At 65.9% G+C, this 56815-nt stretch carries 53 protein-coding genes (2 of these 53 cut by a window edge); 20 read left to right on the top strand and 33 right to left on the bottom strand.

The window, feature by feature from the left end; genetic code table 11:
- Together ASG86_RS11000 and ASG86_RS10995 are read right to left on the bottom strand one after the other, a co-directional pair.
- A protein-coding gene (locus ASG86_RS11000; protein WP_018761308.1) for an alpha-E domain-containing protein crosses the window boundary here: on the bottom strand, window positions 1-99 show its 5' portion. Its footprint begins 828 nt before the window's first position; 99 of the gene's 927 nt are visible here — the first part of the coding sequence; the start codon lies at window positions 97-99; the stop codon falls past the left edge of the window.
- Between the two features lie 60 nt (window positions 100-159).
- Window positions 160-1716, bottom strand: coding sequence for a circularly permuted type 2 ATP-grasp protein (locus tag ASG86_RS10995; protein ID WP_056333803.1), 1557 nt, complete (start codon window positions 1714-1716; stop codon window positions 160-162).
- Window positions 1717-1907: 191 nt separating this feature from the next.
- Here ASG86_RS10995 and ASG86_RS10990 point away from each other — a divergent pair, with 191 nt between their 5' ends.
- Together ASG86_RS10990 and pepN are read left to right on the top strand one after the other, a co-directional pair.
- Window positions 1908-2888, top strand: a complete 981-nt coding sequence (locus tag ASG86_RS10990; RefSeq protein WP_056333800.1) for a YeiH family protein — start codon at window positions 1908-1910, stop codon at window positions 2886-2888.
- A 33-nt stretch (window positions 2889-2921) separates the two neighbouring features.
- Complete coding sequence (gene pepN / locus ASG86_RS10985; RefSeq protein ID WP_056333797.1) at window positions 2922-5558, top strand: aminopeptidase N; 2637 nt, start codon at window positions 2922-2924, stop codon at window positions 5556-5558.
- Between the two features lie 78 nt (window positions 5559-5636).
- Here the strand turns inward: pepN and ASG86_RS10980 are convergent, their stop codons facing one another.
- From ASG86_RS10980 to ASG86_RS10960, 5 genes are all read right to left on the bottom strand, one after another.
- The gene (locus tag ASG86_RS10980; protein ID WP_056333794.1) at window positions 5637-6734 is read right to left on the bottom strand and encodes a lipoate--protein ligase family protein; all 1098 of its coding nucleotides are present in this window, start codon (window positions 6732-6734) and stop codon (window positions 5637-5639) included.
- Window positions 6735-6831: 97 nt separating this feature from the next.
- Entirely contained in the window at window positions 6832-7089 is a 258-nt protein-coding gene (locus ASG86_RS10975; RefSeq protein WP_018771158.1) for a type B 50S ribosomal protein L31, read from the bottom strand.
- A gap of 156 nt (window positions 7090-7245) precedes the next feature.
- The gene (locus ASG86_RS10970) at window positions 7246-8052 is read right to left on the bottom strand and encodes a TrmH family RNA methyltransferase (RefSeq protein ID WP_056333792.1); all 807 of its coding nucleotides are present in this window, start codon (window positions 8050-8052) and stop codon (window positions 7246-7248) included.
- A gap of 7 nt (window positions 8053-8059) precedes the next feature.
- A complete protein-coding gene (locus ASG86_RS10965; RefSeq protein WP_056333788.1) occupies window positions 8060-8845 on the bottom strand; it encodes a sulfite exporter TauE/SafE family protein in 786 nt (261 codons plus the stop codon).
- Window positions 8846-8865: 20 nt separating this feature from the next.
- Window positions 8866-9651 carry an ABC transporter ATP-binding protein gene (locus tag ASG86_RS10960; RefSeq protein ID WP_056333785.1) on the bottom strand — a complete coding sequence of 262 codons (786 nt, stop codon included), beginning with the start codon at window positions 9649-9651 and terminating at the stop codon, window positions 8866-8868.
- A 125-nt stretch (window positions 9652-9776) separates the two neighbouring features.
- Between ASG86_RS10960 and serB the strand changes: the two genes are divergently transcribed.
- The gene (gene serB / locus ASG86_RS10955) at window positions 9777-10670 is read left to right on the top strand and encodes a phosphoserine phosphatase SerB (RefSeq protein WP_056334024.1); all 894 of its coding nucleotides are present in this window, start codon (window positions 9777-9779) and stop codon (window positions 10668-10670) included.
- Between the two features lie 74 nt (window positions 10671-10744).
- On the opposite strand, the gene ASG86_RS10950 is transcribed toward serB, so the two are convergent.
- Complete coding sequence (locus ASG86_RS10950) at window positions 10745-11506, bottom strand: SDR family oxidoreductase (protein ID WP_056333783.1); 762 nt, start codon at window positions 11504-11506, stop codon at window positions 10745-10747.
- 141 nt (window positions 11507-11647) lie between these two features.
- Complete coding sequence (locus ASG86_RS10945; protein WP_056333780.1) at window positions 11648-12373, bottom strand: beta-ketoacyl-ACP reductase; 726 nt, start codon at window positions 12371-12373, stop codon at window positions 11648-11650.
- Between the two features lie 154 nt (window positions 12374-12527).
- Here ASG86_RS10945 and ASG86_RS10940 point away from each other — a divergent pair, with 154 nt between their 5' ends.
- The 3 genes from ASG86_RS10940 to ASG86_RS10930 are packed head-to-tail and all read left to right on the top strand — an operon-like array spanning window position 12528 to window position 14092.
- Window positions 12528-12953 (top strand): DUF3099 domain-containing protein, encoded by a 426-nt coding sequence (locus ASG86_RS10940; RefSeq protein ID WP_056333776.1) that lies wholly within the window; start codon window positions 12528-12530, stop codon window positions 12951-12953.
- The gene (locus ASG86_RS10935) at window positions 12950-13210 is read left to right on the top strand and encodes a hypothetical protein (protein WP_056333773.1); all 261 of its coding nucleotides are present in this window, start codon (window positions 12950-12952) and stop codon (window positions 13208-13210) included. Before ASG86_RS10940 ends, ASG86_RS10935 begins: the two co-directional genes overlap by 4 nt.
- Complete coding sequence (locus tag ASG86_RS10930) at window positions 13211-14092, top strand: SURF1 family cytochrome oxidase biogenesis protein (RefSeq protein ID WP_056333769.1); 882 nt, start codon at window positions 13211-13213, stop codon at window positions 14090-14092.
- Between the two features lie 311 nt (window positions 14093-14403).
- On the opposite strand, the gene ASG86_RS10925 is transcribed toward ASG86_RS10930, so the two are convergent.
- Window positions 14404-16002, bottom strand: coding sequence for an ABC-F family ATP-binding cassette domain-containing protein (locus ASG86_RS10925; RefSeq protein WP_056333766.1), 1599 nt, complete (start codon window positions 16000-16002; stop codon window positions 14404-14406).
- A 211-nt stretch (window positions 16003-16213) separates the two neighbouring features.
- Between ASG86_RS10925 and ASG86_RS10920 the strand changes: the two genes are divergently transcribed.
- Window positions 16214-17278 (top strand): spore photoproduct lyase family protein, encoded by a 1065-nt coding sequence (locus tag ASG86_RS10920; RefSeq protein WP_056334018.1) that lies wholly within the window; start codon window positions 16214-16216, stop codon window positions 17276-17278.
- A 26-nt stretch (window positions 17279-17304) separates the two neighbouring features.
- On the opposite strand, the gene ASG86_RS10915 is transcribed toward ASG86_RS10920, so the two are convergent.
- The 3 genes from ASG86_RS10915 to ASG86_RS10905 form a co-directional block, all read right to left on the bottom strand.
- Window positions 17305-18321: a DUF808 domain-containing protein gene (locus ASG86_RS10915; RefSeq protein ID WP_056333763.1), complete on the bottom strand. Its 1017-nt coding sequence runs from the start codon at window positions 18319-18321 to the stop codon at window positions 17305-17307.
- Window positions 18322-18411: 90 nt separating this feature from the next.
- On the bottom strand, window positions 18412-18849 hold the full coding sequence (locus tag ASG86_RS10910; protein ID WP_056333760.1) for a VOC family protein: 438 nt from the start codon (window positions 18847-18849) through the stop codon (window positions 18412-18414).
- A 35-nt stretch (window positions 18850-18884) separates the two neighbouring features.
- The gene (locus ASG86_RS10905; RefSeq protein WP_056333759.1) at window positions 18885-20957 is read right to left on the bottom strand and encodes an Ig-like domain-containing protein; all 2073 of its coding nucleotides are present in this window, start codon (window positions 20955-20957) and stop codon (window positions 18885-18887) included.
- Window positions 20958-21462: 505 nt separating this feature from the next.
- On the opposite strand from ASG86_RS10905, the gene ASG86_RS10900 reads away from it, so the two are divergent.
- Genes ASG86_RS10900 through ASG86_RS10890 form a run of 3 tightly spaced genes read left to right on the top strand, consistent with a single transcriptional unit; the run spans window position 21463 to window position 23479 of the window.
- A complete protein-coding gene (locus ASG86_RS10900; RefSeq protein ID WP_056333756.1) occupies window positions 21463-22107 on the top strand; it encodes a biotin transporter BioY in 645 nt (214 codons plus the stop codon).
- Between the two features lie 11 nt (window positions 22108-22118).
- The gene (locus tag ASG86_RS10895) at window positions 22119-22850 is read left to right on the top strand and encodes an energy-coupling factor ABC transporter ATP-binding protein (RefSeq protein ID WP_056333753.1); all 732 of its coding nucleotides are present in this window, start codon (window positions 22119-22121) and stop codon (window positions 22848-22850) included.
- Window positions 22847-23479: an energy-coupling factor transporter transmembrane component T family protein gene (locus ASG86_RS10890; RefSeq protein WP_056333750.1), complete on the top strand. Its 633-nt coding sequence runs from the start codon at window positions 22847-22849 to the stop codon at window positions 23477-23479. Before ASG86_RS10895 ends, ASG86_RS10890 begins: the two co-directional genes overlap by 4 nt.
- Before the next feature lie 3 nt (window positions 23480-23482).
- On the opposite strand, the gene ASG86_RS10885 is transcribed toward ASG86_RS10890, so the two are convergent.
- Window positions 23483-24712 carry a thiolase family protein gene (locus ASG86_RS10885; protein WP_082566759.1) on the bottom strand — a complete coding sequence of 410 codons (1230 nt, stop codon included), beginning with the start codon at window positions 24710-24712 and terminating at the stop codon, window positions 23483-23485.
- The gene (locus tag ASG86_RS10880; protein ID WP_056333748.1) at window positions 24675-26081 is read right to left on the bottom strand and encodes a class I adenylate-forming enzyme family protein; all 1407 of its coding nucleotides are present in this window, start codon (window positions 26079-26081) and stop codon (window positions 24675-24677) included. The genes ASG86_RS10885 and ASG86_RS10880 overlap by 38 nt, the downstream gene beginning before the upstream one ends.
- A 58-nt stretch (window positions 26082-26139) precedes the next feature.
- Here ASG86_RS10880 and ypfJ point away from each other — a divergent pair, with 58 nt between their 5' ends.
- Window positions 26140-27021 carry a KPN_02809 family neutral zinc metallopeptidase gene (gene ypfJ, locus ASG86_RS10875; protein WP_056333745.1) on the top strand — a complete coding sequence of 294 codons (882 nt, stop codon included), beginning with the start codon at window positions 26140-26142 and terminating at the stop codon, window positions 27019-27021.
- A 178-nt stretch (window positions 27022-27199) separates the two neighbouring features.
- Here the strand turns inward: ypfJ and ASG86_RS10870 are convergent, their stop codons facing one another.
- The 6 genes from ASG86_RS10870 to ASG86_RS10845 form a co-directional block, all read right to left on the bottom strand.
- Entirely contained in the window at window positions 27200-27532 is a 333-nt protein-coding gene (locus ASG86_RS10870; protein ID WP_018761278.1) for a metal-sulfur cluster assembly factor, read from the bottom strand.
- A gap of 12 nt (window positions 27533-27544) precedes the next feature.
- On the bottom strand, window positions 27545-28339 hold the full coding sequence (sufC, locus tag ASG86_RS10865; RefSeq protein WP_056333743.1) for a Fe-S cluster assembly ATPase SufC: 795 nt from the start codon (window positions 28337-28339) through the stop codon (window positions 27545-27547).
- Between the two features lie 80 nt (window positions 28340-28419).
- Complete coding sequence (locus ASG86_RS10860) at window positions 28420-28779, bottom strand: non-heme iron oxygenase ferredoxin subunit (RefSeq protein ID WP_056333741.1); 360 nt, start codon at window positions 28777-28779, stop codon at window positions 28420-28422.
- Window positions 28780-28802: 23 nt separating this feature from the next.
- Window positions 28803-30086, bottom strand: coding sequence for a Fe-S cluster assembly protein SufD (sufD, locus tag ASG86_RS10855; RefSeq protein ID WP_056333738.1), 1284 nt, complete (start codon window positions 30084-30086; stop codon window positions 28803-28805).
- Window positions 30087-30088: 2 nt separating this feature from the next.
- Complete coding sequence (gene sufB / locus ASG86_RS10850; RefSeq protein WP_056333736.1) at window positions 30089-31552, bottom strand: Fe-S cluster assembly protein SufB; 1464 nt, start codon at window positions 31550-31552, stop codon at window positions 30089-30091.
- A gap of 11 nt (window positions 31553-31563) precedes the next feature.
- Complete coding sequence (locus ASG86_RS10845) at window positions 31564-32352, bottom strand: helix-turn-helix transcriptional regulator (RefSeq protein WP_235565161.1); 789 nt, start codon at window positions 32350-32352, stop codon at window positions 31564-31566.
- 126 nt (window positions 32353-32478) lie between these two features.
- Between ASG86_RS10845 and ASG86_RS10840 the strand changes: the two genes are divergently transcribed.
- Genes ASG86_RS10840 through ASG86_RS10830 form a run of 3 tightly spaced genes read left to right on the top strand, consistent with a single transcriptional unit; the run spans window position 32479 to window position 35178 of the window.
- Window positions 32479-33444 (top strand): ABC transporter ATP-binding protein, encoded by a 966-nt coding sequence (locus ASG86_RS10840; RefSeq protein WP_056334013.1) that lies wholly within the window; start codon window positions 32479-32481, stop codon window positions 33442-33444.
- Complete coding sequence (locus ASG86_RS10835; protein WP_056333730.1) at window positions 33441-34208, top strand: ABC transporter permease; 768 nt, start codon at window positions 33441-33443, stop codon at window positions 34206-34208. Before ASG86_RS10840 ends, ASG86_RS10835 begins: the two co-directional genes overlap by 4 nt.
- Window positions 34209-34215: 7 nt before the next feature.
- A complete protein-coding gene (locus ASG86_RS10830) occupies window positions 34216-35178 on the top strand; it encodes a COX15/CtaA family protein (RefSeq protein WP_056333727.1) in 963 nt (320 codons plus the stop codon).
- A gap of 74 nt (window positions 35179-35252) precedes the next feature.
- On the opposite strand, the gene ASG86_RS10825 is transcribed toward ASG86_RS10830, so the two are convergent.
- A complete protein-coding gene (locus ASG86_RS10825; protein WP_056333726.1) occupies window positions 35253-37508 on the bottom strand; it encodes a SulP family inorganic anion transporter in 2256 nt (751 codons plus the stop codon).
- A gap of 188 nt (window positions 37509-37696) precedes the next feature.
- Window positions 37697-38656: a heme o synthase gene (locus ASG86_RS10820; protein WP_056334012.1), complete on the bottom strand. Its 960-nt coding sequence runs from the start codon at window positions 38654-38656 to the stop codon at window positions 37697-37699.
- Window positions 38657-39175: 519 nt separating this feature from the next.
- Between ASG86_RS10820 and tkt the strand changes: the two genes are divergently transcribed.
- From tkt to pgl, 6 genes are read left to right on the top strand one after another with little or no spacing between them, the layout of a single operon-like run.
- Window positions 39176-41293 (top strand): transketolase, encoded by a 2118-nt coding sequence (gene tkt, locus ASG86_RS10815; RefSeq protein ID WP_056334009.1) that lies wholly within the window; start codon window positions 39176-39178, stop codon window positions 41291-41293.
- Between the two features lie 27 nt (window positions 41294-41320).
- A complete protein-coding gene (gene tal, locus ASG86_RS10810; protein WP_056333723.1) occupies window positions 41321-42436 on the top strand; it encodes a transaldolase in 1116 nt (371 codons plus the stop codon).
- 5 nt (window positions 42437-42441) lie between these two features.
- On the top strand, window positions 42442-44073 hold the full coding sequence (locus ASG86_RS10805) for a glucose-6-phosphate isomerase (RefSeq protein ID WP_056333720.1): 1632 nt from the start codon (window positions 42442-42444) through the stop codon (window positions 44071-44073).
- A gap of 15 nt (window positions 44074-44088) precedes the next feature.
- Complete coding sequence (gene zwf / locus ASG86_RS10800) at window positions 44089-45648, top strand: glucose-6-phosphate dehydrogenase (RefSeq protein ID WP_056333719.1); 1560 nt, start codon at window positions 44089-44091, stop codon at window positions 45646-45648.
- A complete protein-coding gene (locus ASG86_RS10795; protein ID WP_056333718.1) occupies window positions 45645-46586 on the top strand; it encodes a glucose-6-phosphate dehydrogenase assembly protein OpcA in 942 nt (313 codons plus the stop codon). The genes zwf and ASG86_RS10795 overlap by 4 nt, the downstream gene beginning before the upstream one ends.
- A complete protein-coding gene (pgl, locus tag ASG86_RS10790) occupies window positions 46576-47394 on the top strand; it encodes a 6-phosphogluconolactonase (RefSeq protein WP_056333717.1) in 819 nt (272 codons plus the stop codon). The genes ASG86_RS10795 and pgl overlap by 11 nt, the downstream gene beginning before the upstream one ends.
- Here pgl and ASG86_RS10785 read toward each other — a convergent pair.
- From ASG86_RS10785 to uvrC, 10 genes are all read right to left on the bottom strand, one after another.
- Window positions 47347-47745 (bottom strand): RNA polymerase-binding protein RbpA, encoded by a 399-nt coding sequence (locus ASG86_RS10785; protein ID WP_056333714.1) that lies wholly within the window; start codon window positions 47743-47745, stop codon window positions 47347-47349. The genes pgl and ASG86_RS10785 overlap by 48 nt on opposite strands.
- A gap of 136 nt (window positions 47746-47881) precedes the next feature.
- On the bottom strand, window positions 47882-48139 hold the full coding sequence (gene secG, locus ASG86_RS10780; RefSeq protein ID WP_056333711.1) for a preprotein translocase subunit SecG: 258 nt from the start codon (window positions 48137-48139) through the stop codon (window positions 47882-47884).
- Between the two features lie 48 nt (window positions 48140-48187).
- Entirely contained in the window at window positions 48188-49003 is an 816-nt protein-coding gene (gene tpiA / locus ASG86_RS10775) for a triose-phosphate isomerase (protein WP_056333709.1), read from the bottom strand.
- A gap of 123 nt (window positions 49004-49126) precedes the next feature.
- The gene (locus tag ASG86_RS10770) at window positions 49127-50353 is read right to left on the bottom strand and encodes a phosphoglycerate kinase (protein WP_056333706.1); all 1227 of its coding nucleotides are present in this window, start codon (window positions 50351-50353) and stop codon (window positions 49127-49129) included.
- Window positions 50354-50363: 10 nt separating this feature from the next.
- Window positions 50364-51374 (bottom strand): type I glyceraldehyde-3-phosphate dehydrogenase, encoded by a 1011-nt coding sequence (gene gap / locus ASG86_RS10765; protein ID WP_056333703.1) that lies wholly within the window; start codon window positions 51372-51374, stop codon window positions 50364-50366.
- Window positions 51375-51633: 259 nt separating this feature from the next.
- Window positions 51634-52260: a superoxide dismutase gene (locus ASG86_RS10760; RefSeq protein ID WP_056333700.1), complete on the bottom strand. Its 627-nt coding sequence runs from the start codon at window positions 52258-52260 to the stop codon at window positions 51634-51636.
- 101 nt (window positions 52261-52361) lie between these two features.
- The gene (whiA, locus tag ASG86_RS10755) at window positions 52362-53342 is read right to left on the bottom strand and encodes a DNA-binding protein WhiA (protein ID WP_015937022.1); all 981 of its coding nucleotides are present in this window, start codon (window positions 53340-53342) and stop codon (window positions 52362-52364) included.
- Between the two features lie 9 nt (window positions 53343-53351).
- On the bottom strand, window positions 53352-54371 hold the full coding sequence (locus tag ASG86_RS10750; protein ID WP_056333697.1) for a gluconeogenesis factor YvcK family protein: 1020 nt from the start codon (window positions 54369-54371) through the stop codon (window positions 53352-53354).
- On the bottom strand, window positions 54371-55294 hold the full coding sequence (rapZ, locus tag ASG86_RS10745) for an RNase adapter RapZ (RefSeq protein ID WP_056333693.1): 924 nt from the start codon (window positions 55292-55294) through the stop codon (window positions 54371-54373). Before rapZ ends, ASG86_RS10750 begins: the two co-directional genes overlap by 1 nt.
- An 86-nt stretch (window positions 55295-55380) precedes the next feature.
- On the bottom strand, window positions 55381-56815 hold the 3' portion of the coding sequence (gene uvrC / locus ASG86_RS10740) for an excinuclease ABC subunit UvrC (RefSeq protein ID WP_056333691.1). 581 nt of this gene lie beyond the right edge of the window; the window shows 1435 of its 2016 coding nt (coding positions 582-2016); its start codon lies beyond the right edge, outside the window — the gene reads right to left on this strand; the stop codon is at window positions 55381-55383.

The following is a 56815-nucleotide window of genomic DNA, read 5'->3' as shown; positions in this document are numbered from 1 at the left end:
GAGGCGTTCCAGGTGCACGTCAAGGATGCGGGCGGTACCGTCCGCCCGTTCGACATAGCGGCCGATCCAAAACAGGGACTCGGCAATTCGGCTAAGCATTCGCGGCTACCTCCTGCGCGCCCGGAACGGTGTAAAGGAAATGCCCGACGGCGGCGCGGCTCACTGCTGCTGCTCCGACTGGCGGTCGCGCCAGTTGCTTTCCACCGGCCACACGGAGACCCGTTCACGGACCGTGACGGATTGGCGGGGAACGGTTTCCACCGGCATCTGGGGTGAATCGGCAAGGACCCAGGTGTCCTTGGATCCGCCGCCCTGGCTGGAGTTGACGATCAGGGACCCTTCCTTGAGTGCCACGCGGGTCAGGCCGCCGGGGAGGACCCAGACGTTGTCGCCGTCGTTGACTGCAAAGGGCCTGAGGTCCACGTGCCGGGGGCCGAACTTGTCTCCGCTCAATGTGGGGACGGTGGAGAGCTGCAGCACCGGCTGGGCGATCCAGCCGCGGGGGTCAGCGATGATCCGCTGGCGGAGGGCGTCCAGTTCATCCCTGGAGGCATCCGGGCCGATGACCAGGCCCTTGCCGCCGGAACCGTCCACGGGCTTGACCACGAGTTCCGCGAGGTTGTCCAGGGTGTACTCCCTGGCTTCCTTTTCCTCGAGGCGGAAGGTGTCCACGTTGGCGATGATGGGCTCCTCGCTGAGGTAGTAGCGGATCAGGTCAGGGACGTAACTGTAAACCAGTTTGTCGTCGGCAACGCCATTGCCCACCGCGTTGGCAATCGTGACGCCGCCGGCGCGGGCGGCGTTGACCAGGCCGGGGCAGCCGAGCATGGAGTCGGAGCGGAACTGGAGGGGGTCCAGGAAGTCGTCGTCAATCCGTTTGTAGATGACATCCACACGCTGTTCACCGGCGGTGGTGCGCATGTAGACGCGGTTGCCGCGGCAGATCAGGTCGCGGCCCTCCACCAGTTCCACGCCCATCAGGCCGGCCAGGAGGGTGTGCTCGAAGTAGGCGCTGTTGAACACGCCCGGGGTCAGGACGACGACGGTGGGATCGTCGACGCCTGCCGGTGCGGTTTTGCGCAGGGCCGAGAGCAGCCGGCGCGGGTATTCCTCGACGGGCCGGATGAGCTGCTGACCGAAGGCCTCCGGCAGGCCCTTGGCCATGGCGCGCCGGTTCTCCAGCACGTAGCTGACACCGGAGGGTACGCGGACGTTGTCCTCCAGGACACGGAACGTGCCGGCGGCGTCGCGGACGACGTCGATGCCGGAGATGTGGACGCGGACCCCGCCGGCCGGTTCGAAGCCGTGGACCTGCCGGTGGAAGTGTGCGCTGGTGGTCACCAGCTGGCGCGGGATCACGCCGTCGGACACTACGGTCATTTTGTCGTAGACGTCGTTCAGGAAGGCTTCCAGGGCACGGACCCGCTGGGCGACCCCCTTTTCCAGGACGTCCCACTCGGCCGCCGGGATGACGCGGGGCACGATGTCGAGCGGAAAGGGCCGTTCCTCACCCGCGTAGTCGAAGGTCACCCCACGGTCCAGGAAGGTGCGCGCCATGGAGTCGGCGCGTGCGGTGACGTCCGCCAGGGAGAGCTTCCGGAGTGCGTCCGCCACCTGCCCGTACGAGTCCCTGGCCTGTTGCCCCGGGGCGAACATCTCGTCGTAGGCTCCGGATCGGCCCGCGGCCTCGGAGTAATCCTGGAATAGGTCTGACATGTCCAATAGCCAACCATCTTTTTGTTTCGAATTCATTACTGCCATCCATTGTGGCGTGTTGGCGCCAATGGCCCGGTTCGTACTTTACGGGCCTCGTCGGGCACAGTAGGTGAGTGCCAGTCAGCAGAAGCCTCCCAGCGCCGGGCCGCGGCCGTTCCGGGCCGCGGATTGCCCGCCTGGTTCCGGGGCTGATGACCGCCGCTGCCGCCGTCGCAGCGGCCTTCCTGGTGCATGGACTGCTGCCGGCCCTGCCGGCAATGACCCTCGCTGTGGTCCTGGGCGTTCTGGCCGCCAACCTGCCCGGTGCCGGCACGTGGACGGGAGGCCGGGCACGGCCGGGGCTGGACTTCGCCGGCAAGCACCTGATGCGCGGGGGAATCGTACTCCTGGGCCTGAAGGTCAGCGTCATGGATGTCCTGGGCCTGGGTTGGCTGGCCCTGGTCCTGATTGTGGGCGTGGTGGCAGCCAGTTTCGGCGGGACGTATGCGATTTCGCGCTTGTTCCGCCTGCCGCCTGTAACCTCACTGCTGGTGGCCACGGGATTCTCCATTTGCGGTGCCTCCGCCATTGGCGCCATGGCCGCCGTCCGCCGCATCCGGCACGCGGAAACCGTCCTGCCCGTGGCCCTGGTCACCCTTTGCGGCACGCTCGCCATCGGCGTCCTCCCCCTCCTCGCGCAACCCTTGGGGCTCACGGCCACAGTGTTCGGAGCCTGGACCGGCGCGTCGGTACACGACGTGGGCCAGGTGGTGGCCACGGCGCAAACCGCCGGGACCGCTGCCCTGGCGGTCGCCGTCGTCGTCAAGCTCACCCGGGTGCTGCTGCTGGCCCCCGTGGCCGCGCTGGCAGGTGCGCATCACCGAAACGGGGTGCGTGCCGTGGGCACCGGGGATGGTGTGGCTGAGAAAATGCCGCCGCTGGTGCCGCTGTTCGTCGTGGGCTTCGTTGCCATGGTGGCGCTGCGCTCAACCGGCTGGCTGTCCGCAGGCTTGCTCGACCTGGGGGCCACCCTGCAGGACATCCTGCTGGGTGCGGCCCTGTTTGGCCTTGGCTCTGCGGTCCGTATCCGCACCCTGCTCCACACCGGCGGACCGGCGCTCCTGGCGGCACTCGCTTCGTGGCTCCTGATTGCCGTGCTGGGCCTGGCTGCAGCCTTCCTGATCGCCGGCTGAACCAATGAATCGGCACCGTGATTAGATAGCCGGGTGTCACATGAGAATCTGCAGCGCCGCGAAGCCGCCGAACGTTCAGCCCGGATCAGCACCACCAGTTACGACATCTCCCTGGATGTGCGGCAGGCAGCGGATCCAGCGGTCACCGGCTACACGAGCCGCAGCGTCATCACCTTCACCGCCGAACCTGGCGCCAGTACGTTCCTCGACTTCATCGGAGGTGACGTGCACAGCGTGTTCCTCAACGGCAGGGGCCTGCGGGTTGAGGATGTGGTGGACGGCGCGCGGATCCGGCTGGACGACCTGCGGGCCGAGAACCAGGTCACGGTCACGGGAACGGCGCTGTACAGCCGTTCCGGCGAAGGCATGCACCGGTTCGTGGACCCGGCGGACGGGCGGTGCTACCTGTACACGCAGTACGAGCCTGCTGATGCGCGTCGCGTCTTCGCCAACTTCGAGCAGCCCGACCTGAAGGCGACCTACACCTTCCACGTAATGGCCCCCGCCGACTGGCATGTGGCGTCAAACGGCGCGGAGGTCAACCGGACCGTGCTGACCAGCGACCCCGCCACGGCGTGCTGGGACTTCGCCACCACCCTGCCGATGTCCACCTACATCACCGCCATCCTGGCCGGGCCGTACTTCAAGGCCACGGACCGCTGGCAGGCAACGCTCGACGACGGCAGCCAGCTGGACGTCCCGCTCGCCCTCTACTGCCGTGCATCCATGGCGGGCTCCTTCGACACCGGGGAGCTCTTCAGCCTCACGAAAAAGGGCCTGGACTTCTTCAACCGCCTTTTCGATTTCCCCTACCCTTGGGGCAAGTACGACCAGGCGTTCGTTCCCGAATACAACCTCGGCGCCATGGAGAACCCGGGGCTGGTGACGTTCACGGAAAGCTACGTGTTCACCTCGCGGGCCACGGACGCCCAGTACCAGGCGCGTGCCACCACCCTGATGCACGAGATGGCGCACATGTGGTTCGGCGACCTGGTGACTATGCAGTGGTGGGACGACCTGTGGCTGAAGGAGTCCTTCGCCGACTACATGGGAACCCTCGGTGTTGACCGGGCCACGGACTGGGACACCGCCTGGGTCAACTTCGCCAACAAACGCAAAGCCTGGGCCTACGTGCAGGACCAGCTCCCCACCACCCATCCCATCGTGGCCGACATCCCGGACCTTGAAGCGGCAAAACAGAACTTCGACGGCATCACCTACGCCAAGGGCGCGTCGGTACTGAAGCAGCTGGTGGCCTACGTGGGCTTTGACGCGTTCATTGCCGGGTCGCGGGAGTACTTCAGGAAGCATGCCTACGGCAACACGTCGCTGGCCGACCTCCTGGCGTCCCTGGCGGCGGCCTCGGGGCGGGACCTGTCCGGGTGGGCCCGGCAGTGGCTGCAGACCTCCGGCATTTCCAGCCTGTCCATGGAGTTTTCAGCTTCCAGTGCAACGGACGACGACGGCGTGCCGGGCCGGGTGGCCATCGTCCAGGAAGCGGTGGATCCGGTGACGGGACGTGAGGAGCTGCGTCCGCACCGGCTCCGGGTGGGTTCCTATGACTTTGATGCCGGCGGCGCCCTGGTGCGGACCGGGAGCATCGAAACGGACGTTGCCGGCGAGCGGACGGAGCTCCCCCAGCTCGCCGGGCAGCAACGGCCGGCGCTCCTGCTGGTCAACGATGAGGACCTGACCTACGCCAAGGTGCGGCTGGACCCGGTCTCCGAGGCAACGGTCCGCGCATCCCTGGACCGGATCCTTGACCCCATGGCGCGTGCCCTCTGCTGGACTGCGCTGTGGAACTCCGCACGCGACGGCGAAACTCCGGCATCGTTGTACGCTGACGCCGTCGCTGCGTTCGCCCCGGCTGAAAGCGGCATCGGGGTCCTGCTAAACATCCTGGACAACGCCACCACCGCCGTCGAACGTTACACACCGGCGGGCACCCGCGGGAGTGTCCGTGCTTCCTTCCTTGCGGCCGCCGCCGGCGAACTGGACCGGGCCGTGCCCGGTTCTGACGCACAGCTTGCCTGGGCCCGCACCCTTGCCGCCCTCAGCCGGCATGATGCGGCAGCGCTCCCCCGGCTCCGTGGCCTGCTGGACGGCACGGCAACCGTGCCGGGGCTGTCCGTGGATGCAGAGCTGCGCTGGCAGCTGTGGCATGCGCTCGCCGCCAACGGACAGGCCGGCGCGGCCGAGCTCGACGCAGAGCTGGCGCGCGACACCACGGCATCCGGCCGCGCCGGCCACGCAACGGCCATGGCGTCCCGACCCGACCCGGCGGTCAAGGCTGCGGCCTGGGAAGCCGCCGTTCACGGGAACGAGCTCTCCAACCAACTCCTCACTGCCACCATCAGCGGATTCAGCACCGCGCCGCCGGCGTTGCTGGAGCCGTACGTCGAGCCCTACTTCGACTGCCTGCTGACTGTTTGGGCCGAACGCAGCATCGAAATCGCCAGCCGGATTGTCCGCGGCCTCTATCCCGCCGCCCAGGATCTGGCGGGCACAAGCCCTCGGGAGCACCCGGTGGTCCAACGGACGGATGACTGGCTGGCCGCCAACCCCGACGCGCCGCACGCCCTGCGCCGTATCATCATCGAGCAGCGCAGCCACCTGCTGCGCGCGCTCACCGCGCAGGCCGCCGTCGTTCCTTCATCGACTGCTCCGTAACTGCCGTTTTCAGGCCGCAAAACGGCAGTTACGCAGCAGTGGATAGGCTGCGGGACGAGTCGGCAGCAGTCGATGGGGCTAGGGGACCCGGTGGAGCCATTCCCTGGTGCCGAACTTGGTGGCCACGCGTTCCTCGGCTGCCGCCAGTTCGTGTCCCGCCAACGATGACGGGGTTGCACCGTAACGCTCGCTGAAAACGTCCATCATCGCCTCAATGATCGCCGTGCGCGCCAGGCCGGTTTGGCGACGCAGCGGATCCACCCGCTTCTTGGCGCTGCGGGTGCCCTTGTCCGAAAGCTTCTCCTTGCCGATCCGGAGCACCTCCACCATCTTGTCGGCGTCGATGTCGTAGCTCATGGTGACGTGGTGCAGCATGCCGCCGTTGGCCAGGCGTTTCTGCGCGGCACCGCCGATCTTGCCCTGGTCCGTGGCGATGTCGTTCAACGGAATGTAGAAGGCGTTAATGCCCAGCCGTTCCAGTGCCGCCATGACCCATGCGTCCAGGAAGGGGTAGGAGTCGGCGAAGCTGAGCCCGTCCACCAGGGTCTGCGGCAGGTAGAGCGAGTAGGTGATGCAGTTGCCGGCCTCCATGAACATCGCTCCCCCGCCGCTGATCCGGCGGACCACGTTGATGCCGTGCCTGGCCACGCCCTCGGGGTCCACCTCGTTCTGCACCGACTGGAAGCTGCCGATGACCACCGACGGCTCCTGCCAGTCCCAGAACCGTAGGGTGGGCGTGCGGGCACCGGCGCCCACGGCCTCGGTGAGGACCTCGTCAAGGGCAACGTTGATTTCGGTGGGCAGCACGGTGGGCGCGATGACGTTCCACTCGTGGTCGCCCCAGGACGTTGCCTTGGCCAGGGCACGGCGGACGGTCACGGCCACGGCGTCAGCGGAGAAGCCGAACAGCACGGCACCGGCCGGCAGGGCGGCGGTGACGGCCGCTGCCAGGTCCTTGGCAGGCGTGGTGTCAGGAAGGCCGGTCAGGGCGCGGTTGATGTCCTCCAGTGCCTCGTCCGGCTCCAGGAAGAAGTCGCCGCTGACAGAGACGTTAGCCAGGGCGCCGTCCGCCACGGCCAGGTCCACCACCACCAGCTTGCCGCCCGGGACCTTGTACTCACCGTGCAGGCGCTGGTTGCTGGCGGCATCATGGGCAGGAATACGTGGCTGGGTCATGCTTTCCATCCTGCCCCAGAAAACAGGTGCACGGTTAAAAGCAGAAAGCCCGCGCCGTTGCCGGTGCGGGCTTTCCATCAGACCTTGGGGAAGACGATTACTTCTTGCCGCCGAAGCCCTTGAAGCGAGCGTTGAAGCGCTCGACGCGGCCTGCAGAGTCCATGATGCGCTGCTTGCCCGTGTAGAACGGGTGGGACTCGGAAGAGATTTCGACGTCGATGACCGGGTAGGTGTTGCCGTCTTCCCACTCGATGGTCTTGTTGGAAGACACGGTGGAGCGGGTCAGGAACTTGGTGCCGGAGGCCAGGTCGTTGAAGACAACAGCTTCGTACTTCGGGTGGGTATCAGACTTCATAATGGGACCTTTGTTCGCGCAACTGGATTTTGCCAGCTGCCAGGTATGAATGGGATGGCTGGGATCTGTTGCATCAGCCGAAGCTGAAAAAGCAGGACAACCAGCTATCCATCATAGCCGATGCGGGAGGGGGTGACGAACCGGTTATCCGCGTCCTTACCGCGCCCGCAGCTCCCAGAACGCCACGGCCGACGCAGCGGCCACATTGAGCGAATCCACGCCATTGCGCATGGGGATTTTGACGGCGAGGTCGACGGCGGCGAGCGTCTCCGGGCTCATGCCGGCGCCTTCGGTGCCCAGCACCAGGGCGAGCTTGTCCAGGTTGCGGGACGCGACGGCGTCGACGTCCTCCGCGTCCGGCGTCAGTTCGAGTGCCGCGACGGTGAAGCCGTGATCCTTCAGCACCTGCAGGTCGCCCGGCCAGTCCCCCATGCGTGCCCAGGGAACCTGGAACACCGTGCCCATGCTGACCCTGACGCTGCGCCGGTAGAGCGGATCACCGCAGCGCGGGGTGACCAGCACGGCGTCGATGTCCAGCGCTGCGGCGGAGCGGAAGATGGCACCCACATTCGTGTGGTCCACGATGTCCTCCAGCACGGCCACGCGCCTGGCACCGGCCAGGAGTTCCGGCAGCGGCACCGGCGCGGGGCGCTGCATGGCCGCCATGGCGCCACGGTGCAGGTGGAAACCCGTGATCTCCTCAAGCAGGGCCGCGGAGCCGATGAAAGCCGGAACGTCGGGATACGCCCGGAAGACGTCGTCGAGGTCCGCCATCCACTTCTCCGCCAGGAAGAACGAACGCGGCCGGTGGCCCGCTGCCAGCGCCCGGCGCAGGACCCGCGACGACTCGGCGATGTACATCCCCTCGGCCGGTTCACGGAGCTTGCGAAGGTGCACGTCGGTCAGGGTGGTGTAGTCGCTGACGCGCGGGTCGTCGGCGGATTCGAGGTAGTGGAAGGTCACCGGGTGATTATTTCAGCAGGTTGGCGATCATGACGGCAAGGGCCACGATGCCCAGGCTGAAGATCACGGCCCGGAGGACGCGCGGCGAGAGCTTTCGGCCCACCTTGGAACCCAGGATGCCGCCGATCGTGGAGCTGACCGCGATGAGCAGCACCACGAGCCAGTTGATCCGGTCGAAGGCGAAGAGCAGGTAGGAGATGGCGGCCACCATGTTGACGCCGAGCACCAGGATGTTCTTCATGGCATTGGCGTTCTGGATGGTCCCGGTGAGGAAGACGCCCAGGATTCCCACCAGCAGGATCCCCTGGGCTGCCACGAAGTAGCCGCCGTATACGCCGGCGAGGTAGACGAGGACCAACAGGAGGATGCCGTGGCGTTTGTCCCGGACGGCGTGCTCCGGATTGGCCTCGCGGTTGCGCACCCAGTCCTGGAGCCTTGGCTGGAACACCACCATCAGCAGCGCCAGGACCAGCAGGACCGGCGCAACGTAGTGGAACACCTTCTCCGGCAGGTGCAGCAGCAGCCAGGCGCCGGACACGCCGCCCAGGACCGACGCCGGCAGCAGGCGCAGCACCTGCCGTCCCCGCCCGGCAAGTTCACGCCGGTAGCCGAAAGCCCCGGCCGCGGTGCCGGCCACCAGGCCCATGGCGTTGCTCATCGATGCCACCACCGGGGCCACGCCCAGGGCGATGAGTACGGGGAACGTGACCAGGGTGCCGGAGCCCACTACGGCGTTGATGGTGCCGGCCCACAGACCGGCGATGAACACAATGATGCTGCTGAAGAGTTCCAAGGCAGTAGCGCAGGCCGCTTCTAGCGGCGTGCGGTGGCGGTGTAGCGTCCCGCCTTCTCGGTGACCGCAAGCGGCAGGCCGAAGGTGGTGCTCAGGTGCTCTTCAGTCAGGACCTCGGTGATGGGGCCGGCCGCCACGACGCTGCCGTCGCGCAGGAGCATGGCGTGGGTGAAGCCGGGCGGGACTTCCTCAAGGTGGTGCGTGACCAGGACCATGGCCGGCGCAGACTCGTCGCCGGCGAGTTCGCCCAGCTTGTGGACCAGCTCTTCGCGGCCGCCCAGGTCCAGCCCGGCGCCCGGCTCATCCAGGAGCAGCAGTTCCGGGTCCGTCATGAGGGCACGGGCAATCTGGACGCGCTTGCGCTCGCCTTCGGACAGCGTGGCGAAAGTCCTGTTGAGCAGTGGCCCCATGCCCCAGTCGTTCAGCAGCCGGAACGCGCGCCGTTCGTCGTCGCGCTCGTAGCCTTCGCGCCAGCGGCCGGTGACACCGTAGGCGGCCGTGACCACGACGTTGAGGACGTTCTCGTGTTCCGGAATCTGGGTGGCAAGGGCAGCAGAGGAAAGGCCGATGCGCGGCCGGAGTTCGAAGACGTCAACGCGGCCCAGCACTTCGTCGAGGATGCCCGCGGTGCCGCTGCTCGGGTGGAGCCGGGCCGCAGCGATCTGGAGAAGGGTGGTTTTGCCGGCGCCGTTGGGGCCAAGGATGACCCACCGCTCGCCTTCATTGACCTGCCAGTCGACATTGTCCAGCAGGGTCTTTTTGCCTCGGACAACGCTGACGGAGTCCAGTTCCAGAACATCACTCATAGGAGTAGACACTAGGACAAAATAGAAGATGACTGATAACCGGTGTGAAGGCCCGTGGATGCTTCGCAGCGGTGGGTCCGCAACGGATTCCAGCGGTCCCGTCGGCGCTGGCTAAGATTGCAGGCATGACTTCGAACGTGACTGCGGTCAGCTATGGCCTCAATGTGACCCCCACCGGGCTGGAGCAGCTGCGTTCCGTCCTCGCATCGCACGGCGCCCAGGTACTGTCCGAATCCTCCCCGGAAGGCGACCGGTACCAGGTCCACATCCTTGACCTGGCCCTTTCGGATGCGACCGAGGCCGGGCTCGCCGCCCTGCGCAGGTCCGTGGCCGGGGCCGCCACCAGCGATTTCGATACTGCCGTTGTTCCGGCCGGCCTCCGCTCCGCTGCCCGGAAGCTGCTGATCATGGATGTGGATTCCACCCTGATCCAGCAGGAGGTCATCGAGCTCCTGGCCGCCTATGCCGGCAAGCGGGACGAAGTGGCCGCCGTCACGGAAGCTGCCATGCGCGGGGAACTGGATTTCGCCCAAAGCCTGCACGCCCGGGTGGCCGTGCTCGCCGGGCTGCCGGCCGACGTCGTCCATTCCGTCCGCAACGAAGTGAAGCTCAGTGAAGGCGCTGGCGATCTGGTGGCCGCTTTCAAGGCAGCCGGCCACACGGTGGCAGTGGTGTCCGGCGGCTTCAACCAGATCCTGGAGCCGATCGCGGCCGACCTGGGCCTGGACTACTGGCAGGCCAATGAACTGGAAATCGTCGACGGCGCGCTAACCGGCAAGGTGCTGGGCGCCGTGGTGGACAGGGCGGCCAAGGAGAAGTACCTGCGGGAGTGGGCCGCTGCGGAGGGCATCGCGCTGGAGCACACCATCGCGGTGGGCGACGGCGCCAACGACCTGGACATGCTCGGTGCCGCCGGGATCGGGGTGGCGTTCAATGCCAAGCCCGCCGTCCGCGCCGTGGCCGACGCCGCCCTCAACATGCCGTACCTGGACGCGGTCCGCCACGTCGCCGGAGTCTAGCCGCTCTTAACAGGGAAGGGCCCACGTCCGCAGGAATTCCCTGCGGCGTGGGCCCTTCTCACGAAGTGGGGAGCCTAGCTGGCGGGCTGGGCACCCTTGCCGAAGTAATCTGCTCCCCCGGCGTACTCCGTATGGCCGGATTCGACGTCGGCCGTTGCCATGCTTGCCACCACCTCGGCGAACTCCTCCACGGAGTACAGCTTGCCGGCTTCAGCCCGCCGGGCCTCGATGGCGCCCGGGGTCGAGCGGTCCAGGAGCGTGGCGGTGACGGTTCCCTCGATCATGTCCCCGGACACCACCACCAGGGAGATGCCCTTTTCGGCAAGGTTGGGGATCAGTTCGCGCAGCGCGTCCTCACCGGCGCGCTTGCTGCGGGCCACCGGCTCGTAGGCCTCCATGGTGGGCACGGTGTTGATGAAGTGCGCCTGATGGCTGGTAACGAAAACCACGCGGGAGCCTTCCTTCATCAGGGGCACAGCAGCGTTGAGCATGTTGACCTGTGCGTCGCGGTTGAGCTTGAGGGCGTAGTCCTCCCCCATACCGGTTTCCATGCCGCCCGAGGCGTTCAGCACCAGGATGTCCAGCGAACCGAAGTTCTCCATCGCGGCGCTCGCCAGGGCCTGCACGCCTTCCTGCGTGGTGAGGTCGGCTCCCACGGCGACAGCGCGTCCGCCGGCGGCTTCAATTCCCTGTACCACCTTGTTGGCGCGCGGCGCCTTCTGGCGGTAGTTGACCACGACGGCGGCACCCTCCGAGGCGAGGATCTTTGCTACGTCGGCGCCGATGCCCCGCGATGATCCCGTGACGATGGCCGTCTTGTTGTCCAGCAGTCCCATTCGAGCTTCCTTTGTTCGAAACATCTAAATCGTTGTGGTCTGCAGTCCATCATGCCAGCGGCTGCTGCGGATATCCGTTGTGCGGCTCCGACAAATAAGGGCCGCCCGGCTAGTTTCCTGCAGGGGCAATGACCGGAAGGGTCAGTGGCCCATGCCCAGGCCGCCGTCCACCGGGATGACCGCACCGGAGATGTAGGCGGCTTCATCGCTGGCGATCCACCGGACCACATTCGCAACCTCGGCGGCTTCGGCAAAGCGGCCGGCGGGGATGCTGGTGAGGTAGTCCTTCTGGGTGGCTTCGGGGAGTTCGGCGGTCATGTCGGTGTTGATGAAGCCGGGTGCCACCACGTTGGCGGTGATGCCGCGGGAGCCGAGTTCGCGGGTGAGGGACCGGGCGATGCCCACGAGGCCGGCCTTGGATGCGGAGTAGTTGATCTGGCCCGGTGCGCCGTAGAGGCCGGAGACCGAGGAAATGAGGACAACGCGGCCCTTGCGGAGGCGGATCATGCCCTTGGACGCGCGCTTGATGACACGGAAGGCGCCGGTGAGGTTGGTGTCGATGACGGAAGTGAAGTCGTCCTCGCTCATGCGCAGGAGCAGGGTGTCCTTGGTGATGCCGGCGTTGGCCACCAGTACTTCGACGGGACCGTGGGCAGCTTCCACTTCCTTGAAGGCCGCGTCCACGGATGCCTCATCGGTGACGTCCGCCTTAACGCCGAGGATTCCTTCCGGAAGCTGGGTTTCGCTGCGGTAGGTCACCGCCACCTTGTCACCGTTGGCCAGGAACGCCTGGGCGATGGCCAGGCCGATACCGCGGTTGCCGCCAGTGATGAGGACACTGCGGGGTGCGGAAGCTGTTTCAGTCATAAAGGGGCTCCGGGATTCTGCGGCAGGCTGCGCCGCGGTAGTGGGGGTGTGGTTTGGGCTGCCTCCGATCTTAGCGGCAGGCCCGCTGCGGGTTTGGGCAGCACTGCCGATGGTGCGAGAATTGAGGGAAGCCTTTGGAGCGTGATCATCCACCGTGACCCTTGAAAACCATGCGGGACATTCCGCGCCCGAAGAACCGGGCCGGTTCTCCGGCGATACCGAGGTCCACAGCATTACCGACGCCGCCGGAGCGCACTCTGAGGACATGCGCCAGCGGATGATCAAGTACGCGCTGGCCATGGGAATCCGCATGGTGTGCCTGATCATGATCTTCGTGGTGGACGGCTGGTTCAAGATCATCGCGGTGGCCGGCGCGGTGTTCCTGCCCTGGATTGCGGTGGTCATCGCCAACGGCAGCGACAAGGCCGAGGCCCACAGTGATTTGCTGCTGGATTCCGCCCCCCTGGCGGAGATTGAGAGCCCGGTTCTTCCGGATCCGGAGGATGAACCTGGAAGCGCTGTGCTTCAAGGCGAACTGGTGAAGGATGAGGACCCCGGGGAGGAGCGGCAGGCATCATGAGTCTTTTCGATTTCGCGGCAGGATCGGACGTGGCGTCCGGGACCGCCATGTGTTCACGGAAGGCGTGCAGGGCCCAGGCGTCCTGGCAGCTCCTCTGGAACAACCCCAAAATCCACGCCCCCGAGCGCCGCAAAACGTGGCTGGCCTGCGCCGACCACCGGGAATGGCTGGAGGACTACCTGCAGACCCGGGGGCTCTGGAAGGAAACGCTTCCCCTTAGCCCCGGCGATGACGGTTCACCGGCACAGGACATCTGAATGTACCGGTTCCTTTTTTCCAGCAAATGGCTGGGCTATCTCCTGCTGGCCGCGATCTTTGCCGCCGCCTGCGTATTTTTAGGCCGCTGGCAGATGGACCGGCGTGCGGAGACGCTGGCCGAGATCAACCGGGTGGTCAGCAATTACTCCGCTACCCCCATCCCCTTTGCGCAGGCACGGGACCAGTTCAACCAGCTTGACCCGGCCAAGGAGTGGACCCAGGTTGAATTGAAGGGCTCGTACGATGCGGCCGGCCAGCGGATTGTCCGCAACCGGCCGCTGAACGGCCAGCCGGGCTACGAGGTGGTGGTCCCGTTCCGCCTCACCAGCGGCGAAACGGTGGTCATCGACCGCGGCTGGCTGCCCATCGGCAACAGGAATCCGGGCAGCCCGGATTCGGTGCCAGCACCCCCCTCGGGTGAGGTCACCGCCGTCGTTCGCCTGAAGCATGGCGAGCCGGAACTTCAGCGCGGGGCCCCCGAAGGCCAGCTCGCGTCCATTGACCTGCCAACCTACGCCACGCAGCTGGGCTACCCGCTGCTCACGGGCGCCTACGGCCAGCTTGCGTCGGAAACGCCTCCGTCCGCCGACATGCCCGTGGCGTTCCCCAAGCCGTCCACGGACGAGGGGACGCACCTGTCCTATTCGCTGCAGTGGTTCGCGTTCGGTGTGCTCATGTTCGTCGGCTTCGGCTACGCGGCCCGCCAGCAGGCCCGGAATGCAGCGATCGACGCAGAGGACGAGGAAGAAACGCTGCCGGACGGCGCCGTCCATTCCGCCGTCCCTGCCGCCCGCCGCCCGGCCCCGCCGCGCAAGCGCAAGCGCAAGAAGGCCACAGCGGAGGAAGAAGAAGACGCCCTCCTCGACGCGCAGGGGTACTAGGGCATGGAGTACGACGACGGCACTTTGCTGGTTGCGCTTGTTCCGTCCGCTTCGCGACGCGCGTGATTTCCCCTTTGGCTGCGCCGAAAGGAACGGCTCGCTGCCGCGGGCGGAGCGGTCGATAATCGGACAGGACCACGGGCTCTCTGGGCAAAGGCCACAAAGGCACAAGCGGAGCGGCGCAGGTGATTTATGTAGCGTGCGTCAAAGACGAGGAACGAGCCAGCACGCGGGAAATCACCTGCGTCCCGCAGCGAAGCAGCCACGGGCGCGCACCTGCGTCGCGCAGCGAACGTAAGGTACGGAGCGGCTTAGGCCAGCGTGATCAGGTCCAGGTAGTCCTCGTTCCAGAGGTCTTCGACGCCGTCTGGAAGCATGACCACGCGTTCGGGGTTCAGGGCTTCGACAGCGCCTTCGTCGTGGCTGACCAGGACGACGGCGCCGGTGTAGTTGCGCAGGGCGCCGAGGATTTCGGCGCGGCTGGCAGGGTCGAGGTTGTTGGTGGGTTCGTCGAGGAGGAGGACGTTGGCGCTGGATGCCACGATGGTGGCCAGGGCCAGGCGCGTCTTTTCGCCGCCGGAGAGCACGCCGGCGGGCTTGTCGACGTCGTCGCCTGAGAACAGGAATGAGCCCAGGATGCCGCGCACCTCGGCGTCCTTCATGTCCGGTGCGGCGGAGCGCATGTTCTCAAGAACGGTACGGTCGTGGTCCAGGGTTTCGTGTTCCTGGGCGTAGTAGCCCACCTTCAGGCCGTGGCCGGGGATGACCTCGCCGGTGTCCGGGGCGTCCACGCCGGCGAGCATGCGCAACAGCGTGGTCTTGCCGGCACCGTTGAGTCCCAGGATGACCACCTTGGAACCGCGGTCGATGGCCAGGTCCACGTCGGTGAAGATTTCCAGCGAGCCGTAGGACTTGCTGAGCCCGTCTGCGGTGAGCGGGGTCTTGCCGCAGGGTGACGGATCGGGGAACCGCAGCGCCGCCACGCGGTCCTGCTCGCGGACGGCTTCCAGGCCGCTGAGCAGACGCTCGGCACGCTTGGCCATGTTCTGTGCGGCCACAGCCTTGGTGGCCTTCGCCCTCATCTTGTTGGCCTGGTCCATGAGGACCTGGGCCTTCTTCTCGGCGTTGGCGCGTTCACGCTTCCGTGCGCGCTCGTCCGTCTCCCGCTGCAGGAGGTACCGTTTCCAGTCCATGTTGTAAAAGTCGATCTGGGCGCGGTTGGCGTCCAGCAGGAACACCTTATTGACGGTGGCTTCCAGCAGGTCGGTGTCGTGGCTGATGACGATGAGGCCGCCCTGGTGGTTCTTCAGGAAGTCACGCAGCCAGGCGATGGAATCGGCGTCAAGGTGGTTGGTGGGTTCGTCCAGGAGCATCGTTTCGGCATCGGAATAGAGGATGCGGGCGAGCTCCACGCGGCGCCGCTGGCCGCCTGACAGCGTTTTGAGCGGCTGGTTCAGCAGGCGGTCAGGGAGGGCCAGGTTGGAACAAATTGACGCAGCCTCGGCCTCGGCAGCATACCCGCCGGCTGCGAGGAATTCGGACTCCAGCCGGTCGTACCGGTTCATGGCCTTGCGCTGGACGTCGGCATCTTCGCTGGCCATTTCATCGTGCGCTTTCCGGAGCTTCCCGACGACGATGTCCAGGCCGCGGGCGGAGAGGATCCGGTCACGTGCCAGCTGCTCCATGTCCGGGGTGCGGGGGTCCTGCGGGAGGTAGCCGATTTCGCCGCTGCGGGTGACCTTGCCGGCGGCGGGAAGGCCTTCGCCTGCAAGGACACGCGTCAGGGTGGTCTTGCCCGCGCCGTTGCGGCCCACCAGGCCGATCTTGTCCCCTTTATCGATGCGGAAGCTCACCTGGTCCATCAGGAGCCGGGCACCGGCACGCAGTTCAAGATCCTGGACAGTAATCACAGCAGGTAAGGCCTTTCACAACAGGGAACGCCGCGGTCCGCGTACACGGTACGAAGGGACGCCAGGGCAGAGTAGCCGGAGAACGGCACAATCCAGTCTACCGTCCGGCAGGGCAGCCAATTTTCAACAACAGCGTGCGGCGGGAGGTTTCCTGCTGCTGCCGTGGGCTTAACGCGGCCTGCTGCCCGGAAGGGTCGTGGAGAATGTGGTCATGGAATTCGATCGGCTGCTCCAAATCCGGCGCATCTACGCCCAGCCGGCCGCTTTGGAGCTGCCCCGGGGCCAGGAGATCGTGGCACGCTGGCCGGATGCCGACGTCGTACTGGTGGACAACCATTGGAACATCCCGGACGTTCATGGTGATGAAGCCAACGTCCCGCGCTGGTCACGGATCAAAACGGAGGCGCTGGTTCTGGGCGTCAAGAAGTCCCTGTCCGTCAAGCCGAACGGCCGGTCAGCGGACTTCATCGCGCCCTCCACGGCGAACGGGTGCGCCATGGCGTGCGCCTACTGCTACGTGCCGCGGCACAAGGGGTACAGCAACCCCGTTACCGTGTTCGCCAATATCGACCAGATCGCCGCCACGCTCGAACGGCACGCCACCCGCCAGGGGCTGAAGCTGGAGCCCAATCAGTGCGACCCGGAGCTGTGGGTCTATGACATCGGCGAGAACAGCGACTGTTCGGTTGATGCGCTGATCAGCGACAACGTGGAGGATCTCGTCACGCTCTTCCGCGAACTGCCCAACGCCAAGCTGTCCTTTGCCACCAAGTTCGTCAACCCGGCAATGCTGCACTGGAATCATGGCGGGCATACCCGGATCCGGTTTTCGCTGATGCCCGCAGACCTGGCGAAGTCCGTCGACGTCCGGACATCACCGGTGGCGGAACGCATGGCAGCCATCAACGACTTCGTTGCCGCCGGGTACCAGGTGCATGTGAACTTCTCCCCCGTTATTGTCACGGACACCTGGCTCGCGGACTGGGAGCAACTGCTGCGCCAGCTCGACGCCACCCTGACGCCGGCAGCCAAGGCACAGCTGGCCGCGGAGGTCATTTTCCTGACGCACAACGAGCAACTGCACCAGGTCAACCTGGGCTGGCATCCGCAGGCCGAAAACGTCCTGTGGCGTCCCGATCTTCAGGAGTCGAAGACCTCGTCCAATGGCTTCAACAACGTCCGCTACCGGTCACGTGCCAAGGCGGGCTACGTGCGCCAGCTCACCGCGCTCATTTCAGACATAGCCCCTTATTGTCGCATCCGGTACGCGTTTTAGAGGGCATCCTCCCGGAAGACAGACAGTTATCGTTCTTCGTGTTTCTCCGGCTGATGGCCGTTTGTCCGGGCCTCCGCGGCACCTTCTTCGTGGCTGCCCTTCGCCTTGCCGAATGGCAGGACTTTCAGCAGCGGACCCACGACGGCCAGGACGACGAGGCCCCAGGCGAGTCCGAGGACCGCCGAGCAAAGGGTGTTGACCAGCCAACCCAGGAGGCCGCCGGCAACCGGAACCTCTGCTGCCGGGGATTCGAGGGCGTGGACCAGGTCGTAGGGCGCATGCCAGCCGAGGTCATGGGCTCCCTGCAGCATGATGTGCCCACCAACCCAGAGCATCGCGATCGTGCCGACGAAGGTAATCGCGGCCAGCACGGCCGGCATGCCTCTCACCAGGAGCCTGCCGAGGCGCTGGGAACGGGCAGAGTCCTTGGCAGCCAGGTGGATTCCGATGTCGTCCATTTTGACGATCAGTGCCACCGCGCCGTATACGAGCACTGTGATGGCGAACGCCACCATGACCAGGATGAAGGCGCGGACCCAGATGGACTCCGCTGCCACCTCGTTCATCGAGATCACCATGATCTCGCAGGACAGGATGAAGTCCGTGGTGATGGCACCCTTGACAACCTTGGCCTCGGCGTCGGGCCCGCGTTCCACTGACGGGGATTCCTCGTCCTCATGGTGGCTGCCGCGGAGTTTGTGCCAGACCTTCTCCGCGCCCTCGTAGCAGAGGTAGGTGCCGCCCAGCATGAGGATGTAGGGAATCACGCCCGGGACGAAGGCGCTGATGAGCAGCAGTGCCGGGAGGATGATGAGCAGTTTGTTCCGGATGGAGCCCCAAAAGATCCGCTTGATCATGGGCAGTTCGCGGGACGGGTCCGCTCCTGAAACGTACTGCGGGGTGACGGCGGCGTCGTCAATCACCACTCCGGCGGCCTTGGCCCCCGCCTTTGCGGCACCGGCGGCCACATCGTCCACGGAAGCTGCAGCAATCCGGGCAAGGGCCGCAACGTCGTCGAGCAGGGCAACGAGACCGCCGCTCACAGTTGGCCTCCGCTCAGAACGGTAACGGACCGATGGGCATTAAGGGCTGGGTGCTTTTTGGGCATGTTGGGAGTATATTGCAGCAGGCGGTCAGCCCTTCTTCAGTTCCTCGGCGAGCATGACGATAATTCCGCTCGGTCCCCGGACGTAGGTGAGCTTGTAGACGTCTTCGTAGGTGGCAACCCCGCGCAGGGGGTGGCAGCCGTGCCTGGCCGCAATTTCCAGTGCGGCGTCGATGTCGTCCACCGAGAACGCCACGCGGTGCATGCCGACCTCGTTGGGCAGTGTGGGAAGAGTCTCGATCGCGTCGGGGTGGATGTACTCGAACAGTTCGAGCCGGCCGTGGCCGTCCGGTGTCTGAAGCATGGCGATTTTGGCATGGTTGCCGTCGAGGCCTACGGCGGTGTCGGCCCACTCTCCACTGACCGTCTGACGGCCCAGGACGGTGAGGCCGAGGTCGGTGAAGAATGCGATGGCCTCCTCCAGGTCCCGGACTGCAATGCCGACGTTCTCCAGTTTGATGGGCATGCGGCACACATTACCAAGTCATCACGTCCGGTTCTTTACGACCAAGAGATGTAGAAGCCGCTTGGGCTCCAGTGAATGACGCCACCCTGGTAGTTCTGGGCCACGCTTCCATTCCCCGTAGCGTATTCATCACTGGTGGGATAACCGAGGCGACCTGATTCATACCCTGTGGAGGCCCAGATGGAGCGTATGGCGCCGACGGAGATATGGGGTCCTGTGGCCGGTGACCAGATAATGGCCCCGCCCTGGTAATTCTGGTAGACCCCGCCGTCCCTGAGGCCGCCCACCTCGTCGGTGGTYGGGTAGCCGAGCCTGCCACCTTCAAACCCTGTAGCCGCCCACARRCCTCGGATCGCGCCAGTTGAGACGTGGGCCCCTGATGCCGGCGAGTAGAGGATGCACCCGCGTTCAAAACACTGGTATCCGCCGTTGTCCTTGAGGCCATACACCTCTGGTGTGGTGGCTGCTCCAAGGGCACCACCCAGCGAAGCAGCCTTAACGGCGATCGGAGTCTGCGCCGGCGGAGCCCCGGCCGTCGTGAAAGTCCAGGTCCTGTCCACGGCCAGGGCGTTACCGGAAACATCCTTCACGCCGCCGGTGCCGCCCTTGATCGTCGCTGTATATTTTGTGCCGCTTGCAAGGTCCGCACCGGGGTCCAGCGTTGCAACTTTGCCGGACGTGGCGTAGGAAACAGCGGCGGCCACAGGCGCCGTCCCGTCCGTCAATGTGAATGTGCTGGATGTGACGCTGGAGGGGTCCAATCCCTCCGAGAACGTCCCTGTCACATTGGCTGTCACCGCCACGCCGGTGGCACCGGTAGCGGGGGACGTGGCGGTGACGGTCGGAGCGGTGGTGTCATTGCTTCCCCCGCCGGTGGGATCGTAGTAGTGCCAGTACTGGCTTGTGGCATTGACGTCTGCAAGCAGCAACAGGCCGCTGTCGACCGTACCCCACGCCGCACTGTTGACGTTCTGCTTCGTCGACGTCACGTTGTGCACGAACTGGTCGGCATCGACGATGCGGGCCGTCTTGGTGGTGGTGAACTTGATGTTGTCCAGCGGCGTCGACTTTTCGTAGATCGCACCGCCGGACGTGCTGCAGACACCGGCGTCCGTCGTGCCGCTCGGCTTTGGATAGGTAGCGAAAGTGCGCAGCTTCTGGCTGCTCTCGTCAATCATGACGATCACCCGGTTGGGGCATTCCGCAACAGTGGCGATCGTGTGTGCGGACCACGTGGTGCCACTGAGGGCCAGCAGTTGGATCAGCGGCTGTGACGCCGAAGTGTATGACGTCTTGATGGCGGCGAACACCCGGCCTCCCGTGGAGTCCAGCCACTTCAGGTTCATGTGGTCATCGCTGCTGCGCTGCCCGGACACCGCCGCCACAGGCGTGCTCCAGTCCGTGGTTGACGCCCCATCGATGTGGTAGCTCCAGTACATGCCGTCGGTGGAGTCCCCCACCTGGCGGCTCCACATCACACCGATCTTCCCGTCAAAGGCAATCACGGCCGACGTATCGTCCACGGAGACGTTGCTCATTGCTCCGGGAACCTGGAAGGGCGTGCCCCACGTCTTGCCGTCAGTGGCGGTCACGTTCAGGTAGATCCTGTTGTCCTCCTGCCAGCTGGACCAGACCCTGCCCGTGGAGTCCTTGTCGATGGTCAGGACTTCAACCTTGGAGTTGTTGATCTGGGAGGAACCCAGCAGCGCATACTTTCCGGTATCAGAGTCGTAGCTGTAACGGCGCATCGTTGTGGGGAAATTCGGTTCAGCCGGCGACTCATCGTTCACGAACTTGTAGCTTGCGACATACAGCGTCTTCCCGTCCCACAGCACGTCATGATGGGTGTCCGCCCGTCCATCCGTGGCCACGCCGGTATCCACCCAGGAACTGGTCACGGCGTTGAACCGGAAGATGTGGAAATCGGAGCTGGCAGAGTCCCACAGGTTTCCCCACCAGGATCCGTCGTTGAACCACAACACGCTCGTGGCGCGCTTGGTGCCTGTGGGTGTGGCGGTGCCGGAATGCGAGGGACCCGCAACGCCAACATCGCCCGTGTCGGCCGACGCCGGGATCGGTACCACCAGGGCACAGAACACAACGAACATCGCTGTCAAAAGTCCGTGGACCCGCAGATTCGGCCAATGACGGCGGCGGGGACCAGCCGAACGATCAACCCCCCGGCTTACGAAAAGAAAGAAAGTCCAGGCACCAGTACCAGGCTCACTCCTGCGGAATAATGGTTGGTTGATCAATTTAGCCCCCCGATTTAAATGCCAATGCAAATCCAGTTCGTTCAGTGTTGTTGCTTCAGGCACCCAAAACAATCCCGGGCTCCCCCTAATTAATGCCCCTACACCTCCTCGCGCAGGCCAGCCTCAGCAGCTTCGACCGAAAGGCACATGCAGGAGCAGGCTCCGAGGCTTCATAGTGCGAGACCAGCCCCTCTCCCACCAAGGGTCCGCCAAAGGTATCCAGGTGGAAGCTCCTTGTGCCCAGCCCAAAGCCGACGGTCCCCTGTTTAGTAGGTCCCCTACAAAATGGGCCCCGTTCCACCCCGGTAGCGTCGGCTGTACATTAGATTCCGCTTGTACAACCTCGACAGGACCCCCAATGAGCAACACCGACACCAGCCCGAAGAGCAGCCCGCGGACGGAGCGCCGCCGCTGGAACGGCACGGACCTGGGCCTCATCGCCGTTTTTGCCGCCCTCGTGGCCGGCGCCGCCCTGGTGCCGGGACTGGCCCTGAACGGCTTCGGCGTCCCCATCACCTTCCAGACCCTGGCCGTCATGCTGACCGGCCTGGTGTTGGGCCCGGCGCGCGGGTTTGCCGCCGTCGGCCTGTACACCCTCCTGGGCCTCGCCGGCCTCCCCATCTTCAGCCAGGGCCGCAGCGGCCTGGGCATCCTTGCCGGCCCCTCGGCCGGCTACATCATCGCCTTCCCCATCGCAGCGGGTATTGTCGGATGGCTGGCCACTGTGGTGATCAAACGCACCACCAGGGCCCGCGCCCTCTGGTTCTTCCTGTCCGCCACGGTCACCAGCATCGTGGTGGTGCACTCGCTGGGCATCATGGGCATCGCAATGAACTCCAAGGCCACCCTGGAGCAGGCGTTCCTGGGCGACCTCATCTTCTACCCGGGAGACATCATCAAAAATGTGCTCGCGGCCGTCATCGCCGTCGCCCTTCACCGGGCCTTCCCCGATGTCCTGGTGCGCCGCGTGCGCCGCCTTGCCGTGACAACCGAAAACGCCTAGGACCCGTCGCCATGCCCGCAGTGACCTTTGACCAGGTGTCCGTCGCCGTCGAAACAGAGAACTCCCCGCAACCCAAAGTCCTCCTCGACGCGGTGACCCTCCGGCTCGAGGAGGCACGCGTGGGCATCATCGGCGCCAACGGCTCCGGCAAGTCCACGCTGCTGCGCCTGGTCAACGGGCTCATCCAGCCAACCAACGGCAGGGTGGCGGTCGACGGCGACGATACAGTGCGTGCCGTACGCAAAGTCAGGCGGAACGTCGGCTTCGTCTTCACCGACCCCCTCTCCCAGCTGGTGATGCCCACCGGCAGGGAGGACGTTGAGCTGTCCCTGCGCCGCTCCGTGAAGAACGGCCCGGAACGGCGCCGCCAGGCTGAGGCAGCGCTTGGCCGGCTGGGACTCCTTCACCTGGCAGACCAGAGCATCTACGAGCTGTCCGGCGGCGAACGGCAACTGATGGCGCTCGCCGCCGTGCTCGCCGTGGACCCTGCGGTGCTGGTCCTGGACGAACCCTCCACACTGCTTGACCTGCGCAACCGCGAGCTGCTCCGCAGGACACTGGCCACCCTGGACCAGCAAATCATCATGTCCACCCATGACCTTGGGCTTGCCCTGGAGATGGACCGCGTCCTGGTCATCGAAGCGGGCCGCGTGGCATTCGACGGCGCCCCCGCCGAAGCCGTGGCAGCCTACCGTTCGTGGTGCCTCCAAGGGCTTGATCACGCAGCCCGGGACACCCGATGAGGGGCCACGGGTTCCTCCTGGCCAACTATGTGCCGGGCAATTCCCTCCTGCACCGGGCGCCGCTGGCACTGAAGTTCGCGCTGGTCTTCGCCTGCGGGCTGGCGTCCTTCATCATCGTGGACTGGGGTATTTCGGCAGCCGTGCTGGCCGTTCTCTCCGGCTTGTTCCTGCTGGCCGGCGCCGGCATGAAACGGCTGTGGGGTGCCGTCCGGCCGCTCGCTCCCGTGCTGCTGGCCATCGGCCTCTTCCAGTGGTGGCAGCTGGGCGGTCCCACCGCGGCGCGGATTGTGCTGAACATCCTGGTCTGCGTGGTGGCAGCGTCCCTGCTTACCGGCACCACTCCCATTCAGCAGCTCCTGGACGGCGTTGTCCGGGTGGCGCGTCCCTTCAAGAGATTGGGTGCCGATCCGGAACGCTTCGCACTGACCATTGGCATCATGCTCCGCAGCATCCCATTCATCGCCGGCACATTCGCCGACGTCCGGGACTCCGCCAGGGCCAGGGGCCTGGAACGCAACCCGCGGGCCCTGGTGCTGCCGGTCTTTATTACCTCCGTGGCCTACGCCCGGCAGACCGGCGAAGCACTCGCCGCGCGCGGTCTGGGCGAGGCCGAGGACCAGCCGGCCTGAAGATCAGGCTTGTGAGGGCACGCAGTACTCAAGCAGCGCCGCGGTCCCCATGCCACCGGCCATGCTGATCATCGCCAGCCCCAACGTTCCCGGAACACCCGCCCTCCGCGCCTGGGCCAGCAGCCGCGTCACCAGGACCGCGCCGGAGGCACCATAGGCATGCCCCAGCGCCAGCGCGCCGCCGTCCAGGTTCACCCGCCCGGCATCAATGCCCAGCTGGTCCAGGCAGGCAAGTGTCTGGGATGCGAAGGCCTCATTGAATTCCACCAGGTCCACCTCCCCGGCTGATACACCGGCTCCGGCCAGCACCTCCCGGGCCGCGGGGGCAGCGCCGATCCCCAGCACCTGCGGGGCCACGCCCGCGGTGCTTGTGCCGCGCACCAGCAGGCCATCGTGCACCCCCAGCTGCCGCGCGAGCTCAAGGGAAGTGATGACGACGGCGGATGCGGCGTCCGCGTCAAAGCAGGAGTTTCCGGCGGTGACGGTCCCCCCGGGCACGAAGGCGGCAGGGAACCTCGCCATGATGGCGGGGTTTAGGCCGGCGCGCGGCCCGCCATCGGTGGAAACAGCCCCGGCAGCAGTGGCCAGCGGCACGATTTCGTCTGAAAACCGCCCCCCGCTGACCGCCGCGAGGGCTTTCCGGTGGCTGGCCAGCGCAAAGGCATCCTGGCGGTCCCTGCCCACGCCGTATTCCTCCGCCACCGTTTCCGCGGCGACGCCCATGTCCGGATCCCCAAAGCCCGCCGGCACAAACTGGGCGCGGTGGTAGAACTCCGGGCCGCCGTCGTCCTTCCGGTGCGCGCGCAGGGGCGCGGTACTGGTGCTCTCCACTCCCCCTGCCAGGTAGAGCGGGCTGCCACCGGCCGCAACCAGCCGGGCGGCGAGGACGATGGCGTCCAGGCCTGAGCCGCATTGCCGGTCCACGGTGATCCCCGGCACGGTGACGGGAAATCCCGCCTCCAGCAGGGCGAGCCTGGCCACGTTTCCGCCGCCGCCCACGGCATTGCCGACCACGACGTCGGCAACACACCCCGGATCCAATGACAGCTCGGCAACAAGGCTGCGAAGGACCGGCGCCAGCAGTTCATGTGCCCGGAGGGTCCGCAGGGCTCCGTTGACGGGGCACACCGGGGTGCGGCGCGCGGCGATGATCACGGGCTGGCGGTCCGCCGGCAGGAGCCCGGCCGGCAGGACGTCAGCCGCCAAGGGCCCGTACCCTGGGGTCCCGGGCATTGATCCACTCCATCAGCAGGTTCCGGCTGACCTTTCCGCGGTCTGTGGTGGGAAGTTCCGGCAGGAGGTAGTACTGCAGGGGCCGCTTGTGCCGGGACAGGATGTCCTCCAGGCCGGCCCGCAGCTGCGTTGCCGTAAGCCCGCCATGGGACGCCACCACCCCCGCCACTATCCGCTGGCCGCGCAGATCGTCCGGCATGCCGGCGGCCACCGCTGCCGCAACGCCGGGGACTGCGGCCAGGGCCAGCTCCACCTCGTGTGGGTAGACGTTCCGTCCGGCGGTAAGGATCATATCGGCGCGGCGGCCAAGGATGTGCAGCTCCCCGTCCAGGAGGTAGCCCTGGTCCCCCACCGTGTACCAGTCACCAAAGGACCGCAGCGCCTCGCCGTCATCGCCCCACAGGTAACCGTTGCTCACCATGCCGCTGCGGACGCAGATGTTGCCGTAGCCACCCGCCGGAACCACGATGCCGTCGTCGTCCAGGATCCGGACGTCGACGCCGGGAAAGGGCCGCCCGATTCCGGTGCCGCCCGCGGCCGCGTCCTGCCCTGGGGCCAGGCCAAGGCCGGAGACGAAGCTCAGCTCGGAGGCGCCGTAGTACTCGTAAATGGTGGCATTAGGAGCCCAGCGCCGGGCCGCTTCCAGGGTCCGGGCGTCGAGCTTGGAGCCGGCACAGATGATGGTGCGGATACCGGAAGCGTCGACGCACCCCGTCATCCCCCGTTCGCTGAGCATCCGCAGCATGGTGGGCACCAGTACCAGGCGGGTCACCCTGTCATGCGTGATGGCAGCGTGGACGTCGCCGACGTCGAACGTCTCCAGCGTCTGGAACTCGGACCCGGCGTAGAGGCATTCGGCCAGGGCGTAGAGGTTCAGGCTGGCGGCCAGCGGGCCGGGCGCAAGGGTGACGTCATCCTGCCGAAGCCCGAAAAACTCGATCGAGGCGTCGAAGGACTGCTGCCATGACCGCCGCGAACGCGTAAATGCCTTGGGCACGGACGTGGTGCCGGAGGTCAGGCCGATGAGGAAGCCGGCGTCAGGCGGGCCATCAGCCAGGTCGTCATCCGGGGAGACCGGGGCCGGAACGGCGCAGGCCTCCACCCGCCGGACAATGTCCTCCTGAAGGGGTGCGGGCCAGGAAGGATCCAGGACAGCGCACTGGCGGTTTCCGGCCACGGCGGCAGAGAACTTCACGGCGAAGTCCACGGAGTTGGACTCGCACAAGGTGGTGACTGACTTCGTTTCCGGCACCAGTCCGGCAGCGGAATCCAGCAGCTCCGCCCAGGCAAGGCGCCTTCCGGCGATCACCACGGCGGTGTCGTGCGGCCGTTGCCCAGCCCAGAGCTGGATCTTGTCGAGGAAAGGCACGAACCAACTTTACCGGCCGCCATGGGTTGAGTCCCCGGCCCGCGGGTATTGTGACGATATGAGTTTCAATGACAACGTGCAGCTTGATCCGTCCCAGGTCCAGGACCGGCGGGGCATGGGCACCGGCGTGAAAATCGGTGGCGGAATCGGTGGCGGCCTGGTGCTGCTCGTTGCGCTCCTGCTTGGCATCAATCCCAACATGCTCGGAGGACTGACTGACGGCGGAACCGCCGGACAGTCCCAGGGCACGGCTCCGGCCTGCAGCACCGGGGCGGACGCCGACGCGCGGCTTGACTGCCGGATCACCGGCACCGTCAACAGCCTCAACGCGTTCTGGCCCGGCTACCTGAAGCAGTACAACGTGCAGTACCCCCGCCCGGAGGCAGTGATCTTCAGCGGCGGCACCAACACCGGGTGCGGGTCCGCAACGTCCGATGTGGGCCCCTTCTACTGCCCCACGGATACCACCGCGTACTTCGATCCCGGCTTCTTCCAGGAACTGGTGGACCGCTTTGGTTCCTCCGGCGGCCCCCTGGCTCAGGAGTACGTGGTGGCCCACGAATTCGGCCACCACATCCAGAACGTCCTCGGCGACCTGGGGCGTGCGCAGCAGGATCCGCAGGGACCGGAGTCCGGGTCCGTCCGCACCGAGCTGCAGGCCGACTGCTACGCCGGTCTGTGGGCCAAGTACGCTTCCACCACGGCGGATCCCGCAACGGGGCAGCCGTACCTGGAACCCCTCACCGAGCAGGATGTGAACGATGCGTTGTCCGCCGCCGCATCGGTGGGCGATGACCGGATCCAGAAAGCCGCCACCGGCCGGGTCTCCCCTGAGGGCTGGACGCACGGTTCCAGTGAGGAACGCCAGCGCTGGTTCACGCGGGGCTACCAGTCCGGCGATATCAAGCAGTGCGACACCTTCAGCGCCGCCACTCTTTAAACCCCATCGATTGCTGCGTACCTGCCGTTTTCACGCGTGATAACGGCAGGTACGGAGCAGTCGATGCGTGGGGCCGGTGGGTGGGCCCACGCTCCCGAGGGGCCCCATTCGAGCTTGCGAGATTGGCGAGGGAGGTCACCTTCCCTGGGGAAGGTGACCCGCCGTCGTCGTACTTTTTTTAGATGTTGAAGCCGAGGGCCCTCATCTGGTCCTTGCCGTCGTCGGTGATCCGCTCCGGACCCCAAGGCGGCATCCACACCCAGTTCAGGCGCCAGTCGTCCACAACGCCGTCCAGTGCCTGGCCTACCTGCTCCTCGAGCACATCGGTGAGCGGGCAGGCGGCGGTGGTGAGCGTCATGTCGATCAGCAGCGCACCGTCATCGTCGGAGTACTTCAGGCCGTACAACAGGCCCAAGTCCACAACATTGACGCCAAGCTCAGGGTCGATGACGTCCTTGAGCGCCTCTTCGACGTCCTCCAGGGCCGTGCGGCCCGGCTTGATTTCGGTCATGACAAGTCCTTACTAGGCCTGTGCTGCGGCGGGGGCCGCGATGGTGGCTGCGCCGGCGCCCTTGGCGTACCGGTCGTAGCCTTCTTCTTCGAGGCGGTCGGCCAGTTCGGGGCCGCCTTCTTCCACAACCTGGCCGTCCACGAACACATGGACGAAGTCAGGCTTGATGTAGCGCAGGATGCGGGTGTAGTGCGTAATGAGCAGCGTGCCCATGTTGCCCTCGGCGTGGGCGCGGTTGACGCCCTCGGAAACAACCTTCAGCGCGTCAACGTCCAGGCCTGAGTCGGTCTCGTCCAGGATGGCGAACTTGGGCTTGAAGAGTTCCAGCTGGAGGATCTCCACCCGCTTCTTCTCGCCGCCGGAGAAACCTTCGTTGACGTTGCGCTGGGCAAAATCAGCGTCGATCCGCAGCTGTTCCATGGCAGCCTTGACGTCCTTGGTCCAGGTACGCAGCTTGGGGGCTTCACCGTCGATGGCGGTCTTCGCGGTACGCAGGAAGTTGGTCATGCTGACACCGGGGACCTCCACCGGGTACTGCATGGCCAGGAAGACACCGGCGCGGGCACGCTCGTCCACGCTCATCTCCAGCACGTCCTCGCCGTCCAGGGTGATGGAGCCGCTGGTCACGTTGTAGCGGGGGTGCCCGGCGATGGTTGAGGCCAGGGTGGACTTGCCGGAGCCGTTCGGGCCCATGATGGCGTGGGTTTCGCCGGTGCGGATGGTCAGGCTGACGCCCTTCAGGATTTCCTTGGTGCCCTGTTCCGTCTCAATGCTGACGTGCAGGTCCTTGATCTCAAGAGTAGACATATGTCTTGTTCTCCTCTGCGCCGCGCCTGCCGGCTGCGGTGCGCTCTGTGTCTGGAAGTGTGGTTCGTAATTCTGTGGTGCTAGCTGAAGTTCGGAGCTTCGGCGCCGTTGAGGACGTTGGTGACATCCACGTAGACCTCATCCCCTGCGATCTCGACGGCGAATACCGGGACGGGATCGTAGGCTGGCAGCTGCAGCGGCTGGCCGCTGCGGAGGTCGAACTGCGAGCCATGGCCCCAGCACTCGATGGTGCAGCCATCCACGTCGCCTTCGGACAATGAAATGTCCGCGTGCGAGCAGGTGTCGCCGATAGCGTGGATCTCCCCCATGGAATCCTTGACGATCGCCACAGGGTAGTCGTCGATCAGGATCCGCAGCGCCTGCTTCACCTGGATTTCGTCCACCTTGCAGACAAGCTCGCCCTTTGGCTGGTCAGTCATCTGAAAACCGTGCTCCGTAGCTTCTAGTTGTCCGTCAGTGCGAGTTCGTGCTCAACAGCTTCGGTCAGCCGCTCCTCGATGGAGGGGACCTTGATCTGCTGGATGATTTCGTTCAGGAAGCCCCGGACCACCAGTCGGCGGGCAACATCCTCGGGGATGCCACGGGCCATCAGGTAGAACAGGTGCTCGTCATCCATCCGGCCGGTGGCGCTGGCGTGGCCTGCACCCTCGATCAGCCCTGTCTCGATTTCGAGGTTGGGCACCGAGTCAGCGCGGGCACCGTCGGTGAGCAGCAGGTTGCGGTTGGCCTCGTAAGTGTCGGTGCCTTCTGCTTCCTTGCGGATCAGGACGTCACCAACCCAGACAGCGTGGGCGTTGCGGCCCTGCAGGGCACCCTTGTAGAGGACGTTGGACTTGCAGTTGGGCACCGCGTGGTCAACGAAGAGACGCTGCTCAAGGTGCTGGCCGGCGTCGGCGAAGTACAGGCCGAACAGTTCGGCCTCGCCACCGGGGGCGGTGAAGCGGGCCGACGGCGTGACGCGCACCAGGTCCCCACCAAGGCTCACCATGACATGCTTGAGTTTGGCGTCACGACCGATCTTTGCCTGCTGGGAGGAGGCGTGGACGGCGTCGTCATTCCATTCCTGCAGCGTGATAACCGTCAGGTTGGCGCCGTCTTCCACAATGATCTCGACGTTCTCCGAGACGACTGCTGAGCCCTTGTGGTTCAGGATTACAACAGCCTTGGAGAACTTTTCCGCAACAATGACGAGGTGCTGGGCAGCGGCGTCCAGGGACGTGCCTTCGATGTCGACGGTGATCTCCGTCAAGGCTTCGAACTCCGCGGGGATGGTCACCACGGTGGCCTGGGCGAAGTTCTCCCAGGCGTTGGCGGAGACGCGGTCCTCGGGGATGCCGGCGGTACCGATCCGCTGGTCGTCGCGGCCGACGCCCTCGACAATGACGCCCTCCGGGCCCTTGACGATCACGGTGGGAGCCGCGCCGGACAGGACCTCCGAGTGAAGGCCGCGGAGCCGCTTCAGCGGGGTGAAGCGCCAGTCCTCCTCCATGCCGGTGAGCGGCTTGAAGTCAGCGAGCTTGTAGGACGTCAGCCGTCCGGCGCGTGAGCTGTCCGGTACGCCCACGCCGCCGCCGTGGGAGTGGCTCTTGGCTGAAGCGCCCGCAAGCGGGGCTTTGCCGTTGGCGTTGATCGGCGAGAGGCTCTCGCCCTCTTCGGTGAAGCCGTCGATGAACGGCTGGGCTGAGGGCGCGCCGATGCGTGCCTTTTCAGTAGTGATTTCAGTCATCGTTATCCGACGGACCCTTCCATCTGCAGTTCAATGAGGCGGTTCAGCTCGAGTGCGTACTCCATGGGGAGCTCGCGGGCAATCGGCTCGATGAAGCCGCGCACGATCATCGCCATGGCTTCGTCTTCGCGCATGCCGCGGGACATCAGGTAGAAGAGCTGCTCTTCGCTGACGCGGGAAACAGTTGCCTCATGGCCCATCACAACGTCGTCCTCACGGATGTCGATGTACGGGTAGGTGTCCGAGCGGCTGATGGTGTCAACGAGCAGGGCGTCACAGCGGACGGTGTTGGCGGAGTGCTTGGCGCCTTCACGGACCTGGACCAGGCCGCGGTATGCTGCGCGTCCGCCGCCGCGGGCCACGGACTTGGAGATAATGGAGCTCTTGGTGTTCGGCGCAATGTGCACCATCTTGGAGCCGGTGTCCTGGTGCTGGCCTTCGCCGGCGAACGCGATGGACAGGGTCTCGCCCTTGGCGTGCTCGCCCACCAGGTATACGGCCGGGTACTTCATGGTGACCTTGGAGCCGATGTTGCCGTCGACCCATTCCATGGTGGCGCCTTCTTCGCAGATGGCACGCTTGGTCACCAGGTTGTACACGTTGTTGGACCAGTTCTGGATGGTGGTGTACCGGACCCGGGCGCCCTTCTTCACGATGATTTCCACCACTGCGGAGTGCAGGGAATCCGACGTGTAAATGGGAGCCGTGCAGCCCTCGATGTAGTGGACGTAGGAATCCTCGTCCGCGATGATCAGGGTCCGCTCAAACTGGCCCATGTTTTCGGTGTTGATGCGGAAGTATGCCTGCAGGGGGATGTCCACGTGGACGCCCTTGGGAACATAGACAAAGGAGCCGCCGGACCAGACTGCCGTGTTCAGGGAGGCGAACTTGTTGTCGCCCACCGGGATGACGGTGCCGAAGTACTCCTGGAAGATCTCCGGGTGTTCCTTCAAGGCGGTGTCGGTGTCCAGGAAGATGACGCCCTGCCGCTCAAGATCCTCGCGCAGCTGGTGGTAAACAACCTCGGACTCGTACTGGGCGGCGACGCCGGAAACCAGGCGCTGCTTCTCGGCCTCGGGGATGCCCAGCTTGTCGTAGGTGTTCTTGATGTCCTCGGGGAGGTCGTCCCAGGAGGCAGCCTGCTTCTCGGTGGAACGGACGAAGTACTTGATGTTGTCGAAATCGATGCCCGACAGATCCGCACCCCAGGTGGGCATTGGCTTGCGGTCGAAGTACTTGAGGCCCTTCAGGCGCAGGTCAAGCATCCACTCCGGCTCGCTCTTTTTGGCCGAAATGTCCCGGACGACTTCTTCGCTGAGCCCACGGCGTGCGTTGGCGCCGACGTCATTCTTGTCAGCCCACCCGTACTCGTAGTTGCCGATGCCGTGGAGCTCGGGATTCTTTTCCAGAATCTCCGAGATCACAGTGTTTTCGGCTACTGCTTTCTCTGATAGTTGGTCCGTCATCACGGCCTTTCTTACTGATGGTTGGTTACTTCGTCCAGGCTGGCGGGGGCTGCACCCGGCGCGGTGGCCGGTTTGGCAGACAGCCTGCCTGTAGGAATGTGGGTGGTGCAGACGTGGCCGCCGCGCGCCAGGGTGGAGAGGCGGCGGACATCAACGCCCACCAGTCTTGAGAAAACTTCGGTTTCGACGTCGCAGAACACCGGGAAGCGGGCCGCCAGCTGCTGTATAGGGCAGTGGCCCTGGCAGAGCTGCACGCTCGAGAGTGCAGCCGGCAGCGGCGCCTTTGCCTCGATGGACGCGGCGGAGGCCACGAAGTTGTCGCGGGTCAGGGCAGCTGCGAGGGCGGTGGCCCGGTCCCGGATGTCCGGCCCGGCCTGCTCGATTTCGGGTGCGTAGCGGCGCTCCATGTCCGCAAAACGCTCCTCGGCGAAGGCGCGCACCGCATCCGGGCCGGCCGCCTTTTGCAGCTGCTGGAGCGCAAGGGCGGCGATGTCCAGGTAGTCGTTGCCCAGGCTGGACTGGCCCTGGGAGCTGAGGACGTAACGGCGGGCGGGACGGCCGGCACCTGCTCCGGGCTTGGCCACCTTCTTGACCTCAATGACGCCGGCGCGGGAGAGGTGGTCCAGGTGGCGCCGGACAGCGGCCGGGGTGAACCCCAGCATGTCTCCGAGCTCGGCCGCGCTGACAGGTCCGTGTTCCAGGACGGCAGCGAGGACCCGGTCCCGGGTGCGCTCGTCGGCATCAGCCACAGGACTGGATGCCGTGGCACCGGCCACGGGCACAGCAGTAGCGTTGGTCATGGAATACACAACACAATCATGTCGTAATTTAGTCCCGCACTCCAGTAAGGGCAGGCTGACCTTGGCTGCCCCAGCCGCTAAGCCCGTGCGGAGATCGGGAAATACTACATCCCGTAGAATACTGTGGTGCGATTCCCCCAGTCCCCCGTCCTGTCCATCCATGGGCTCATTAAGGACGTTGGCCCCCTTTCCAGTCTCGACGGAAAGATGCTCAGGGTTGTCAGCGGCGTTTCACTGATCGCGGAGCGCGGACAGGTAACCGCGCTCCTGGGCGCGAACGGCGCCGGAAAGACCACTACACTCGAATGCGCCCAAGGCCTGCAGAAACGCAACGACGGCAGCATCTCACTGCTGGGGCAGGACCCTGCGGCGGCAGGCGCTGACCTGCGTTCCCGCGTCGGTGTGATGCTGCAGGACGGTGGCCTCCCGCCGTCGGCACGGCCCCTGCCACTGCTGCGGCACATCGCAGGGCTCTATGCCCACCCGTGGCCCATGGAGGACCTGGTGGGCAGGCTGGGCATCGACACCTTCAGCCGTACCAGCGTCCGCAGGCTGTCCGGCGGCCAGAAACAGCGCCTGGCTCTTGCGGCCGCCCTCATCGGCAGGCCGGAAGTCCTCTTCCTGGATGAGCCGAGCGCCGGACTGGACCCGCAGTCCCGGCAGCTGGTCTTCGACCTGATCGCCGAGCTGCGGGACAGCGGGATGGGGATCATCCTCACCACCCACCTCATGGACGACGCCCAGCGCCTGGCGGACTACGTGTATATCATCGACGGCGGCCGCAACGTTGCGGAAGGGACGGTGCAGGAGCTGCTGCAGCGCAGCCCGGCCGCCGCCCAGGGCGAGCACGTCCGGACGCTGGTGTTCGAGGCCCCGGCGGGCCTGGACCTGGCCGCGGTGCTGCCGGACGATGTGGACGTTTCCGAATCCCGCGCCGGGAGCTACACCGTCACCGGGGCCCTGACCCCGCGCCACCTCTCCGCCCTGGCCCAGTGGTGGGAAGCGAAGGGCGTCATGCCCGCATCACTGAGCCTCCAGGCGCGTAGCCTTGAAGACGTCTTTCTGGACATTTCGGGAAAGGACATCCGATGAGCACGGCAGCAACGCGGGAGACGCAGCAGCCGGCCTCCCTGCTGCGCCGCGTCCTGCTGCAGGGCAAATACGAGGCACTGACGATGCTGCGGAACGGCGAACAGCTGATCCTTGCAGTGGTCCTGCCGCTGCTGGCGCTGGTCGGCCTGACAGTGACCCCTTTCCTGGACGGAATGGGCTCCAGCCGCATCAACGTGGCGGTTCCGGGGATCCTGGCCCTGTGCGCGATGTCCACGGCGTTCACCGGCCAGGGCATCGCCACCGGCTTCGACCGCCGCTACGGCGTGCTCCGGTTCCTGTCCACCACACCGCTGGGCCGCGGCGGCCTTATTGCCGGCAAGGTTCTTTCGGTCCTGGCCGTCCTGTGCCTGCAGGTGGTGGTGGTGGGACTGGTTGCGCTGGCGCTGGGATGGCAGCCGACGGCGGCGGGCTGGCTCCCGGGTCTGGCACTTCTCGCGCTGGGCGCGGCGGCTTTCACTGCACTGGGGCTGCTGGTGGCCGGAACAGTCCGGCCGGAGGCCACGCTGGCCATCACCAACCTGCTGTGGATCCTCCTCGGCGCCCTGGGCGGCATCGTGATCCCCGCCGAAAGACTGCCTGCCGCGGCGCAGGCCATTGTGCACTTCCTGCCGTCCGGCGCCCTGGGCGAATCAATGCGGGCCGCCTTCCTGGATGGCGCCGTAAACGGCGGCGCTACCCTCATCCTGCTGCTCTGGACGGTTATCGCCGGGGCCGCAGCCATCCGTTGGTTCAAGTGGAATTGAGATAATCGTGACCACGGCTTCACGCCTCCCCCAGCTCGCCGGCCGCCTGGCATCGCGGCTCCCACGCACTGTGGACGCCAGGATCCGCCGCCTCGCCGTCGCGTCCCTGATCGGCCAGACGCTCCTGGTGGTCACCGGCGGGGCGGTTCGCCTGACCGCGTCGGGCCTTGGCTGTCCCACCTGGCCCCGGTGCACCACGGATTCATTGGTGAACACGCCCGAGATGGGCATCCACGGCTTCATCGAATTCGGGAACCGGCTCCTGACGTTCGCCCTGGCCGCCGTTGCCGCCCTGATGCTGGTGTACCTGTGGAACCTGAGGAAGGAACGCAAGGACCTCTTCCTCCTGGCCCTGGGCCTGCTGGCCAGCATCCCCGCCCAGGCAGTGATTGGCGGCGTCACGGTCCTCACCAACCTCAACCCATGGGTGGTTGGGCTGCACTTCCTGGTTTCCATGGCGCTGGTGGTGTTCGCCACGCTGCTGGTCAACCGGGCCTTCGGACGGACCGGCCACTTCCTTGCCTCCCGGCCCGCCGCCTTGCCCGCCGTCCTGCGCCCGGTGACGGCCGCCGTCGCCCTTTTCTCCGCCGTTGCCGTAATGCTTGGTGTGGTGGTCACTGGGGCGGGCCCGCATGCCGGTGACGCTGATGCTCCCCGGAACGACCTGGACTGGGACCTGTTCTCCCACATCCATGCCGTGCCTGCCTACCTGGTCACGGCCGGGACCGCGGTGGCCCTGGTGCTGGTCCTCAGGCGTGGCATCAAGGGGCGCTTCAGGACGGCCGTCCTGGCACTCCTGGGCGTCACCGTGCTCCAGGCCGTCATCGGCTTCACGCAGTACTACAACGGCATTCCCGCGCTGCTGGTGGCGGCCCACATGCTTGGCGCCGCCCTGCTGATGGCGGCGTCAACGAACGCCTGGGACATCGCCCACTCCAGTCCCCTGGACTCCTCCGGGGCAGCGAAGTAGGCGAACAGGCGCCCCGGCCCCTGATGGGACCGGGGCGCCTGCCGGTTTCGGACTCCCTTGGGAAACCCGGGACGTTACCGTTCCGCGAAAGCCTTGACCTGAGACGTGGCGTCGCAGGCAGGGTCGAGATTTTCGATGCCGTTGGCCGTGATCTGCAGGACCCGGGCGGTGGAAATGTCGTAGAAGAGGCCGGTGGCCTGGACCTTCCCCGCAGCCAGCGGCGCGCCCGCCACCGGGTGGTTCTGCAGCTTGGCCAGCTGCACGGCCACATTGACCATCGCCAGCTGGTCCACGCGGCCGTATCCCGCTGCGGCCGCCTGACGGCCCACCGGATGACCTGCCAGCAACTCCGTGTGACTTGGCCGGGCATGGTCCAGCCACCGCCCGAAGGCCGGCCCCAGGCTACTGTTGTCTCCGCCGTCGGCTTCTGCGAGCAGCGCCTTCATGGCACCGCAGTTGGAGTGCCCGCAGATCACCAGCGACTTCACCCCCAGGCCGTTGACGGCGAACGACAGGGCTGAAGCGGTCGAGTCGTCCTGGCCGTTGCCGCACACCACATTGCCGATGTTCCGCAGCGTGAGGAGGTCGCCGGGACCGCTGCTGGTAATCAGGTTGGGATTGACGCGGGAATCCACGCAGGCCACGAACAGGCTGTCCGGATTCTGCGCTTCCGTCAGGTCATGCACCAGCGGGCGGACCTGGTGGGCGAACCGGCGGTGGTATTTATTGACGCCCTGCAGCAGCGGCTCCTTACGGGGCGGAAGGGGCAGTTCGGCGGCCTCCTCCCGCCGGGGAGCCTGGTGGGCAGCGTCCCGGAAGACCGTGTTGCCGTGCTCCTCAAGATTTACCGTGCCGCCCGCGGCCCGGTGCTGGAGCTGCCAGGCCAACAGGGCTTCCCGGAAGGAATGGTCAACGTAGTCCGCGTTCAGCTCCACCACCACGTCCGTGGCGTCGGGGACAGACTGGAGGATGTGGTTGAGCCTTGGCAGTGCGAAGAAACTGCACGATCCTGCGACGGTGACGCGCCAGGGCGCTGACGGCGCGGCGGGACGGTGGGCCTTGATGGGGGCCCGCAGGACACGCCACAGCACACTGGCAGCGGCGAGGGCCAGGCCAATCATGACACCCTCAAGCAGGTTCAGGAACACCACGCAGACAAGGGTCACAGCGTAAATGGGGAGGTCACCGGTCCGCAGGCTGGTCCTGATATCGGCCACCTTGATCAGGCGCGCGCCGATTACCACCAGCAGGCCGGCCAGGACGGCCAGCGGGATCAGCTGGATCAGGCCGGCAAAGAGGGCAGAGAAGGCCAGGACCCACACACCGTGCAGAACTGCAGATGCGCGAGTGGCCGCACCCGCCTCAACATTTGTGGCGCTGCGGACAATGACGCCCGTTACGGGCAGCCCGCCGAGGGACCCGGAAACGATGTTGGCCGTGCCCTGGCCGATGAGCTCCCTGTTGAGGTTGGTCCGGGGACCGGTTTGCATCTTGTCCACGGCAACGGCGGAGAGAAGCGACTCGATGCTGGCGATCAGGGCCATGGTCAGGATGGCGAAGGCGAAGGCGCGCCAGTTGCTGTCCGGAAGCTGCGGGAGGGCGACCGCATCGACGATCGAGCCGTCCAGGGAGATGCGCTCGACGCCGGGGGCAAAGGCCACGGCCAGTGCCGTGCCTGCGGCGACGGCGGCCAGTGGGCCGGGAATCCGCCGGACCGCGGCGGGCAGGAACTTCCAGCACAAAAGGATTGCCACGACGGCGAGTCCCAGCAGGGCTGCGTGCAGTTCCAGGTTGGTGATGGCTGCCGGCAGTGCGGCGAGGTTCTCGAGGGCCGAGCCTGCCGGCTTTGATCCGAGGAGTACGTGGAGCTGCTGCAGGATGATCGTGACGCCGATGCCGGCGAGCATCGCCTTGACCACTACCGGCGAAACGGCCAGGGCGGCCCTGCCCACGCGGCTGATGCCCAGCAGGAGCTGCACGACGCCGGCGGCCGCGGTGATCGCGCAGGTCACCTGCCAGCCAAACTCCTGGACCAGGCCGGCCACGACGACGGTAAGGCCCGCTGCGGGTCCGCTTACCTGCAGCGGTGAGCCGCCAAGGCTTCCCGCCACGATTCCGCCAACGGCTGCGGCAATGAGCCCGGCCATGATGGGCGCTCCCGACGCGGCTGCGATGCCGAGCGAGAGCGGGAGGGCCACCAGGAACACCACCAGGGATGCCGGTACGTCGGCACCGAGATGGGCAGCAAAGGACGGGCGGGGAAATCTGAAGCGGTTTTTACCCGGCGGGCTGTGGCTGGGGGCCGGGACCGTGGAGGGACGGGCTTCCATGGATTTTCCTTTGGTCGAGGGAAGGGTCCGCTCCACCGTAAGCAGCTTGTCATTCTTGATGACAGTTAACGTGACGGATATGACAGAAAAGTCATACCCGTCCAGCCTCCCTCGGTTATGACACAGGTTGTTAAAGCAGATGGCGGCCCCCACCATCAGGTGGGAGCCGCCATGGCTGTTGCCTGGGCCTACCCGGCGATGACTGCATTCCCGACGAAGGGGTCCACCGCCAGTGCGATGAACAGCAGGGTCAGGTAGCTGATGGATCCGTGGAAGACCTTCATGGCGCGCTTGTCCTGGACGTCCTCGCGCTGGGCGCGGGCGTAGAGAGCGTGTGATTCGTAGAGGAACCATGCGCCTGCAATGACTGCCGTGACGGTGTAGACCCAACCGGCCCCTCCCGCCGGGATCATCAGCAGCGAGCAGGCCACCATTGCCCAGGCGTACAGGACCACCTGGACGGACACCACTTTGGCGCCAGCGATGGCACCAAGCATGGGGACGTTGGCGTTCCGGTAGTCCTCGCCGTAGCGCATGGACAGGGGCCAGTAGTGCGGCGGCGTCCACAGGAAGATCACCATGAACAGGATCACCGCCGGCCACTCGACGGAGTTGGTGACGGCAGCCCAGGCAATCAGTACCGGGAAGCAGCCGGCGGCACCGCCCCAGACGATGTTCTGGGCCGTGCGCCGCTTGAGGATCATGGTGTAGATGACAACGTAGAAGAAGATGGCGGCCAGCCCGAGCCAGGCCGAGAGGGGGTTGGCACCGAACCACAGGATCACGATCGCGGCCGCGCCCAGCAGCCAGGAGAAGACGAGGGCCTCGCGCGGGGTGACTTCGCCCGTGACCAGGGGCCGGTTTTCCGTACGGTGCATCAGCTTGTCGATGTCGCGGTCGATGTAGCAGTTGAACGCGCCGGCGCTGCCGGCGGCGAAGGCGCCCCCAACCAGCGTGGCCAGGATCAGCCCGATGGACGGGAAGCCCCGTTCGGCATAGATCATGGTGGGCAGGGTGCTGACCAGGAGCAGTTCGATCACGCGCGGCTTGGTGAGGGCGAGATACGCCTTGGCCTTACGGGCAAACCCGGCGCCGGAGGCCCGGGATGCGTTCAGCGGCGTATCTGTAGTGCTCACGGTGGCAGTCACCCGTTCTGTGTGGCAGTTGAGGCTGGCAATGCAGCTCCGGTCGTGCGGCCCGGACCCGGGCACGGCACAAAGGGAGGAAATGCTCCAAGAGCGTGCAACAGTCGGGAAACCCCGGGCGGCGATAGCGATGCCCATCCGGCGTTGGCCTTCGAATATCATACCGCGCCGCAGGCCCTGTCCCGGCCCTTCCATATGCGCAATTGATTGCTCACGGGCCCATTCGAGCAGATTAACTCAACCGGTCGGAATGCTGATTCACAAAAGGGGAAATTGCGTCCAAAACGTGAGATTTGGCCCGCCCGGAGAATGGATACGGGCTAAGCTGTCACCAGATCAGCACGCAGCAAGAAAGCGGTGGAAAACGCATTCCCGCTGCTGTCCGTGACTGAATGCAAGGATCAACGTTTCGATGGTGAACGGCTGGTACACACCGCAGCGGGCGCCACGCAGTGCGCCCTTAAACGGAGCCGGTGTACCGCCGCCATCAGCACAGAGAGGGGCCCGGTTTTCGTGCCACATTTGGAAGAGCAAGAACTGTCATGGACCAGCTTGGACCAGCGTGCCGTGGATACCATCCGCGTCCTGGCCGCCGACGCCGTGGAGAAGGTGGGCAACGGCCACCCCGGAACCGCCATGAGCCTTGCGCCGGCCGCGTACCTGCTTTTCCAGAAGCTGATGCGCCATGACCCGCGCGATCCGCAGTGGCTGGGCCGCGACCGTTTCGTGCTGTCCCCCGGCCACACCTCGCTCACCCTTTACATCCAGCTGTTCCTCTCCGGCTACGGCCTGGAGCTGAAGGACCTGGAAGCGCTCCGCACCTGGGGTTCGCTGACCCCGGGGCACCCCGAGTACAAGCACACCGCCGGCGTTGAGATCACCACCGGCCCGCTGGGCCAGGGCCTTGCATCCTCCGTGGGCTTCGCTTACTCCCAGCGCCGCCAGCGCGGCCTGTTCGACGCCGACGCCCCCGCCGGCGAATCACCGTTCGACCACACCATCTGGGTCATTGCTTCCGACGGCGACCTCCAGGAAGGCGTGACGGCCGAGGCTTCCTCGCTGGCCGGCCACCAGGAACTCGGCAACCTCGTGGTCATCTACGACGAGAACCACATCTCCATTGAGGACGACACCGACATCGCCTTCACCGAGGACGTCCTGAAGCGTTACGAAGCGTACGGCTGGCACACGCAGCGGGTGGACTGGACCCGGACCGGCGAATACAAGGAAGACGTCCAGGAGCTCTACAGCGCCCTGCTCGCCGCCAAGGCCGAAACCTCCAAGCCGTCCATCATTTCACTGCGCACCATCATCGGTTACCCCGCACCCAAGAAGCAGAACACCGGCAAGATCCACGGATCCGCCCTCGGTGCCGACGAGGTGGCCGCATTGAAGGAGGTCCTGGGCTTCGACCCCGCCAAGTCCTTCCAGGTGGACCAGGAAGTCCTTGACCACGCCCGCCAGGTGGTGGAGCGCGGCGCGTCCGAGCGCAAGGAATGGGAAGAGACCTTCAACGCCTGGCAGGCAGCCAACCCGGAAGGCGCAGCACTCCTGCAGCGCATCGAAGCGCAGGAACTTCCGGAGGGGATCGACGCAGCCCTCCCGGTCTTCCCGGCCGGCAAGGACGTTTCCACCCGCGCAGCATCGGGCAAGGTCCTCAACGCCCTGGGCCCGGTCATGCCCGAACTCTGGGGCGGCTCCGCCGACCTTGCTGAGTCCAACAACACCACCATTGAAGGCTCCCCGTCCTTCGTGCCGGCCTCCAAGCAGACCGGCGCCTGGTCCGGCAACCCCTACGGCCGCGTGCTGCACTTCGGCATCCGCGAGCACGCCGCGGCGTCGATCGTGAACGGCATCAGCCTTGCGGGCAACACCCGTGCGTTCTCCGGAACCTTCCTGATCTTCAGCGACTACCAGCGTCCGGCCATCCGCCTGGGTGCCCTCATGGGTGTGCCGTCGCTGTACGTATGGACCCACGACTCCATCGGTCTGGGCGAGGACGGCCCCACCCACCAGCCGGTGGAGCAGCTCGCCTCGCTGCGCGCCATCGTGGGCCTGGACGTGGTCCGTCCCGGCGACGCCAACGAAGTGGCGGCGGCCTGGAAGACCATGCTGGAAAACCACGCCAACCCGGCAGGCATCGTCCTGACCCGCCAGAACATCCCCACCTGGGAACGGGGCGCGGGCGACGCCGACGGTGACACCTTCGCTTCCACGGCAGGTGTGGCAAAGGGCGGTTACGTCCTGGCTGAGGCATCAAAGGACGGCGCCACGGTGCCGGCCGACGTGATCCTCATTGCCACCGGTTCCGAGGTCCAGCTGGCCGTCCAGGCCCGCGAAGCCCTCCAGGGCGAAGGCATCGCAGCCCGCGTCGTCTCCATGCCGTGTGTCGAATGGTTCAAGAAACAGGACGCCGCCTACCGCGAGTCCGTTCTGCCCGCCGCCGTCAAGGCACGCGTCTCGGTGGAAGCAGGACTGGCCCTGGGCTGGCGCGAATTCGTCGGCGACGCCGGCCGTTCCGTCAGCCTTGAGCACTACGGCGCTTCCGCGGACTACAAGCGCCTCTTCCAGGAGTTCGGCATCACGGCAGAAGCAGTGGCTGCCGCAGCCAAGGACTCCCTCTCCAGCCTCCAGGCCTGAAACCTCATCTTTTAGGAGATACGAAAAATGACTACTCCCACCCAGCAGCTCTCCGACGCCGGAGTCTCCATCTGGCTCGACGACCTTTCCCGCGGACGCCTGCAGACCGGCACCCTGCGCAAGCTCATCGAAGAGAAGAACGTGGTTGGTGTGACCACCAACCCGTCCATCTTCCATGCTGCCATCACCTCCGGCACTGACTACGACAACATCATCGCCGCCAAGGCAGCCGAAGGCGCCAGCGTGGAGGACACGATCTTCGAGATCACCACCACGGACGTCGCCGACGCCTGCGACCTCTTCGCACCCGTGGCTGCCGCCACCAGGGGCGTTGACGGCCGCGTCTCCATTGAGGTCGACCCACGCCTTGCCTGGGACACCGCAGGAACCATCGCGGAGGCCAAGCACCTCTCGCAGCGCGTGAACAAGGACAATGTCCACATCAAGATCCCGGCAACCATCGAGGGCCTTGAGGCCATCACGGCAACCCTCGCCGAGGGCATCAGCGTCAACGTGACCCTCATCTTCTCCCTGGAGCGCTACCGCGCCGTCATCAACGCCTTCCAGTCCGGCCTGGAGCAGGCCAGGGAAAACGGCCACGACCTCTCGAAGATCCACTCCGTGGCATCGTTCTTCGTCTCCCGCGTGGACACGGAAATCGACAAGCGCCTGGACAAGATCGGCACCGACGAGGCCAAGGCCCTCAAGGGCAAGGCCGGCCTGGCCAACGCCCGCCTGGCCTACCAGGTCTACGAAGAGCTCTTCGCCACCGAGCGCTGGGCCCTGCTCGCTGACGCAGGCGCACTCCCCCAGCGTCCCCTGTGGGCTTCCACCGGCGTGAAGGACCCGGCCTACCCGGACACCCTCTACGTCACCGAGCTCGTTGCCCCCGGCGTGGTGAACACCATGCCCGAAAAGACCCTGGACGCCACCTTCGACCACGGTGTGGTTACCGGGGACACCGTCACCGGCACCTATGACGAAGCAAACGCCACCCTCGACGCCCTGGAAAAGCTGGGGATCTCCTACAACGACGTCGTAGCACTCCTTGAAACGGAAGGCCTGGACAAGTTCGTGGCCAGCTGGAAGGAACTGCTGGCGGACGTCGAAGGCGCCCTCGCCTCTGCACGGAAGGCTTCCTAACACCTATGAGCACTCTCAGCTTCGACGCCACCGGCGCTGCCCAGCAGGCGCTTGACCAGCACCTTCCCGCCCTCGTGGAGGACCGGGTCGCCACCCGGATCTTCGCCAAGGACCACACCCTGTGGGGTCCCGACGCCGAGTCCGAGTCAGCAATCCGCCTCGGCTGGGTGGAGGCGGCAACAGTCTCGCAGCCTTTGGTCAAGGACATCCTGGAACTCCGCGACGCCCTGCGCGCCGAGGGCGTCAGCAGGATTGTGCTCTGCGGCATGGGCGGATCTTCGCTGGCCCCAGAGGTTATCGCAGGTACCGCCGGCGTCGAGCTGACAGTGCTGGACAGCACGGACCCGGACCAGGTCCGGGCTGCCCTGGCTGACCGGCTGGAGCAGACCGCGATCGTTGTCTCGTCCAAGTCCGGCTCCACGCTGGAAACCGACTCGCAGCGACGGATTTTCGAGCAGGCCTTCACCGAGGCCGGCCTGGACGCCAAGAGCCGGATCATCATCGTGACGGATCCGGGTTCCCCGCTGGACATGGCCTCCCGGGAAGCGGGCTACCGCGCTGTCTTCAACGCCGACCCCAACGTCGGTGGCCGGTACTCCGCGCTCACCGCGTTCGGCCTGGTTCCTTCGGGCCTGGCCGGCGTGGATATCCAGGCGTTCCTGGACGAGGCTGAGGAAGCTGCCGAAATCCTGAACGATGACGCCCCCGAAAACATCGGACTGGCCCTGGGTGCCGCGCTGGGCGGAACCAGCCCCTTGCGGAATAAGATCGTCATTGCCGAGGACGGCTCCGGCATTGTTGGGTTCGCCGACTGGGCTGAACAGCTCATCGCTGAATCCACCGGCAAACTGGAAACCGGCATCCTGCCGGTTGTCGCGGGTCCGGATGCCCCGGAGGTAACCTCCGGCGCCCCTGACGTCCTGGTGGTGCGGCTCGTGGCCGCGGATGCCGACGTCGAACCCGTCGACAACCAGGTGGCCATTGCCGGCGGCCTTGCCACCCAGATGATGGTCTGGGAATTCGCCACGGCCGTTGCCGGCAGGCTCCTGGGCATCAACCCCTTCGACCAGCCTGACGTCGAGGCCGCAAAAGTGGCCGCGCGCGGACTCCTGGACGCCCAGCCGGAGCCTACGCCTGCAGCGTTCGTCGATGGCGCCATTGAGGTGCGTGGCGGGGACTGGCTCGGAAACGCTGCCACCGCAGAGGGCGCCGTCAAGGCCCTGCTGGGGACCCTGGCCGCGGACAGCTACCTGAGCGTCCAGGCGTACTTTGACCGGTTGGCCTTCGCCAACCTGGAGGGTATCCGGGACGAACTGGCCGCCGCCACCGGCCGCCCGGTGACGTTCGGCTGGGGCCCGCGCTTCCTGCACTCCACCGGCCAGTTCCACAAGGGCGGACCTGCCATTGGCGTCTTCCTCCAGGTTACGGCGACGCCCGCCGAGGACCTGGGGATCCCGGACCGGCCCTTCAGCTTCGGCGAACTCATCGCCGCGCAGGCTGCAGGAGACGCCCAGGTCCTGGCCGGGCACGGCCGTCCCGTGCTGCGCCTCCACCTCACCGACCGTGCCGCCGGCGTGGCGCAGCTGCAGGACATTGCCGCTGCCTTGTCCACCCGCGCGTCCACCACCGAAAGCTAAGGCACAAAAGCAACCATGCCAGAAACTGAATACGGCAGGAAGGGCGCGGTCCGCGGGCGCAATCCGCTGCGTGACCCGCGTGACCGCCGTTTGAACCGGATTGCCGGTCCGTCGTCGTTGGTCCTCTTTGGGGTGACGGGTGATTTGGCCCGGAAGAAGTTGATGCCGGCTGTGTACGATCTCGCCAACCGGGGGCTGTTGCCGCCGAGTTTCGCGCTGGTGGGGTTCGCCCGCCGGGAGTGGGACAAGGAGGATTTCGCCGCCGAGGTGAAGGCTTCGGTGCAGGCTCACGCCCGTACACCGTTTGATGAGGCGGTCTGGAACCAGTTGTCCGAGGGCATCCGGTTTGTCCAGGGCGAGTTCGACGACGATGCAGCCTTTGAGCGGCTGGGTGAGACGATCAAGGAACTCGACGATGTCCGCGGCACCCGCGGGAACCACGCGTTCTATCTGTCGATTCCGCCCAAGGCGTTCGAACAGGTCTGCCGCCAGTTGTCCAAGCACGGCCTGGCGCAGGCCGAGGGGGACAAATGGCGGCGCGTGGTGATCGAAAAGCCGTTCGGGCACGACCTTGAGTCGGCCCGAAAGCTGAACGACATCGTCGAGTCGGTGTTCCCGCCGGACGCGGTGTTCCGGATCGACCACTACCTGGGCAAGGAAACGGTGCAGAACATCCTGGCACTGCGTTTCGCCAACCAGTTGTTCGAACCGTTGTGGAACGCCAACTACGTTGACCACGTCCAGATCACCATGGCAGAGGACATCGGCACCGGCGGCCGGGCGGGGTATTACGACGGCGTGGGCGCGGCCCGCGACGTGATCCAGAACCACCTGCTGCAGCTGCTCGCGCTCACGGCCATGGAGGAGCCCATCTCCTTCAACGCCGATGACCTGCGGGCCGAGAAGGAAAAGGTCCTCGCCGCGGTCAAGCTCCCGGAGGACCTGTCCACGCACTCAGCGCGGGGACAGTTCACCGGCGGCTGGCAGGGCGGCGAGCAGGTCCAGGGCTACCTGGAAGAGGAAGGCATCCCGGCCGATTCCACCACCGAGACCTACGCCGCGGTCCGCGTGGACATCCACACCCGCCGCTGGTCCGGGGTCCCGTTCTACCTCCGTGCGGGCAAGCGGCTGGGGCGGCGGGTGACGGAAATCGCCGTCGTCTTCAAACGCGCCCCCAACCTGCTGTTCCGGGACCACGGCGAGGACGATTTCGGGCAGAACGCGGTAGTAATCCGGGTCCAGCCTGACGAGGGCGTGACCATCCGGTTCGGTTCCAAGGTCCCCGGCACCCAGATGGAAGTGCGGGATGTGACCATGGACTTCGGCTACGGCCACTCCTTCACCGAGTCCTCCCCGGAGGCCTACGAGCGGCTGATCCTGGACGTGCTCCTGGGCGAGCCGCCGCTGTTCCCGCGGCATGAGGAAGTGGAGCTGTCCTGGAAGATCCTCGACCCGTTCGAGGAATATTGGGCCTCGCTGGCAGAACAGCCCGAGCCCTACGCCCCGGGCTCCTGGGGCCCCGCCTCCGCCGACGAGCTGCTGGCCCGTGACGGACGAACCTGGAGAAGGCCATGATCGTTAACCTGCCCGACACCACCACCTCGAAGGTGTCCAAGAAACTCATGGCCCTGCGCGAGCAGGGAGGCGTGATCGCCCTGGGCCGGGTCCTGACCCTGGTGGTCGTGACCAAATCCGGGCTCGAGGAAGAAGCGATCGAGGCGGCGAACGACGCCAGCCGGGAACACCCCTGCCGGATCATCGTCCTGGCCGACGCCGGGAAGGATAACGAGGACCGCCTCGACGCCCAGATCCGGGTGGGCGGGGACGCCGGCGCCTCGGAAGTCATTGTCCTGCGCGGCTACGGTCAGCTGGCCCACGAGTCCGAATCCCTGGTGGCCGCGCTGCTGCTCCCGGACGCCCCGATCGTAGCCTGGTGGCCGCACGGCGCCCCGGAAAATGCCTGCGAGACATCCATCGGTGCGATCGCGCACCGCAGGATCACCGACTCCGCCAACGAACCGGACCCGCAAGCGGCACTGGAACGGATCCACCGCACCTACAAGGCCGGGGACACAGACCTCGCCTGGACCCGGCTGACTAACTGGCGGATCCAGCTCGCGGCGGCCCTGGATGAGGTGGACTCCTCCCCGGTCACGGCCGTCGCCGTCGAAGGCGCCTCGGACTCACCGTCCACCATCCTGCTCGCAGCGTGGCTCACCCTGACCCTGGACGCCCCCGTCACCATCGTCGCGGACCCCGCCGGAACCGGCATCCGCCGCGTCCGGCTCACCCGCCCCGGCGGCGACGTCCAGCTCTTCCGACCCGGACTCTCCGTGGCGGAACTGACCCAACCAGGCCAGCCCGCCCAGCGCATTTCACTGCCGAGGCGCAGCCTCCGCGACTGCCTCGCCGAAGAACTCCGCCGCCTTGACCCGGACGAAGTGTTTGGGGAAGTGATTACTATTGGACTGCCACGTACCAATCTAAGGAGCGTCCGACCCAGTGAGCGTTGACCCACGAGTAAGCATCCATCCGGATTCGTCCGTCCTCATGGCCGCCATCGCGGCACGCCTGATCACCAAGCTCGTTGATGTCCAGGACAAGTACGGCGAAGCCACCGTGGTGCTCACCGGGGGAACCGTGGGGATTGGCACGCTGAAGGCTGTTGCGGATTCACCGGCAGCGCCCGCCGTCGACTGGTCCAAGGTCAACTTCTGGTGGGGTGACGAACGTTTCGTGGGGTCCACTGATCCTGAGCGGAATACCAGGCAGGCGTTCGACGCATTGCTGTCCCACATCCCCGTGGACCCGGAGCGGGTGCATTCCCCTGGTTCCGCAGATGAGTTCGACACTCCGGAAGAGGCCGCCGAGGACTACGCACGCCGGCTGCGGGACGCTGCTGCAGCCGAGCATGCCGCTGACATGTCCGACGACCGGCCGGAGGAACCCTCCGCACTCCCCCGGCTGGATGTGGTGCTGCTCGGCGTGGGACCCGACGCACACATTGCATCACTGTTCCCGGAACAGGCCGGCATCCGCGAAAAGGACCGCACGGTGGTGGGCGTCAGGAACTCGCCCAAGCCGCCGCCGCTGCGGATTTCCCTTACCCTGCCTGCCATTAATACTGCGGCGGAGGTATGGATGGTTGTCGCCGGGGAGGACAAGGCAGGAGCGGTGGGATTGGCCCTGGCCGGAGCCAACCCGGTCCAGGTACCAGCCTCCGGTCCCCGCGGAACGTCGCGTACCCTGTGGCTGATCGACGAGAATGCAGCCTCACGGGTCCCGCAGCAGTTGGTCCGGAAGGACGCCGCGGGCGCGTAGCTTTTCCAACGCTCCGGCCAGGACAGCTTCGGCGTCCTGGCCGGAGCGTCGTTCTTTAACGTATTCCAGGTGGCTTTTGTAGCCGTCGTCAAAGGGGTCGTCAGCTGCCGCGGCACGGCCGTCCCGGGAAGCCGCAGCGCCGCAGCGCCTGCAGTCCCACATCCTGGGAATCTGGTCCTCCGGCATCTTCAGGAACACGGGCTGCGTCTCGTGCCCCTTGGCGCACCAATAGGACACGCGGATGCGCGGCAGCGGACGCGACGACGACGAGTCGGTGGACTGAAGGCTCGAACCGGACCCTGCCGTCACGCCGGCGCGGGTGCCCCTGAACCCGGATGATGGGTGGACCATAACGACTCCTGCCTCGAAGGGAGCGCCGGCGGACCTGCAGCTTAAACAAGACTGTGGCTGCCGGTTTTCCGACAGCCACAGTCTAATTTGCAGGCTTTATGACCGGCAGGGCCTAAAGGACCTTGTCCCGCAGGGGTCAGGAATCCCCGGCCCCGCTGAACCGCATGATCAGGCCGAGGGCAATGATCACCACGCCCCAGGTGACGCCCAGGATGATGGTGAAGCGGTTGAGGTTCCGTTCTGCCACGCCTGAAGAGCTGAGGCCCGAGCTCATGCCGCCGCCGAACATATCGGACAACCCGCCGCCGCGTCCCTTGTGCAGGAGGATCAACAGCGTCAGCAGGAGGCTGGTGATCCCCAGGAGGATCTGCAGAATGACATGAAGAACGTCCACGACGGCCTTTCAGAAGTTGGGATTGCGGGAGTATTGGCTGGCTACGGACTAGTCCGTGACCAGGTGGCTCTCGAACCTGACAATATTAGCAAACTCGGCCGGGTCCAGGCTTGCGCCGCCCACCAGCAGGCCGTCCACGTCGCGTTCCTGAAGGATCGCGGCCGCGTTGTTGGCCTTCACCGAGCCGCCGTAGAGCAGGCGGGTTTTGCCGGCCGTTTCCGCTCCAAACAGCGACTCCAGCTCGGCGCGGATGGCGGCGCACATTTCCTGGGCGTCCTCCGGTCCTGCCACTTCGCCGGTGCCGATGGCCCAAACGGGTTCATAGGCCACCACCAGTTCAGCGGCCTGCTCGTTGGTGAGCCCGGCCACGCCGGCGCGGAGCTGCTGCAGCGTGTGGTCCACGTGCGTTCCGGCCTGGCGGATCTCCAGGCCTTCGCCCACGCAGAGCACGGGAACCAGGTTGTGCTTGAAGGCAGCTTTGACCTTGGCGTTGAGGACCTCGTCGGATTCGTTGTGGATGGTCCGGCGTTCGCTGTGGCCCACCAGGACGTACTTGCAGCCGAGCTTGTTCAGGAACTGCCCCGAGATGTCACCGGTGTAGGCTCCCGAATCGAACTGGGACAGGTCCTGGCCACCGTAGGCGACCTGGAGGTCGTCGCCCTGGACCAGGGTCTGGACACCGCGGAGGTCCGTGAACGGCGGGAAGACGGCTACCTCAACGCGGCTGTAGTCGTGCTTGGCGTCGGAGAGGGTCCAGGCCAGCTTCTGCAGGAGCGTGATGCCCTGCACGTGGTCCATGTTCATTTTCCAGTTGCCCGCGATGAAGGGCTTGCGGTCGAAAGCGCCGTTCGTTGACGTAGTCACGTAATCTCCAAAAAGTTCTTGATATGGGTGCGGCCGGCAGGCTGCCGCGGGCAACCTGCCGGCCGGAGGACTGTGAAGTCCGGTTGCTGCTGGTCAGCAGCGGGTGGTTCTACCGGCCGGGTTCTATCGGTCCAGGACGCTCAGGCCGGGGAGTTCCTTGCCTTCAAGGTATTCAAGGCTGGCGCCGCCGCCGGTGGAAATGTGCCCGAACTGGTCATCACTGAATCCCAGGGTGCGGACTGCGGCAGCAGAATCGCCGCCGCCCACCACGGTGAATCCCTCAGTCTCGGTCAGGGCCTGCGCGATGGCACGGGTGCCTGCCGAGAACGCCTCGAATTCGAAGACACCCATGGGGCCATTCCAGAAAACCGTCCGCGCACCCTTGATCCGCTGGGAAAAGGCAGCCGCGGTATCGGGCCCGATGTCCAGGCCGATGCCCTGGGCGCCGAAGCTGCTGCCTTCAATCGCGTCGGCCGCCACGGTTTCGTGCTGGGCGTCGGCAGCAAACTTCTCCGCCACCACGACGTCCGTGGGAACCACGAATTCGGTTCCGGCGTCAGCTGCGCGCTTCAGGTAGTCCTTGACAACAGGTATTTGGTCTTCCTCAAGGAGGCTCGAACCAACCTTGTGGCCAGCCGCCGCCAGGAATGTGAAGAGCATGCCGCCGCCCACCAGGATGGTGTCAGCCTTGCCGATCAGGTTGTCAATCACCGCAAGCTTGTCCGAGACCTTGGAACCGCCCAACACCACCACGTAGGGGCGCTGGGTGTCAGCGGTCAGCTTCCGGAGGACTTCCACCTCCGTGTGCACCAGGTCGCCCTGGTATGACGGGAGCCGGGTGGCGACGTCGTAGACACTGGCGTGCTTGCGGTGGACGGCACCGAAGGCGTCGTCCACGTACGCGCCGTTGCCGCCGGTCAATGCTACAAGCTCGTCCGCGAAGGTTCCGCGTTCAGCGTCGTCCTTGCTGGTCTCGCGGGCGTCGAAGCGGACGTTCTCGAGGACAAGGGCTTCGCCGTCCTGCAGCGATGCGGCGGCCGCCTTGGCGGCATCGCCGACGGTGTCGGCGGCCAGGGTGACCTTGAAGCCCGCCAGTTCGGCGAGGCGGTCCACTGCGGGACGGAGGGAGTACTTGTCTTCCGGGGCGCCCTTGGGGCGTCCGAGGTGGGCTGTAACCAGCACGCGGGCACCGGCGTCCGTGAGCTTTTGCAGCACTGGCAGGGAGGCCTTGATACGGCCATCATCAGTGACTGTAGAGCCGTCGAGCGGCACATTCAGGTCACTTCGAACCAGAATGTACCGCCCGCGGACACCTTCAGCGATCAGTTCGTTGAGGGTGTGAGATGTCATGTGTCTAACCCTAGCCCAGCTTGGATGCCACAAGCTCCGTGAGGTCAACGAGGCGGTTGGAGTAGCCCCATTCGTTGTCATACCAGGAAACAACCTTGACCTGGTTGCCGATGACCTTGGTCAGGCCGGAGTCGAAGATGGAGGACGCGGGGTCACCGACAATGTCGGAAGACACGATGGGCTCGTCCGTGTAGGTCAGGAAGCCCTGCAGTTCTTCGGACTCAGCCGCACGCTTGAGGGCAGCGTTGACTTCCTCCACGGTGGTCTCGCGGGAGACCGTGACAGTGAGGTCGGTGGCCGAGCCGGTGGGCACGGGGACGCGGATGGCGTAGCCGTCCAGCTTGCCCTTGAGCTCCGGCAGGACCAGGCCAATGGCCTTGGCGGCGCCGGTGGAGGTGGGGACCATGTTGATGGCGGCAGCGCGGGCGCGGCGCAGGTCCTTGTGCGGGCCGTCCTGCAGGTTCTGGTCTGCGGTGTAGGCGTGAACGGTGGTCATCAGGCCGCGTTCGATGCCGAATTCGTCGTTGACCACCTTGGCCAGCGGGCCGAGGCAGTTGGTGGTGCAGGATGCGTTGGAAATGACGTTGTGCTTGGCGTTGTCGTAGAGGTTGTGGTTCACACCCATCACGATGGTGATGTCCTCGTCCGAGGCAGGAGCGGAGATCAGGACCTTCTTGGCACCGGCCTGGATGTGCTTCTGGGCGTCGGCTGCCTTGGTGAAGAAACCGGTGGATTCGATGACGATGTCCACGCCCAGCTCGCCCCACGGGAGGTTGGCGGGATCGCGCTCGGCGAGGACCTTCACAACGTTGCCGTTGACGACGATGTTGCCGTCCTTGACCTCGATGGTTTCCTTCAGGCGGCCGCCGACGGAGTCGTACTTGAAGAGGTGGGCCAGAGCTTCGGGGCTGGTGAGGTCGTTGACTGCAACGATCTCGAGGTCCGCGCCCTGAGCGAGTGCTGCGCGGAAGTAGTTGCGGCCAATACGGCCAAAGCCGTTGATACCAATACGGGTCGTCACTTTTTCAGTCTCCTTGGTGCTTTCAGAAGCACAACTAGTTGAGCGGGCTATCAAGCCAACTAACAGATCCCGCACGCCATTGGGCAGAGATGATTAACACGGAGGGCGACCAGCCTCATTGCTGAAGGCTAACCGCCTTCCGTGACCTATCTTACGTTTAACTGGGTCCGCCCCCGCAAGTGCGGGGGCGGACCGTCCACATCCCGGCCAGTTTAAGTCCGAATGTGAAGTTTGTTACAGCGGGGTATAACCCCGGTCACTACGGGAGGGTGATGAGGCCCGTTGCGTTGGTGCGTGCTGCCTCGAAGCGCTGGGCGACATCTGCCCAGTTGACGATGTTCCAGAACGCCTTGACGTAGTCGGCCTTCACGTTGACGTAGTCCAGGTAGAAGGCGTGCTCCCACATGTCCAGCATCAGCAGCGGGGTGGTGCCCAGGGCGGTGTTGCCCTGCTGGTCGTACAGCTGCTCGATGACGAGATTTCCACCGATGGGCTCGTAGGCGAGGAAGCCCCAGCCCGATCCCTGGAGGCCCAGGGCAGCGGCGGAGAACTGTGCGCGGAAGGCATCGAAGGAGCCGAAGGCGTCATCGATGGCGGCAGCCAGCTCACCCTCGGGCTTGTCGCCGCCGTCCGGGGAAAGGTTCTTCCAGAAGACGGAGTGGTTGATGTGGCCGCCGGTGTGGAACGCGAGGTCCTTGGAAAGCCGGTTGATGTTGGCGAAGTCGCCCTTTTCGCGCGCCTCGGCCAGCTGGGCCAGGGCGTTGTTGGCGCCCGCCACGTAGGTGGCGTGGTGCTTGCTGTGGTGCAGTTCCATGATCCGCGCAGAGATGTGCGGTTCGAGGGCGGCGTAATCGTAGCTGAGTTCCGGCAATACGTACTCGGTCACAAAATCCTCCAATATCGTGGACCCGCAGGCCCGGTTGGTAACTCTCGGATCGTGCATCCGGGCAGGTGGTGCCCGGAATTATTTTTGATTCTATGGGGCGGTTACTCGTCCAGCATTTCAGGCGTCACATTGGCGTCCGTTCCGGGGATGCCCAGGTCAAGCGCGCGCTTGTCCGCCATGGCCAGCAGGCGCCGGATCCTGCCGGCAATTGCATCCTTGGTCATGACGGGATCGGCAAGACGGCCCAGCTCGTCCAGGCTTGCCTGCTTGTGCGCCACCCGCAGTTCACCCGCGTACTTGAGGTGGTCCGGAACGTCGTCGCCCAGGATCTCCAGCGCCCGGTCCACCCTTGCCCCTGCGGCCACGGCTGCCTGCGCGGAACGGCGCAGGTTGGCGTCGTCGAAGTTGGCGAGCCTGTTGGCGGTGGCCCGGACCTCCTTGCGCATGCGGCGTTCCTCCCACACCATCAGCGCGTCGTGCGCTCCCATGCGGGTGAGGAGTGCGGCAATGGTGTCGCCGTCGCGGATGACCACACGGTCCACTCCCCTGACTTCCCGGGCCTTGGCCTGGATGTCCAGGCGGCGGGCCGCGCCCACCAGGGCCAGCGCTGATTCCGGCCCGGGGCAGGTGACCTCAAGGGAGGATGACCGGCCGGGCTCCGTGAGTGAGCCGTGGGCCAAGAAGGCTCCGCGCCATACGGCTTCGGCATCTGCCGCGGACCCGTTGACGACGGCGGACGGCAGGCCGCGCACGGGGCGTCCCCTGCCGTCCAGGAGACCGGTCTGGCGGGCCAGCGCCTCGCCGTCCCGGACCACGCGGACCACGTAGCGGCTGGCGCGCCGGAGTCCGCCGGCCGACACTACGATGATCTCGCTCTGGTGTCCGTAGACCTCGGCGATCGCGGCACGGAGCCTGCGGGCCGTCGAGGCGAGGTCTACTTCCGCCTCGATGACGATCCGGCCGGAAATGATGTGCAGTCCCCCGGCGAACCGGAGCATGGCGGAGACTTCGGCCTTGCGCACTGATGACTTCTTGATGTCCAGACGGGACAGTTCTTCCTTGACTGATGCTGTCAGTGCCATGGCACCTTCCTAACTGTTCCCAAAAATGTCCTGGTACGCCGTCGCCAGCCGCAGCGGCTCGTGGACAGGGCGGCGTCCCGACGCCCCTACTTTACCCAAGACCACCTCTGCCCCGATCATGCCGGCTGCCTTCTCGAACTCCTGCCGGTCCGGTACGGACGTGGGGTCGGCCAGGACCACGTCCACGCTGAACTCCGGGGCGTACCGCCGAAGGACGTGCAGGTGGTCCGCCGCCGTCATGCCGGTGGTTTCCTTGGTGTCCATGGCGAGGTTCATGGTCAGGCAGCGCTTGGCGGGCGTGCTGCAGAGCGCCTGGCGCATTTCGGGCAGGAGCAGGTGCGGCAGGACTGACGTGTACCAGGAGCCCGGGCCCAGGACCACCCAGTCCGCCAGCTCAATGGCGGTCAGGGCGTCCGTGCAGGCGGGCGCCGCTTTTGGCAGGAGCCGGACTTCCTCGAGCGAACCGGCTACGGCGCACCGCGCCTGGCCATGGATAGTCTCCAGTGCCGTTCCGCCGTCCGGTGAGGGCACGCGCACATCACCCTCAATGGTGAGCGGGACGGTGGACATCGGCAGGACCTGGCCGCGGGCGCCGAGCAGCGCGCCGGCCCACTTGAGCCCGGCAACGGTATCGCCCAGCAGCTCCCACAGCGTGACGATCAGCAGGTTCCCCATGGCGTGCTCGTCCAGCGACCCGCCGGGCCCCTTCCCGGCACGGAACCGGTGCTGCATGACATCGCGCCAAGTGCGGCCCCAGTCGGTGTCGTCGCAGAGCGCGGACAGGGCCATGCGGAGGTCTCCCGGCGGAAGGACGCCGTACTCCTCGCGCAGACGCCCGGAGGAGCCGCCGTCGTCCGCCACCGTGACCACCGCGGTAAGTTCGGAGGTGAGCAGGCGCAGCGCGGACAGTGAGGCCGCCAGGCCGTGCCCGCCCCCCAAAGCCACCACGTTGGGGCCCTTGTCCTGCTGGCCCGAGCCCTTGCCTGTGGCGGGCGGCACCAGGGGCAGGGCTCCGGTGAACAGGGCCATTATTCGCGGCCCAGATCCCGGTGCGCGGTGGTCACCGTGACCCGCGGGTACTGCGCAAGTTTCTTGGAAAGCTCCTCTGCAACCGCCACGGAGCGGTGTTTGCCGCCCGTGCACCCGACGGCGATGGTGGCGTAGTGCTTGTTCTCCCGGCGGTACCCCTCCAGGACGGGTTCCAGGGCCAGGACGTAGCGGTCCACGAAGTTCTTGACGCCCTCGGCCTCCAGCACGTAATCACTGACGTCCTTGTCCAGGCCGGTCAGCGGACGCAGCTGCGGCACCCAGTGCGGATTGGGAATGAACCTGACGTCGGCCACATAGTTCGCGTCCACCGGCAGGCCGTACTTGAAGCCAAAGCTCATGACGTTCAGCCGCAGGGCCACCGGCCCGGTTTCGCTGAATAGTTCAGTGATTGCGGTGGCCAGGCCATGAACGTTGTAGTTGGAGGTGTCCAGAACGACGTCGGAGCTGTCGCGCAGTTCCTGCAGCAGCTCGCGTTCAGCAGCGATGCCGTCCAGGATCCGTCCACCGCCCTGCAGCGGGTGGGGCCGGCGCCCCTGTTCGAACCTCCGGACCAGGACGTTGTCGCTGGCGTCAAGGAACAGGACACGGAAGGTGACCCCGCTGGCGGCGAGAGCCCCCAGGGCCGCGCGGATGTCCGCGAAGAGGCCCTTGCTGCGGACATCGATCACTACTGCGAGCCGGGGAATTGATTGCGGGGCGTGTGAGACGAGCTCTGCCAGTGTGCCGAGCATCTGGGGCGGGAGGTTCTCCACGACATACCAGCCGTGGTCTTCCAGGGCGTCCGCCGCGGTGCTCCGCCCGGCGCCGGACATTCCGGTGACCACCAGCAGCTCCGCTTCGAGCGGTTTGACAGGCTCCAGCCCGTCCTGATCCGCTCCGGATCCCGCCGTCGTGTCTGCCATGAAGCCTGCCCCGTTTCCTCGTTGTCCGCCGGCAGCCGCAATGGCGCTGCCCGTCCTTTACCCTAGCTAAGTTTCCGGGGCCGGCGCTAAGTCTCGATGATTTCACCGGTGGTCATGTTGATCGCGGGCACGGCAACGGCCTCGGGTCCGTCGGACGCGAAGTGGTTCACGATGGCAGTGGCCAGTGCCGGACCAATGCCCTTTGCCTGCGCCAGCTCTTCCACAGTGGCGGCCTTGACGCCCTTGACCGATCCAAAGTGGGCCAACAGGGCTTTGCGCTTGGAGGCACCGAGGCCCGGAACGGCGTCGAGCGCCGACACCGTCATGGCCTTGCCCCGCTTTTGCCGGTGGAACGTGATGGCGAAGCGGTGCGCCTCGTCACGGATGCGCTGCAGCAGATACAGCCCCTGCGACGTGCGGGGCAGGATGACAGGGAAGTCGCTGTCCGGAAGCCACACTTCCTCCAGTCGTTTGGCCAGGCCAACGACGTAGACGTCGTCGATGCCCAGGTCCCTCAGGGCACGGGCCGCCGCGTTCACCTGGGGCTGCCCGCCGTCCACCACCACCAGGTTGGGTGGGTAGGCGAATTTTGCCTTGGGGGCAGGTGTGGTGGTGTCCAGTACGGAACTCTTGTCCACCGCCACTTCCTGGGCCGCATCCTGCCCGTCGGAGGCCAGGACGGATTCATCCACCTGGGCAGACTTGTCCTGCAGGTAATGGCGGAACCGCCGGGTCAGGACGTCATGCATGGCCGCCGTGTCATCGTTTGCAGCGGGGCCGGTGATGGAGAACTTGCGGTAATCGGACTTCTTGGGCAACCCGTCCTCCACCACCACCATTGACGCCACCACGTTGGTGCCCTGGACATGGGAGACGTCGAAGCATTCGATCCGGAGCAGGGGCACGGGCAGGTCCAGCGCTTCCTGGAGTTCCTGAAGGGCCTGGGACCTGACGGTGATGTCCCCGGCGCGCCGCGTCTTGTGGAGTTTCAGCGCGTGCTCGGCATTTTCGCGGACGGTGGACATCAGCGCCGCCTTGTCTCCGCGCTGCGGCACCCGGATGTCCACCTTGGCACCGCGGATGCCGCCCAGCCATTTGGCGAGGTCCTCCCCGTTGCTGGGTGCCACGGGCACCAGGACTTCGCGGGGCAGCCGGCCGTGGGTGTCGCCGTCCTCGCCGTAGACCTGCTGCAGCAGGTGCTCCACGAGGTCCGGAGTGGTGAAGTCCTCCACCTTTTCCACCACCCAGCCGCGCTGGCCGCGGATCCTGCCGCCGCGGACATGGAACACCTGGACTGCGGCCTCCAGTTCGTCTTCATGCAGGGCGAAAACGTCGGCGTCGGTGTCCTCGGCCAGCACCACTGCGTTCCGCTCGAAGACCTTGCGCAGGGCGGTGATGTCGTCCCGCAAACGTGCGGCGTGCTCGTAGTCGAGTTTCGCCACGGCGTCGGCCATCTGTTTTTCCAGCTTGGTGATGAACCGCTTGGCCTCGCCGCCCATAAAGGCGCAGAAATCCTCCGCC

The organism is Arthrobacter sp. Soil764 (assembly GCF_001428075.1).
In the GTDB taxonomy this organism is placed as follows: domain Bacteria; phylum Actinomycetota; class Actinomycetes; order Actinomycetales; family Micrococcaceae; genus Arthrobacter.
The sequence above is the reverse complement of the archived record's forward strand: the minus strand, read 5'-3'. Positions and strand labels throughout refer to the sequence as shown.

Bases quoted from the DNA above. Each gene is read 5' to 3' on its own strand.
- ASG86_RS10995 (WP_056333803.1), bottom strand. From the start codon at position 1,716: ATGTCAGACCTATTCCAGGATTACTCCGAGGCCGCGGGCCGATCCGGA.
- ASG86_RS10990 (WP_056333800.1), top strand. From the start codon at position 1,908: ATGACCGCCGCTGCCGCCGTCGCAGCGGCCTTCCTGGTGCATGGACTG.
- ASG86_RS10980 (WP_056333794.1), bottom strand. From the start codon at position 6,734: ATGACCCAGCCACGTATTCCTGCCCATGATGCCGCCAGCAACCAGCGC.
- ASG86_RS10975 (WP_018771158.1), bottom strand. From the start codon at position 7,089: ATGAAGTCTGATACCCACCCGAAGTACGAAGCTGTTGTCTTCAACGAC.
- ASG86_RS10960 (WP_056333785.1), bottom strand. From the start codon at position 9,651: ATGAGTGATGTTCTGGAACTGGACTCCGTCAGCGTTGTCCGAGGCAAA.
- serB (WP_056334024.1), top strand. From the start codon at position 9,777: ATGACTTCGAACGTGACTGCGGTCAGCTATGGCCTCAATGTGACCCCC.
- ASG86_RS10950 (WP_056333783.1), bottom strand. From the start codon at position 11,506: ATGGGACTGCTGGACAACAAGACGGCCATCGTCACGGGATCATCGCGG.
- ASG86_RS10945 (WP_056333780.1), bottom strand. From the start codon at position 12,373: ATGACTGAAACAGCTTCCGCACCCCGCAGTGTCCTCATCACTGGCGGC.
- ASG86_RS10935 (WP_056333773.1), top strand. From the start codon at position 12,950: ATGAGTCTTTTCGATTTCGCGGCAGGATCGGACGTGGCGTCCGGGACC.
- ASG86_RS10930 (WP_056333769.1), top strand. From the start codon at position 13,211: ATGTACCGGTTCCTTTTTTCCAGCAAATGGCTGGGCTATCTCCTGCTG.
- ASG86_RS10920 (WP_056334018.1), top strand. From the start codon at position 16,214: ATGGAATTCGATCGGCTGCTCCAAATCCGGCGCATCTACGCCCAGCCG.
- ASG86_RS10910 (WP_056333760.1), bottom strand. From the start codon at position 18,849: ATGCCCATCAAACTGGAGAACGTCGGCATTGCAGTCCGGGACCTGGAG.
- ASG86_RS10900 (WP_056333756.1), top strand. From the start codon at position 21,463: ATGAGCAACACCGACACCAGCCCGAAGAGCAGCCCGCGGACGGAGCGC.
- ASG86_RS10895 (WP_056333753.1), top strand. From the start codon at position 22,119: ATGCCCGCAGTGACCTTTGACCAGGTGTCCGTCGCCGTCGAAACAGAG.
- ASG86_RS10890 (WP_056333750.1), top strand. From the start codon at position 22,847: ATGAGGGGCCACGGGTTCCTCCTGGCCAACTATGTGCCGGGCAATTCC.
- ASG86_RS10885 (WP_082566759.1), bottom strand. From the start codon at position 24,712: ATGCCCGGGACCCCAGGGTACGGGCCCTTGGCGGCTGACGTCCTGCCG.
- ypfJ (WP_056333745.1), top strand. From the start codon at position 26,140: ATGAGTTTCAATGACAACGTGCAGCTTGATCCGTCCCAGGTCCAGGAC.
- ASG86_RS10870 (WP_018761278.1), bottom strand. From the start codon at position 27,532: ATGACCGAAATCAAGCCGGGCCGCACGGCCCTGGAGGACGTCGAAGAG.
- sufC (WP_056333743.1), bottom strand. From the start codon at position 28,339: ATGTCTACTCTTGAGATCAAGGACCTGCACGTCAGCATTGAGACGGAA.
- ASG86_RS10860 (WP_056333741.1), bottom strand. From the start codon at position 28,779: ATGACTGACCAGCCAAAGGGCGAGCTTGTCTGCAAGGTGGACGAAATC.
- sufD (WP_056333738.1), bottom strand. From the start codon at position 30,086: ATGACTGAAATCACTACTGAAAAGGCACGCATCGGCGCGCCCTCAGCC.
- sufB (WP_056333736.1), bottom strand. From the start codon at position 31,552: ATGACGGACCAACTATCAGAGAAAGCAGTAGCCGAAAACACTGTGATC.
- ASG86_RS10845 (WP_235565161.1), bottom strand. From the start codon at position 32,352: ATGACCAACGCTACTGCTGTGCCCGTGGCCGGTGCCACGGCATCCAGT.
- ASG86_RS10835 (WP_056333730.1), top strand. From the start codon at position 33,441: ATGAGCACGGCAGCAACGCGGGAGACGCAGCAGCCGGCCTCCCTGCTG.
- ASG86_RS10825 (WP_056333726.1), bottom strand. From the start codon at position 37,508: ATGGAAGCCCGTCCCTCCACGGTCCCGGCCCCCAGCCACAGCCCGCCG.
- tal (WP_056333723.1), top strand. From the start codon at position 41,321: ATGACTACTCCCACCCAGCAGCTCTCCGACGCCGGAGTCTCCATCTGG.
- ASG86_RS10805 (WP_056333720.1), top strand. From the start codon at position 42,442: ATGAGCACTCTCAGCTTCGACGCCACCGGCGCTGCCCAGCAGGCGCTT.
- zwf (WP_056333719.1), top strand. From the start codon at position 44,089: ATGCCAGAAACTGAATACGGCAGGAAGGGCGCGGTCCGCGGGCGCAAT.
- ASG86_RS10795 (WP_056333718.1), top strand. From the start codon at position 45,645: ATGATCGTTAACCTGCCCGACACCACCACCTCGAAGGTGTCCAAGAAA.
- ASG86_RS10785 (WP_056333714.1), bottom strand. From the start codon at position 47,745: ATGGTCCACCCATCATCCGGGTTCAGGGGCACCCGCGCCGGCGTGACG.
- ASG86_RS10770 (WP_056333706.1), bottom strand. From the start codon at position 50,353: ATGACATCTCACACCCTCAACGAACTGATCGCTGAAGGTGTCCGCGGG.
- whiA (WP_015937022.1), bottom strand. From the start codon at position 53,342: ATGGCACTGACAGCATCAGTCAAGGAAGAACTGTCCCGTCTGGACATC.
- ASG86_RS10750 (WP_056333697.1), bottom strand. From the start codon at position 54,371: ATGGCCCTGTTCACCGGAGCCCTGCCCCTGGTGCCGCCCGCCACAGGC.
- rapZ (WP_056333693.1), bottom strand. From the start codon at position 55,294: ATGGCAGACACGACGGCGGGATCCGGAGCGGATCAGGACGGGCTGGAG.